This window comes from Marinomonas sp. TW1 (assembly GCF_001625355.1).
Classification (GTDB): domain Bacteria; phylum Pseudomonadota; class Gammaproteobacteria; order Pseudomonadales; family Marinomonadaceae; genus Marinomonas.
Window position 1 is genome coordinate 1 of record NZ_JSEE01000019.1, and the last position, 57,671, is coordinate 57,671.

Here is a 57,671-nt window from a genome sequence, read left to right on the forward strand (position 1 = left end):
TGAGCCATGATCAAACTCTTCAGTTAAAAAGCTTGCTCACTCAAATTCGAAACACTCACAATTTTACTTAATAAAGCGAATTGACGTGTTTGACTCTCGTAAGACTTCAATTTCTTTTTTGAAGCCCTAGCGAGCGCCCACACAAATTATCTGATTATCTATTTTAAAGAGCGTTGACTGCTTATTCGCTGTCAGTGGGGGCGTATAATACCGTCTGATTATTTTAACGCAAGTAGTTTTTTCATAAATTTCAGAAAAACTTCTTTTCCATAAAAAGAGTCGATCAGACTTCTACTATTCTGAGTTCTTTAGGCATAGAAAAGGAGACGTTCTCTTCTCTGCCTTGAAGTTCTTCTGGGGCCGAACCGCCCTCTGTAATGAGGCGATCAATCACCTCATTAACAAGCACTTCAGGCGCTGATGCACCAGCGGTAACACCAACACTCGTCACTCCATCCAACCAGTCATGTTGAATTTCGCTGGCATTATCTATTAGATGAGCCGTTGCCCCCATTCTTTCCGCCAGTTCTTTTAGACGGTTTGAGTTGGAACTGTTTACCGATCCAACCACTAAGACCAACTGCGATTCCTGCGCAAGGGTTTTCACCGCATCCTGACGATTCTGAGTGGCATAACAAATATCATCTTTCTTAGGCCCACGAATCAGTGGAAAATGCTCACGCAGCGCATCGATCACCACGGAAGTATCATCCATGGACAAGGTGGTCTGCGTCACAAAAGCCAATTGATCCGCATTCTGCACACGTAAACTGGCGACATCAGCAGGACTTTCTACCAGATAAATAGCGCCACCTTTTGAATCATCGTACTGACCCATGGTGCCTTCTACTTCTGGATGACCATCGTGACCGATTAAGATACATTCCATGCCATCACGAGAATATCTCAAAACCTCTAGATGAACCTTGGTCACCAAAGGACAGGTAGCATCAAACACTTTTAAGCCACGATTAGTCGCTTCATCCCTTACCGCTTTCGAAACCCCATGAGCACTAAAGATCACGATATTATCATCAGGCACTTGGTCAAGCTCATCAACAAACACAGCTCCGCGTGCTTTTAATGATTCCACCACAAATTTGTTATGAACCACCTCATGACGCACATAGATTGGCGCTTCGAACAAATCCAAGCAACGATTAACAATATCGATAGCACGATCTACACCCGCACAAAAGCCACGTGGATTCGCTAGCTGGATGGCAAAACTCATGCAGACTCCTCGACCTCAATGATCTGTACCTTAAAGGTCAATGTTCGACCGGCCAATGGATGGTTAAAATCCACCAGCACATCCTTTTCATCAATTTCTGCGATCACGCCCGGCAGTTCGTTTTTGCTCATGTCAGCAAAGGATACGACCATCCCTTCTTCGAGATCCATTTCAAACTGAGAACGTGGAATACGCTGTAAATTGCTCTCGTTATGGACACCAAAAGCTTTCTCGGGGGTCATGACAAAACTCGACTCATCACCCGCTTTCAAACCAAGTAAAGACTCTTCAAATGCGGGTAACAAGCTACCATCACCAAAGCGAAAACTGGCTGGCGCTTGCTCAAAGTTAGAGTCCACCACCTGCCCATCTTCCAAGGCCAATTCAAAGTGAAGGGTAATTTGGCTCTGCGCCGTAATTGAAGTCATTTTTCATCACCTTTTTTATCCGGGCCAATGACGCTTTCTAGCAACATCAAAATCACCCCAATCGTAATCGCACTGTCGGCTATATTGAAAGCCGGAAAATACCAAGACTGCAGCCAGTGGAATTGCAAAAAATCCACGACATGACCATACACAAGACGATCATATAAATTACCGATTGCGCCACCCAAGATCAGACTTAAAGACAACGCTTCAAGAAAATGAGTTTTCGCAATGTTAACCAAACGCCAACTTATACCGATCACCACCGCAATGGCGATGATTGAAAACAACCAACGCTGCCAACCACCCGCTTGCGCTAAGAAACTAAAGGCGGCACCAGTGTTGTAACGCAAGGTAAGATCAAACACCGGCAACACTGCGATCTCTTGCCCATAATGCAAGTTCGCTTCAACTAGCTGCTTAGTTATCCAATCCAACGCAAAAACAACCAACGCCAGCGCCCACCAGCGCTGGAGTTGTTGCCAGATATAAGTCAGTTTCATCTGATTAAGCATAAAGGCGCTCTTCGCCTTCTCCATCAGGCAAGTTACTGATACAACGATCACACAATTCAGGATGCGTCTCACGTTGACCTACTTCTTCTCTGTGGTGCCAACAGCGAACACATTTTTCGTTGGCGCTGGTCACAACAGATACTTTCAAGCCAGGCAATTCAGAATCAACAGCATCAGCAGGCGCTTGCGCCAATGGCAAGACTTTCACATCAGACGCAATCAGAACAAAACGCAACTCTTCACCTAAGCGATCTAACACATTCTGCAAAGTGTCATCACAATACAAGGTGATATCCGCACTTAAGCTGGCTTTGATCTTGCCTTCACTTCGAGCCGCTTCCAGTACTTTGTTGGTCGCGACTTTCGCTTCCAATACTTGCTTCCAGAAATCACGACCAAGCTCTTCCTCACCAGACAACTCAGTTAAACCTTCATACCAAGTTTCCAAAAGCACAGACTCGCCGTGCTCGCCAGGCAGTGACTGCCAGATCTCGTCGGCAGTGAAGCTCAATACTGGCGCGATCCAGCGAGTGAAAGCTTCCACAATGTGATACAAAGCCGTTTGTGCAGAACGACGCGCCAAACTGTCTGGCTGAGTCGTATACTGACGGTCTTTAATGACGTCTAAATAGAAGCCACCCAAGTCCACTGAACAGAAGTTTTGGATTTTCTGATTCACCGTATGGAACTGGTACTCGCTATAAGCTTCGTCGATCTCTTTTTGCAACTGCGCTGCACGATCTACGATCCAACGATCAAGAGCGATCATTTTTTCGCTCTCAACCATGTCTTTTGCTGGATCAAAACCATTCAAATTCGCCAACATGAAACGCGCGGTGTTACGAATACGACGGTAAGAATCCGCGACTCGCTTGAGGATTTCATCAGATACCGTCATTTCACCCGTGTAATCGGTTGCCGCCACCCACAAACGGATAATATCGGCACCCAACGTACTCATCACTTTCTGTGGTGAAACCACGTTACCCAAAGACTTAGACATCTTGCGACCGTCGCCGTCGACGGTAAAGCCGTGAGTCAATACACCCTTATAAGGCGGCACGCCACGAATCGCGATAGACGTTTTCAAAGACGACTGGAACCAACCTCGGTGCTGATCCGACCCTTCAAGATACAAATCTGCAGGGAAGCTCAACTCGTCACGCTGATCGATAACTGAGTAGTGTGTCACACCGGAATCGAACCACACATCCAAAGTGTCTGTCACTTTGCTGTATTTCTCAGCATCAGCACCAAGCAATTCAGCGGCATCTAGCTCGAACCAAGCATCAATGCCTTCTTTCTCAATTCGCAACGCCACTTCTTCGATTAGACGCGGCGTTTCAGGGTGCAACTCTTGCGTTTCTTTGTCGATAAATAGAGCGATTGGCACACCCCAAGTACGCTGACGAGACACACACCAGTCAGGGCTGTTATTCAACATCCCTTCCATGCGATTTTGTCCCCAGCTTGGCGTCCACTTAACACCTTTCACCGCTTCTTTGGCAGAATCCAACAAGCCCTTTTCATCCATGCTGACAAACCATTGTGGCGTGGCACGGAAAATCAAAGGCGTCTTAGTACGCCAGCAATGTGGGTAACTGTGGAAAATTTTAGATTCAAAGACTAACGCTTGATTGGCGTTCAAAGCCTCTAAGATCGCACCATCAACCTTGTACACGTGCATGCCAGCAAACTCACCCGCTGCATCAGAATACACGCCGTTATCTTGCACTAGGTTAATCGTACCTAGGCCGTTAGCGCGACCCACATTAAAGTCATCCACACCGTGATCTGGTGCCGTATGCACACAACCAGTACCCGCTTCCGTCGTCACGTGCTCACCTAAGATCAGCGGAATATCACGCTCAAAGAAAGGGTGATTCAACATACTGCTTGCCAATGACTGACCTTGTGCACGACCCACGATACGGAAACTTTCTTGACCGTAACGCTGCATGATGCTCGGCACCATGTCTTCCGCCATAACCAAGCGTTCTTTACCTTGACCCATATCCACTTCGACCAAAGCGTAATTGAACTCTGGGTGAATCGATACGGCCTGACTGGCAGGTAAGGTCCAAGGCGTCGTTGTCCAGATGACAACAGACACAGGACCTTCTCCCGCCACATCGGAGAATTTCGCTAAGAAAGCTGCTTCGTCTTGCGGTGCGTAACGCACATCCAAAGACAAAGACGTTTTATCTTGGTATTCCACTTCCGCTTCAGCCAAAGCAGAGCCACCAACCACACTCCAGTAAACTGGCTTAAAGCCCTTTACTAAGTGGCCGTTCTCGGCGATTTTGCCCAAAGCACGAACAATGTTGGCCTCTGTCTCGAAGTTCATGGTCAGATAAGGCTTTTCCCAATCCCCCATCACCCCTAGACGAATAAAATCTTTTTTCTGTTCTTCGATTTGCGTGTAAGCGTATTCACGGCATTTAGCTCGAAATTCTTTGAACGACACTTTGTCGCCCGCTTTGCCAATCATTTGCTCAACTTTGTGCTCAATTGGCAGACCGTGACAGTCCCAACCAGGAATATAAGGCGCGTCATATCCGCTCACGGTTTTCGATTTAACAATAATGTCTTTGAGGATTTTGTTAACCGCGTGACCAATATGAATGCTGCCATTCGCATATGGAGGGCCATCATGAAGAATAAATGGCTTACGACCTTTACTTACTTCGCGTACTTTCTGGTAAAGATCCATATCCTGCCAACGCTTCAGCATTGCAGGTTCACGTTTTGCCAAATCACCACGCATTGGGAAATCCGTGTTTGGCAAATTCAGTGTCGGTTTATAATCACTCATGGTTTATCGATTTATCCTCAAAGATCATCAGTTCACTGATTGCTGAAGAAGCGAATTGCCTCTTCTTTGTCACATTGAATTTGTTTTTCAAGCTCTTCCAAGCCAGACATTTTACGCTCTGCACGAACAAACAGACAGAACGTCACCTTGACATATTGATCATAAAGATCACCGTCAAAGTCCAGCAAGTGCACCTCTAAAATAGGTGTTTTACCTTGTACCGTTGGACGCACACCAATATTGGCAACGCCATCATATTCTTTATCATTGACCGCAAGACGAACTGCATACACACCTGACAAGGCTGGTTTCACCCCTTTCAAATGTACATTTGCCGTAGGAAAACCTAACTTACGCCCAAGCTGCTGACCGTGAATCACTCGACCACTTAATGTCACAGCGTGACCCATATTCGCTTCGGCGGCATGAATATCACCTTGCTCTAATGCCAAACGAACCATTGAGCTGCTCACGCGTTCGCCCGACGCATTCAACACAGACGGTGTATTTTCCACCTCAAAGCCATGTCGCACACCAAAGCCTCTCAGGTATTCAAAGTCCCCTTGGCGATCACAACCAAAGCGAAAATCGTCACCGACCACCAAATGCTTAACAGACAAGCCTTCCAATAAGATTTGCTGACAAAACGCCTGCGCATCCAACTGCTGCAGTTTGGGGTTAAACGGCATACACAAGACATAATCGATGCCTTGACCTTCCAGCCACTTCACCTTATCACGCAAACGGCCAATTCGCCCGGGTGCGGACTCTGGCGCAAAGAATTCTCTTGGCTGCGGCTCAAAAATCATAATCGCCGCTGGCGCATCATATTGTTTTGCCAGTGCTTTTGCTCTTGCCAAAATCGCACCGTGGCCTAAGTGAACACCATCGAAATTGCCGATCGTCAGCACGCAGGCCTTATGCCTTGGACGGATATTATGAATACCGCGTATTAACTCCATAGAACCCCGTACAGAACAATTAAAGATTAGCGTCAAAAAAATATTCGCGATTATATAGCAGTTCATGGATTGAAGGTAGGCCAGAACTTGCACAAGCTGTGCAAAAGCACCGCTAATAAAAACTCAATGTTTCATTATAGATGGTCGCAAACCCGCCATAATCGCCACCACACCATACACAGCCACACCAGAACAAACGATCAACAAGGTCTTAGCAATACGCTGAATGTCCGACATTTGCGTCCACTGCCACCCCATATTTTGGAACACATACAAACAGGCCGCCAAGGCCAACGTTGCGCAAATCAAAATCCGCAACAACACTCGCCACTGTATCGTAAACACATGATGCTTCGCCTTATACAGACCATACCAAAGCAAGAAAGCGTTCAATGCGGACGATAAACTGGTCGCCAAAGCCAATCCAACATGCCCAAGCGGCCATACCAAAATCAAATTGAACACCATGTTCGACACCATAGCGATGATGCCTATCTTAACCGGCGTTTTCGTATCCTGACGTGCATAATAGCCAGGCGCCAATACCTTAATCAGCATCATAAAGACCAACCCCAATGAATAGGCCTGTAAACTTTGCGCCGCCTTCTGCACATCACTCGCTGTCAGCTCACCACGATAAAAAATGGTCGCGATCAAAGGTTCCGCCAACATAAACAAAGCCAACGAAGACGGCACTGCGATTAACAGCAATAGACGCAACGCCCAATCCATCGTGTCAGAAAAACGAGACGCCTTACCGCCTGAAAAACTGCGTGACAAAGACGGCAAAATCACCGTACTGATGGCAATGGCAAAAATGCCAAGCGGCAATTCATACAAACGATCAGACAAATACAACCAGGTAATACTGCCCGTTTCTAAAAAGGACGCCAGTACCGTATCCAATAGCAAATTAATCTGCCCAACCGACACACCAAACAACGCAGGTCCGATCAAAATGAGAATCCGCTTCACTCCTGGATGACCAAACCCCATTCTAGGCATTGGCAATAATTTCAATCGCGCGAGGAAAGGCACTTGGAACAATAACTGAATCAAACCAGCAAAAAACACACCCCACGCCACGACCACTTCAGCCTGAGCGGCCGTGCGCGCAAACATCAAGGTCGCGACAATCAACGAAATATTCAGGAAAATAGGCGTAATGGCCGGCACTGCATACTCACCATGCGCATTCAAAATGCCGCCAGCTAAGGCCGTCAGAGAAATAAACAATAAATAGGGGAACGTGATCACCAGCAACTCAGACGCCAATTGAGCCTGACTGGCATTATCAACAAAACCAGGCGCAAAAACGTAAACCACCCAAGGCGCGCACACCATAAACAAGGCCGTCACACACAGCAGCACCAGCGTCAACGACCCTGTTACCGCCGCCACCAAGGCGCGCACGTCTTCATGCGCTTCTTTCACTCGATATTCACTTAATACCGGAACAAAGGCCTGCGCAAACGCACCTTCTGCAAATAAACGACGAAAAAAGTTAGGAATTTTAAAAGCAACATAAAAAGCATCGGCACTACCACTGGCCCCTAAAACAAAGGCCAAAGCCGCGTCTCTCACCAGCCCGAGAATACGAGAAAGAAAGGTACAAACCGAAACCAGCACCCCAGAACGCAATAAAGACAAAGAGTTACGCTTTTTACTGACACGAGAATCAAGTTCTGACATTTTGGCTTATGACACATCCCAATGATAAATTCCTACAAGAATAACACCTGCAAGGCCGTTAACGCAGCCATATATATAAGTTGTTTTCACGAATATTTGCAGAATAGGGTTGTGACAATGTGAAAAACTGGTAAAATCCGCCGCGAGATTTTAAAGTTTAAAACTTTGACATTAATTTCACGACAGAGCACTTTTTGCTGTGTCGTTTTTCATTTAGAAAACTTAAAGGAGCCAGACCGTGGCAAATTCCGCCGGTTCAAAAAAACGTGCGCGCCAGGCAATCAAACGTCGCGCTCACAATGGTAGCCTTCGCTCTATGGTTCGCACTTACTTGAAAAAAGTAGACGCAGCTATCGAAGCAGGCAATCAAGCTGAAGCACAAGCAGCTTACGTTCTAGCGACTTCAAAGCTAGACAAAGCGGCTAACAAAGGCCTATATCACAAAAACAAAGCAGCTCGTCATAAGAGTCGCTTGAGTGCTAAAATCAAAGCACTGGCCTAATCCCTATAAAAAAACCGGCTATGCCGGTTTTTTTATATCTGTTTTTGCCTTTCTTAAGTTTGCTAGCCAAACAAAATAACCAACCAAACTACTGCCGCCAAGATAAGCGCCAACATAACGGCCGCTGATCCCAGATCTTTTGCACGCCCAGACAATTCATGATGCTCATGGCTAATACGATCCACAATCGCCTCAACACTCGAATTCAGTGTTTCGACGATCAATACCACACCAACCGAAAAAATTAATACAGCACGCTCTAAACCACTGTCTCCTAGCCACAAAGCAAAGGGCAAAGAAACAAGAAACAGACACGCCTCTTGACGAAAAGCGGCCTCATGCTGCCATTGAGCACGCAACCCCTGATAAGAATACTTGGCAGCGCTTATCACTCGATTCAACCCTACTTTTCCCGGCTTAGCCATACATCCACTCCGCTAAATAATCACCAGATCATCTCGATGAATTAACTCAGGCTCACCTTCGTAACCCAATATTTCACCAATTTTTCCAGATGGCTTACCCAACAACTTTAACGTTTCGGCCACACTGTAATTCACCAAACCACGAGCAATTAAAGCGCCAGATTCATCCACACAAATCACCATGTCACCACGGGAAAAGGTTCCTTCTGCGTCCTTCACACCAACTGGCAGCAGGCTCCCCGCTTTACGCAACGCCCTCACCGCACCTTGATCCAACGTCAATGCGCCGCGACTCTTAAGATGACCCGCCAACCATTGCTTACGAGCCGCAATGGGACTGTTCTCTGGCAACAACCAGGTACCCAACACATTCCCCTGCGCCAGACGTAAAATCACATCTTCTTCACGGCCTGAAGCAATCAGAGTATCGGCACCAGAGCGCGCCGCCAAGCGCGCCGCACGCACCTTAGTCAACATACCACCACTGCCCAATACTCCCGCGCCACCGCTTGCCATCGACTCCAGTCGATCATCGGAAGCTGAAATATAAGAGATTAATGTTGCATCTTGATGATCGCGAGGATTTTTATCAAACAAACCCTGCTGGTCGGTCAAAATGATTAGGGCGTCCGCTTCGACCAGGTTTGCCACCAAAGCACCTAAGGTGTCATTATCACCAAAGCGAATCTCATCGGTTACAACGGTGTCATTTTCATTAACAATGGGTACAACACCTAAGCCAAGCAGAGTTCTCAACGAGGATCGTGCGTTTAAGTAGCGTCGACGGTTCGACAGATCATCATGAGTCAACAAGATTTGTGCCGTGCACAGGCCATGACTCTCAAAATGAGACTCATACACACCCACCAATTCCATTTGACCGACCGCAGCGGCCGCTTGCAGCTCATTCACTTGAGTGGGTCGAGTCACGAACCCCAACCGCTTCATGCCAGCCGCAATGGAACCAGAAGACACCAGAACCACTTCCTTACCCTGAGCTTTTAACTCAGCAATTTGTGCCACCCACAAACCAATGCGAGCCACATCCAATCCCTGTCCATCATTCGTTAATAAGGCACTGCCTATTTTGACAACGATGCGCTGCGCCTGTGCAATTTTCTCTCGTAATTCCATGATACTACTTATACTCACAATCCCGATTAACCAACGTATTCAACTTCTACATCGTAATCATCATCGTCAAAGTCATCATCATCCAATGCTTGACCCGCTTTACGACGTTTTTCACGCAACGATAGGATGCGATTACGACCCTCTTCATCAATCAAACAACGCATCGCTTCTTCTTTCTCTCGAGCTTCTTCGCTTTCTGCTAACAAGGTACGCTGCTCATCCAAGACCGTCATCAAGTCCAGACACAACACCTCTGTGCCTTCTCCAGAAATCGCCGAAACACGATACGTACGACCTTCCCAGCCCAGCGCATCAATAACACTTTGGCAACGCTCTTCTAGCTCGTCGTCTGGCACCATGTCTGTCTTGTTTAACACCAACCAACGATCACGCTGAGCCAAAGCCGGACTAAACTGCTCCAATTCATTAACAGCAATTTGTGCCGCCTCTGCTGGCGTCACTTCATCCCAAGGCGCTAAATCGACAATGTGCAAAAGAATACGGTTACGCACCAAATGCTTGAGGAATCGAATACCCAGACCCGCCCCTTCAGATGCCCCTTCAATGATTCCAGGAATATCCGCAATCACGAAACTCTGATGTTTTTTCACTTTTACCACACCAAGGTTTGGTACCAAGGTAGTAAAAGGATAATCCGCCACTTTTGGCTTCGCAGAGGACACGGAACGAATAAACGTCGACTTACCAGCATTAGGCAAACCTAACAAACCCACATCCGCCAACACCTTCATTTCCAACTTCAGCGTACGCTCTTCACCGACCGTACCTTTAGTGGTTTGACGCGGTGCACGGTTGGTACTGGATTTGAAACGCGTATTACCCAAACCACGATGACCACCTTGAGCCACCTTGAGCGTTTGACCTACTTTCACCAAATCACCCAGCGTCTCACCTGTATCTTCATCGATGACAGTCGTTCCTACCGGCACTTTGATCTCAAGGTCAGGGCCTTTCGCCCCGGTCATATCACGACCTTGGCCATTTTCACCACCTTCAGCGATGTACTTTTTCGTATAGCGAAAATCGATCAGCGTATTCAGTGACTCATCCGCCACCAACACCACACTGCCACCATTACCGCCATCACCGCCGTCTGGGCCACCTTTTGCGACAAACTTCTCGCGCCAGAAACTCAAACAACCATTACCGCCTTTACCTGCTCTTACGTAGATACTGGCTTCATCAACAAATTTCACAGAAACACCTCTTCGGTGGGTTATCTAGGTCAACAAACCTGATTATAGAATTCTTACAAAAAAAAAGCCCCGCGCTGCGGAGCTTTTTTTAATTTTTAGCAAATGATTAAGCCGCTACGACAGAAACTGTACGACGCTTAAACTTACCTTTTACTTCAAATTTCACTTGGCCTTCTGCAACAGCAAACAAAGTGTGATCTTTACCAACTTTAACACCTTCACCAGCGTGGAACTGAGTACCACGTTGACGAACTAGAATGTTACCTGGAATCACAACCTGACCACCAAAACGTTTGACACCTAATCGTTTCGACTCGGAATCGCGACCGTTACGAGTACTACCACCCGCCTTTTTGTGAGCCATGACTTACTCCTTAAATAAGTTAATTAACGCTAACGCTTAGTTAATACCAGTTACTTTCACTTCCGTGAACCACTGACGATGACCCATGCGCTTCATAGAGTGCTTACGACGACGGAATTTCAAAATTTTCACTTTGTCTCCGCGACCGTGAGAAACTACTTCCGCAGTTACTTTAGCGCCTTCTACAACTGGAGCGCCAACTTTTACGTCGTCGCCGTTACTCACAAGAAGAACGTCATTGAATTCAACAACACCGCCTTCTTCAACCGCAAGCTTTTCAACTTTAAGGGTTTGGCCTTCTTGTACACGGTATTGCTTACCGCCAGTTTTAATTACTGCAAACATGTTCTTCTCCAATAAGATCTACCCGGCTACTGAATTTGTATTTGACCTACTTCTAGTGGCCATCCATCTTCGTCCAATAAACACGAAAACCAACAACCATATGATAGGGAGCAAAATGTGGGCAAATCGGACGCAGGATTGTACAAAATCAACTCAATTAATACAAGGAAAAAGCAGAGTCTTTATACATTTTTCGTATTTTGGGTTGACCCTGACACAAGCCTTACCTAGCATGAGGCACACTTGCTGATCAGCTTGGGACTTTTATAGCTTCGGAAATTGCATGCAACCTATACAAATACACGATGTTGTGGCCAATGAATTTGGTCAAGTGAACGATTATATCGTCTCACAACTTAGTAGTGACATCCCTCTCATCGAGCAAATCGGCTACTACATTATCAGTAACGGCGGTAAACGCTTACGACCTCTATTGGTTTTATTAGCGGCCAAAAGCTGCTCAGAGCTAGCAGACGATAAGCTGAACAATGCCATTAAAATGGCAACCATCATTGAATTCATTCACACCTCGACTCTATTACACGACGATGTGGTTGATGAATCCGATATGCGACGCGGTAAAAAAACCGCCAATGAAGAATGGGGCAATGCGCCCAGCGTATTGGTTGGCGACTTCCTTTACTCTCGCGCTTTTCAGATTATGGTCGACGTTGGCAACATGCCCTGCATGGAGATTTTAGCCAAAACCACCAACATCATTGCCGAAGGTGAAGTTCAGCAGCTAATCAATTGTGGTGATCCAGACACCACCGAAGCCAGCTACTTAAAAGTGATTCAATACAAAACCGCCAAACTGTTTGAAGGCGCGGCGTTATGCGGCGCAGTGGTAGCGGGAGCCAACGTAGAACAACAAGAAGCCTTGCGGTTATATGGCATGTACGTGGGAACCGCCTTCCAATTAATCGACGATGTCATGGATTACACCAGCACGGCTGAAGAAATGGGCAAAAGCGTCGGAGACGACCTTTCCGAAGGGAAGCCCACTCTGCCGCTTATCTACACCATGAAACACGGTGCAGACGATGCGAAAGAACGCGTTAGACAAGCGATTTTAACTGGCGGTCTAGATCAATTGGAAGAGATCATCAATGACGTTCGCCATTGCGGTGCGATAGATTACACGCAACAGCAAGCTCAACAACAAGCGGACTTGGCCATCGAAGCCATTCAACCCTTGGCAGAATCTGAGTACAAAGACGCTCTGATCGCCCTCGCTCACGCCTCAGTTAAACGCCGTAATTAGTTAGGCCAGTGCATCAGGCTTAGTCAAAAATTAAACGACTGAGCCTGATGCATTCGGTCCATCGGCTTGCAACACATCCATAACGACCTGCGCGGCCAATGCCGAATCTTGTTGCATAAAGCAGTGCCCACCTTCCACTTCAATCAAATGAATGTTGGCATTTAATTTGGCACACAAACGATAAGCCTCTTTGAAATAATCAAAGGTATCTTTGCCCAACACTATGTAGGTTGGCACCGAAATTTGCGCGATTTTTTTCCACAAACCTTTTGGATAGCTTGAAAAAATCGCCGCCTCCATCCACGTTGGACACCTTAATTGATAATGGCCTTTTTCATCCTGCAATAACGAAGAGCCAATGTAATCTTCTAAGCACTCAGCTTCCCAGCCTTTAAAGGTACCGCGTTCATAAAAACTTTTATGAACTTGAGCATGGCTCTCCCATTGCGTCCGGCGGCGTTTGGCTTGTTTCGCCAGCGGAATATGGCGACTCAGCCCCGCTAATTTCACACCACGCATCATCCAAATCAGGCGTGGCGGAAACAACGCCGGATCCAACAAAATCATACGACTAAATATGGGTTCATCTCGCTGATTCATTAACGCGGTCATACAACCACCAAAACTGTGGCCCATGCCAATCAACTCTGAACTCGGCTCCAGCACTCGACGCTGCGACAAGGATTGGGAAAATCGAGCCGCTGTCTCATTCCAACCGACAAAGCCTTTCGTAATAGAAGATCCTCCATGCCCGGCCGCGTCTTGCAAAATTAAGTTATAGCCGGTTAATTGAGACAAAAAACGAGCATAAGTCTGCACAGCAAAGCCATTACCATGCAAAAAATGAATCGTCGGCTGATTCCTATCTTCATATCGAGAGTAGCCCTGTAGATGACCATCAGACAATTCATGCTGCCAGGTTGATAAAGTTAACGAGTCTTCTCGATCCATATAAAGCTCAATTATCCACACAAAGAAAACGCAAATACTAACAGAAATCCAGCAGTGAACAGATTCTCAGCGCCATTTTCATCGAAAAACTCTTTACTGCTGAGTGTTTTTCGATCTGTTGACGGTTTTTTTTCCTCACAAACATTCATATTGCGGCCTCAAACCGATATAATCAGCTAGATTTTATACTGCAAACTGGACCACATAACCCACCGAGCTATTTCTAGTCTGCGGCTGGATGTGGATATAGGACTATAATGACTACAGCTTCATCTTTTGAAAAAGACGAACTATTAAAATGCGGCCACGGTGAAATGTTTGGTGCAGGTAATGCCCAACTTCCTGTTGGTAACATGCTAATGATGGATCGCATCACTCACATCTCTACTGAGGGCGGTGAACATGGCAAAGGCGAAATCATTGCCGAGCTAGATATCCACCCAGACCTTTGGTTTTTCGAATGTCACTTTCCTGGCGATCCGGTTATGCCTGGCTGCCTAGGCTTAGATGCCATGTGGCAACTTGTTGGCTTTTTCCTTGGCTGGAAAGGCAACAAAGGTCGTGGACGCGCACTTGGCTCAGGTGAAGTAAAATTCACTGGGCAAATTCTACCGACTGCGAAGAAAGTGACTTTCCACATCAACTTAAAACGCGTTATTGAACGCAAGTTGGTCATGGGTATCGCAGACGGAAGCGTAAAAGTAGATGGCCGTGAAATATACACAGCAAAAGATTTGCGTGTTGGTCTATTTACTTCAACAGAAGATTTCTAAAAGATTCAGAATGAAAGAGGCACATTTATGCGTCGTGTAGTAGTAACAGGTCTAGGCATTGTCAGCTGCCTTGGCAATGACAAAGACAGCGTTTTAAACTCGTTGCGCGAGGGCCAGTCTGGTATTCGCTTCGCTGAAGATTACAAAGAGCACGGTTTCCGTAGCCATGTTTGTGGTCGTATCGATCTTGATGCAAACAGCATTGATCGTAAAGTTCGTCGCTTCATGGGCGACGCGGCAACTTACGCTTACGTTTCCATGCAACAAGCCATCACAGATGCTGGCTTAACAGAAGACCAAGTGTCTAACATCCGTACTGGTCTAGTGGCGGGTTCAGGTGGTGCATCGGCACAAAACCTAGTAGACGCTGCAGACACACTACGCGAAAAAGGCGTAAAGCGTGTTGGTCCTTACCGTGTTACACAAACGATGGGTAGTACTGTATCCGCTTGTTTGGCAACGCCATTCAAAATTAAAGGCGTTAACTACTCCATCACATCGGCTTGTTCTACCAGTGCGCACTGTATCGGTAACGCCATGGAATTAATCCAACTAGGCAAACAAGACATCGTTTTTGCTGGTGGTGGTGAAGAAGAAAGCTGGACACAAACTTGTATGTTTGATGCGATGGGCGCCTTGTCTTCTAAGTACAACGAAACACCAGAAAAAGCGTCTCGTGCTTACGATGCAAACCGTGATGGTTTTGTTATCGCAGGCGGTGGCGGCATGCTGGTTATCGAAGAACTGGAACACGCGAAAGCTCGTGGTGCAAAAATCTACGCAGAACTCGTCGGTTACGGTGCAACGTCTGATGGTTACGACATGGTCGCGCCATCTGGTGAAGGTGCGGTACGTTGTATGCAAATGGCGATGAGTACCGTAGAAGAGAAAATCGACTATATCAACACTCACGGCACAAGTACACCTGCTGGTGATATGAAAGAACTGCAAGCCGTCAACGAAACATTCGGCGACGAGATTCCACTAATCAGTTCTACTAAGTCATTATCTGGTCACTCACTCGGTGCGGCTGGCGTACACGAGGCGATTTATTGCCTGCTTATGATGGAAAACGACTTCATCACAGCGTCAGCAAACATAGAAGAGTTAGATGAAGCGGCAGGCAACATTCCTGTTGTGACAACTCGCAAAGACAATGCGAATCTAAACACTATTATGTCAAACAGCTTTGGTTTCGGCGGCACCAACGCCAGCTTGGTATTCAAAAAATACCAAGGCTAATCAGCCAAACGCTCAATAAAAAAGCCGCTAATGCGGCTTTTTTATTGTCTACACAACACCTTAACGATCAAATCAATCGTTAAACATGTACTTGTTTCCTTTCGGTAGTTTTGCCATTTCGGCGCGCATCCAAGCATCCATTTCCTCATGTAACGCTGAGGTTTTCTTACCTTCAGACTCAATCACAGGTCCAACCACCACTCGGATAGTACCTGGAAATTTACGCCATTTCTTACCAGGCCAAGTATAGCCAGCATTATGCACAACGGGCAAAATCGGTGCTTTGGCCGAGGTCGCCAACATGGCCGCCCCTTTATTGAAAGCTTGCTCTTTGTTTGGCGCAATGCGCGTACCTTCAGGGAAAATCAAAACAGAACGACCATCTTCAATTCGCTCTTTTCCCTGACTGATGATTTGCTTTAACGCATTGGTTCGTTGTGAACGATCAATGGCGATCGGCTGCACCATGCGCAACCCCCAGCCAAAGAAAGGCACAGACAAAAGTTCTTTTTTTAGCACCGTTGACACAGGTGCCATCAACACCTGTAACAAGTAAGTTTCCCATTCACTTTGGTGGTTTGCCACCAGCACAAACGCGCGCTGTCGATCAATGTTTTCCAAACCAACAAACTCAATTTTTACACCACAAAACACCCGAAAGACGAATAACAAACCTTTGTTATGAAGGTTCAGTACCGGCTGACGAAGTCCTTTCGGTAACAATACGGTTGCCAAAGGCGCTAGAGCACCAAACAACGCGGTCGACAACATGTAGTAAACAAAGAATATGGCTGATCCAATCCACGATCGAAGTGACTCCCAAAGACTCATTAAAACCTTACTCCTCGTTTTATTTTGCTAAATATTTTTGCTGTTGTTTCAACGGGTTGGCATACATAGCCAGCACAGTATCACGCAAGTCTTGCGGACACTCTTCTAGATAACGTGAAAACGCGGCATCCGGCGACGCTTGCCCAAGCTGCATGGCTAACGCAGCTTCATTGGTAGACTGAATAGCGTAGTTCGTGATGATCTGACGATCCACTTCCGCAACAAACTCTTCCGGTGTTTCAAAACCCTCTTTGATCACATCACCAAAGGTCACGACCACTTTGCCTTTTTGTCCAACAATGCCATTTTTAATACTATCAATGTCTTCAAATTCGGCTTTTTCGTAGCTGCCAGTCGAAGACTTTTGATGCAATTCATTGGCTTTATCAAAGGCACAAGGATCGTACTCATAAGAGATGGAAACCGGCACAACTTTTAAGTTTGCCATTGCTTCAGCAAACGACTTTTTCTCTTTTTTCTGACTCATGAAGAACATTTTAATAATGGCCGGATCCGTTTGATCCAAACCGTCTTTTGCACGGCCTTCTTTTTGCGCAATCCAAATATTGCACTGATCTTTGGTCAAGGATTCGGTGATGTAAGCCGACAACTGACCAAACGCCGCCATCATTTCGCGAATGCCGTTGGCGGAACGCTTAACAATGAAACTCTTATTCAGACGCATCAAATCGGACACAAAAGGACGACGTAATAAGTTATCACCAATAGCAATACGAACCGTATCTAATCCCGCCAAATACAGACCATAATTGACAAATGCAGGGTCCATGGCAATGTCTCTGTGGTTCGACAGAAACAAATACCCTACCCCTTTTTGCAATTTTTCAATGCCACGGTATTCCACGTTAGTGGTCGTGGTTTTGATCATGCGCTCCATATATTCGGCTACGCGCATTTGGAATTCATGTACATTGGAGATCTTGGCAACCTGACGCTTTAGCGCCAGCTTTACCACGATTGCCAAGGGGCCGTGCATCCATTTCGGCCACTTCGCAAAACGAAAACCAATAATAGTGTTAATAAAGTCTGGTGTGGTGACCAGATTTTGCAGCACCTCGGCGACTTCATCGTCGTTGTAGGGGCGTATATCGTGAAACTGATCCATTTATTTTTCCGTTAGTAAAAACTAAGCTGTTTTTCGTATTATATTTACAGAGATTGAATATCAAAACCAAGGGCTTCCAACTCATCACGCTTAGTGACAGAGGTAACCACGGCAATGTTTTCATTCTCTTTCGTTAGGTATGCCTTCGCGACCTGTTGCAATTGCTCAATCGTCACAGACAAGATTTTCGCTCGAAACGCTTCTCGATAAGCAAGGCTACGACCATGTAACTGGACATAGAAATCGCTTTGCGCTTCACCAGCAGGTGAACTTGGCTTATCCATAGAACCAATCACACCTAAAATGGCTTCTTCTAATGCTTCATCACTGTGAGTGTCATTCAATAACCACTCAATAGACGCATCAAAGTCAGCCAATGTTTCTGTCAATCTTGGATCACGGTAGGAGTAGAAACGGAATGACCCCGTGCCACCGTCAAAGGTTGCACCACCACCATAGGCACCACCTTGCTCTCGAATCGCACGATGTAAAAATCCGTTTCTCAAGAAACCACCCAATACCGTCAATGCCGCCACATCAGGATGATCTCCAAACGCTGTACGGTAAGCTTTACTGCAAAAGCTGACTTGCGTTGAAGTCAACCAAGCCAATTTCAATTGACCTTGCTGGGCAGGTAAAGTGAAGTGCGTATCCATGTCTCCCGCTGGCAAATCCGCGAACACCTCATTTACTTGCGCCATGATGCTCACTTCATGTTGTGCTTCGGCCACCAACAACATCTGTTTCTTGGCTTGCAACAACTTGCTGTGTATACGCTTAAAGACAGCCAGAACTTGTTGTACGGCTGAATTGTTTTCTTTCATCGCATCGTCTAAAGCGATGGCGGAACGAATGCCCGACATACCGCCCCATGCTTCTTGCTGTGCGGCTAAGCCAGAAATGGCGCTGGCCGCTGCCGCCATCGCCAAAGAATGACCTTGTCCAGTCACTGACTGCTCACGACGTGCGCGGCGTTGCGCGACTAACTCTTTGACGCGACTCTCTTCGTCAAAACGCACATGCAACATGGTGTCACGCAACAATTCGCTCATGGCTCTGACATTCGGAACCAAGGCTTTAGAAGAAAGAATGAAGTAACCTGTTACCGTTTGACGGTCATTAATGGTCGCTCTAATTGAATTCGATGCACCCAAACCACCACACACTTGAGCCTGCTTTTCTTGTATCGCAAGGTAGTCTTGATCGCCTACCCCAAGCTCCGTCATTACTGAGGAGAACAACGGCAAATAGCTCGTCTCTTCCTCGTCTAGCTCTGGTAACTCAACCACCAATTGTTGATACACCAGACCATTTGTTCCTTGAGGGTAAAAGGTAATAGGCAAACGACCTGCAACCTGCTCTCGATCGTATTCAGGTAAACGTGCTGGCACATCTTCTAAGCCGACTTTCGGCAAGATGCTCATATCATCCACTTGCGCTTGGCGCGCTTTAAGCGCCTCACTGCGAGCGATAATTTGCTGCGCTTCGGCTTCAGACAAAGACGCTTTAATATGACTTAAACGGTCTTTCTCAGCTTGGTTACGGCGGGCCTCTAACGCATCGTCTGGACTTAACGTCAAGGTGACACGGTGGGCGTTTGACAACAATAATGCCTTAATCAAATTCGGAATATAATCCGGTGCTTGTACGCGCTCACGCATGGCCTCAATCACCGGATCCAAATCCAACTGAGCAATCACATCACCAGAATGCACAGCCGTCGACAATCCTGCGAGGATCAATTGCAAACCATAAGGGTAACTGCCACCACCAATTTCACGTTGGCTTAATTCCAACTGGTGCAACATGGCGTCAACCATATCCTGTTGTACGCCTTTTTCCGCAATCTCTTCCAAACTGGAAAGGATTAATGCTTCGACCTTACTGGAGTCTTCTCGCTTCACCCCTTCAAGACCACACATAAAGCTCATTTCTTTATTGCTGTCTTCCAGTCCACACAGAGGCGACGGCGCGCGTCCAAGGTCAGAATTTTCCAATACTCGACGCAATGGCGAAGCACTGTTATCCAACAACACACTGGACAATAATTGCGCTTCAAACTGCTGAGTTAAATCGGTACTCTCCCCCAACAACCAACCGACAACCACGTGACTACCGTCTTCTTTCACTTCATCCGCGGCATAGCCTTCTTCCACGCGAACAGGCGAGAAATAACGTTTCGCATTCGGCACACTGACTTGGGTATCAAGGCGTTCAAAACGGCTCAATACTTTCTTCTCGAATTCGGCTTGCAAGGTCTCAGCCGGAATATCACCAAACGTCATGAAAACCGCATTAGAAGGGTGATAATGAGTACGATAGAAAGCCAACAAATCATCGTAAGAAAGATCCGGAATGTCCGTCGGTTCACCGCCAGAATTGAAATGATAAGTGTTACTTGGGAACAGATACTTGGTCAGAGTTTGCCACAACACAGAGGTGGTTGAACTCATCGCCCCTTTCATTTCATTAAACACGACCCCTTTAAACGTCAGGTCTGATTCGGCGTTATCAGGTTCAGCAAATTCTAAACGGTGGCCTTCTTGAGAGAAGTCCAACTCATCCAGACGAGAAAAGAACACGGCGTCCAAATACACGTCCAATAAGTTATGGAAATCTTTCTTGTTCTTACTGGCAAAGGGGTACGCGGTCCAATCAGAGGACGTGAAGGCGTTCATGAAGGTATTCAATGAACGACGAATCATCATAAAGAAAGGATCACGCACAGGAAAACGCTCAGAACCACATAAGACGGTGTGTTCCAAAATATGCGCCACACCACAAGAATCCGTTGGTACGGTTTTGAGCCCCACTAAGAAAACGTTTTCATCATTTTCCGATGCGATGTGAAAATGCTTTGCGCCGGTGACGGTATGCTCGAACTCCTGAACACTGGCGTTCAGAGCGTCAATAAACTCACTGCGAATAAATTTAAACGCAGGATGGTGCGCGATGCGATCTGTCATTCTCTACCTCGATAGAATTAGAATACGATGACTCAATAAAATGGTTCTTATGACCAGCTTAACCACCAGCCCATTAAAGTGGCGAAATTATAGCAAAATCCCCACATTTACTGCACCAAATAACACGCAAGCATTCTGTAGAGAATGCCAACACTTAACGTTTTTGATGCCGTTCCCAGTTTTCTAGACGGGCTTTTTCACTCTTTTTGAACAGCACATAAACCGCGCCTAAACCACCGTGGTAACGTTGAGCACTGTGGAAAGCCATCACCTCATCAATGTCACGTAACCACTTATTGATGTAACTCTTTAATGTGGCTTGATTTTCTGGTGTTCGATCACCTTTACCATGCACTATGATGCCCACTCGAATATCGTGGTTCATACAATCTTGAGTAAACTGAAACACCTCTCGACGTGCTTCTTCCACGGTGCGACGGTGTAAATCCAAGCGAGATTCCACGCCGTATTTACCCTGACGTAAACGCTTAAAAACCCCATCTTGCACACCAGAACGCTTAAATTCCAGCATGTCATTCGGATCAACACGCTCAACATAATCTTTCGACAAGTAATTTCTGTCTTCTTGCTTGGCTTCTAGCGCCGCATTTTGACGAGCAACAAAATCCGCTTCACCCTGCTTTTTCCCCAAGTACACTTCGGTTTTTTTCAGCGGGCGAATGCCTTTCACTTCCTCGGCAAATAAAGAGAACTCTTCATCCTCGGTCATAACGACTCACCTCAAAACTCACCATAATGCCTTATCAGACAGCCGAATAAACAAAAGGCTCCCATAGGAGCCAACACATTCCATTTATCCCTGCTTTCACCTCAGTGAAAGTCACTGTTTCACTTGCCCTTATCGACAAGTTACAAGACACACTTTCATATGGGAATCATTATAACAGGATATACATTCGACAACTAATTTTGATACTCACGACAAACACCCATTCATTCGCACTAAAAAGGTAGATTGGCTAATCCTTGATTCTCAAGCAGAAGCCAATTTGGCAGCAAAAAATCATTAGCGACGCTTCAAACTAGCACTATAAAAAACAAAAAAGCCTTCGTAGCAATGATACGAAGGCTTTTTAATGATTACTCTGTTCTGTCAGCTGAATGGTACAGGCACACTATACCAGCACATCCAGACCTTTATCGGCTACCAAGTTCAGCAGTTTTAAGGAAGGACCATTCGGCTTCTTAACGCCTTGCTCCCACTTTTGCACGGTGGACTTGCTCGTATTCAAGTAAGCAGCAAAGACGCCCTGACTCGCTCGATTTTTAATACGGATACTTTTGATTTGCTCGGCGGTGAACGCTTTTACTGGAGGCAAACACATGGCGTCAAATTCACGCAAAGTCGTCTCTTTCATCACGCCAGCATCGTACAACTGCTGAGCGGTATCTTGCACCATGTCTAAGATTGATTTATCCATCATTTTTTACCTCGATCAATACACCGTGTTCAATGGCGATAATGAGCTCAATATCACTGTACTCAAGCAACTCTTTAGCTAACCTTCTGAGCGCTCTCAATTCATCAGCATCAATATTTGCTCGACTGTTTTTAGCAAAGCCATACATGAAAAATGCTCTTTGACCCAATGTGTACGCTAACAGTGTTCTGGCACCAGCGCTTTTTCCTCGACCACCGAGTGCCACGCGTTTTTTGAATACATGACCACCTAAATCCGCGTCCACTAAGCCTTTTTCAATTTCATCAACGGCTGTTCTCAAAGCACTATCAGCCAAACCTTCCTTAATCGCCCAGCGATGGAATGCCTTATTTTTAAATATCCGCATGATTCGTCCTTGATCTAATCGGATTAGAAAAAAAGTATAGCACTAAGAGCTACACCTTCGTCAGTTTTTTTTTCGGTCACTTTGAGTGAGATATGCGCTTTCAGTTAGGAGGGAGTTTGGCATCATTCGCTCTAGTCGAGTCATTGAATTCATTATGCCTCTGTTACTGCTATCGTTACGCCCGTCTAGCAATTGCATTTCACTGGCGATGATCTCTGTGGTATCACGCTTAATCCCGCCTTTTCCCACTCACGGGTGCGCAATGGTCTTTCTATTTAGACTTTAGAGCCTTTTCCGCTTGCTGACTCAATTGCAATAAAGTCAGAGAGCGAGCAATAAAATAGCCGCTAAAGACACCATATAAAAAAGACAAACTGGCGATCATTACTGGCTGTTTCAACATGGGATTATGCATCGCCGTCATGACACCAACCGTATATTTGATGGTGAAAATCCCCATGATGATTAACAAGGGAGCACAACTGCCAGCAATATGAAATGTTTTGCTTGTCGTATCAAAGCTTGCGCTTTGAAAAGGAAAAATCAGCCAACACAGCAGCAGGGTGCAGACCAAGCCTGCCGCCCAAAGCAATACAGGTTCACTACCGCTAGAAAAGCTCGATATCGTACCGTGCAAGGATAACAGCACCATGACAAAAGGAACCAATAACACGCGCTTTTTAGAGACGTTTCGATCATATCTTTGCTTCCAGCCCAAGTAAATTAAGCCGGCAAATACAGCCCAAACCCAAACGGGTGTGCTTGTCAAAATAGACAAAAACATACTCTTCTACTCCTTCCTCGCAAAGATCAAACAATGGGTAAGTACACGTCAGTAATCAATTCATGTTCGGCCACTTCTGGGAAGTGGTTGTGGTGCTGTAAAAAGCAAGGAGCGTCTCGTAGCTCTTCACCACTATCTGGTAGCCATTCTCCATATAAGAAGTACAGGCAACGACTGATGTTGTTATAGGGGCCAAAATGACGAACCACGGCGTAGCGGCCACCAGCCAAAGTGCCATTAATCACACCATAATCGTTATCAGCCACCTCACTCTTAACTTCTGTCGCAATATCACAACGAAAATCCTCAGGCATCACCTCCGTAGGATCTTCATAGATAATGTTGAACCTTCTGCTTTTCGTGATTGGCAATAGCCCCGTTGCTTTTCGCCACTCTCGGAATATTGAGACGGTTTCCATAATCCGGTCAGGGGAAGCTCGGTGTTTTAATAATGCTATTTTTGTCGTCTCAAAATGAACGACATCAACCTTCATGTGGCTCTCCAGTCGATTATCAAACTTATGAAAATTCAGGCCCAGTTTCTGTAAATCGGGCTGACGACGAAACTCACTAGGGGGTTGTAAAAAGGCTTTCTTGAAGGCTCTGGAGAAGGACTCTGGGAATTCAAATTTTGCATCTATAGCAATATCGGTAATACGTTTTTCAGGCTGGAACACTAACTCGTAGGCAGCACGCTTTAAGCGCAGTTGCTGAATAAATTTGAATACATTTTGCCCCATGTAAAGGGAAAACTGGCGGTGAAAATGATACTTAGAAAAGTGAGCGATTTGGCTAAGATCCTCAACCCTGAGATCATCATCAAGGTGCGCATATATATAGTCGCATACCACCTGCATTCGCTTTTTATAGTACTGTTTAGCGCCCACGTTTTAGTGCCCTTTCATGCTTAGTATTCGATGAAGTTTCAGTATGACATTGATAACCATAAAAGCCTGACCAATATTGCTGAGACCTCAAGCACAAGGCGAGTCTATGAACGCAATTTAACCGACCAGAGTGACATTTAAACCTTTCCGTTACATCAGCATGCTTCAAAGTCCCCTACCAAAAAACAAAAAGCCCCGCATGTGCGAGGCTTTCTGGTCTATCTGACTGAACAACAAATTTTCCCTAGAACGGAATGTCGTCGTCAAAGTCGTCAAAATTTGGCGCTTGTTGTGGCTTCTGTTGCTGCGGCGCTTTTTGTTGTGGCGCTTGCTGCTGAGGAGCCTGTTGCTGTGGCGCATTGCCCCAGCTACCAAAAGATTGTGGTTGAGCCTGTGGCGCTTGCTGTTGTGGTGCCGCTGGTTGCTGAGGCTGCTGACCGTAACCACCTTGAGCAGGCTGCTGGTTAAAGCCTCCTTGCTGTTGTGGTGCGGATGGTGCCGCTTGCTGTGGTGCTTGGTTGAAACCACCTTGTGGGGCTTGCTGCTGAGGTTGCTGACCGTAGCCACCACCTTGACCTTGCATGCTGTCGTAGCCACCTGCAGAAGGGGCTGCACCATCGTTACGGCCGTCTAGCAATTGCATTTCACTGGCGATGATTTCTGTGGTGTAACGCTTAATACCGTCTTTTTCCCACTCACGAGTACGCAATGAACCTTCGACATAGACTTTTGAGCCTTTTTTGATGAAGTCACCGGCGATTTGACCTAGACGGTAGTTACCACGGTCCATGAAAGACACTCGGTGCCATTCCGTACGCTCTTGCATCTGGCCAGTTTGCTTGTCACGCCAGCTTTCGGTTGTCGCCAAGCTCACGTTTGCCACAGCGCCACCAGACGGCATGAAACGCACTTCGGCATCGTTGCCTGCGTTACCTACTAAAATTACTTTGTTTACTCCACGTGCCATGACGTTCTCCAACTGAAATAAGTTCTTTCTTTATACATTAGCTTGTGGCGCAAGTTGCACCAGGGCTGCTTTGTCTAGTTGCTTTTTATCCACTTTAAGATAAGCGGTTTGTTCATCTTCGAATATTTGCATGCCTTCCACTCCTTGGACGTTTGCAAGTTGTTCGGCCAGCTCAGTGACTTCTGCACTGGTCATATTAGGTAAGCTGAAAGCCAAGCTGGTCAATTGGCGTGGCGCGGGTTGCACCATACAAACCAAAGACCAAGCCAGAAAAATCACGCCCACGACAAAAAACACACCTTCATTTGCATGGTGCTGTAGTAGCCATCCACCGCCCACACCGCCAATAAAGGAACCGATAAATTGGTGGGTGGAAAATACGCCCATGGCCGTGCCGCGATAACCGACTGGGGCAAGTTTGCTGACGAGTGAGGGTAATACCGCTTCCATGGCATTAAAACCAATGAAGTAGCCCCACAGTAACACAGCAAACAACCAAAACAAGGAGGTTCCTTGTAGACCAATGGAACAGATTCCAAGCAAAATAAAGACGCCAATCAGCACTTCCTTCATCTTGCCTTTCGCTTCCGCGATAATCACCAATGGTAACATACCCACAAAGGCAAAACCCATGATTGCTAAGTAAAACCAGCTATGTTGTGACAAGGCCAGATCAAACTCATTGATCAAGCGCCCTGGCACCACCACAAAGATGGCAGTTAAGCTGGCATGAACAAATAACACGCTAATATTCAGAAAGCGCAGGCGAGCGTTTTTCATCACGGAGCCGAGTGCGGTGAGGCTTGGTGTCGTATCTCGTCGAAAGGTATGTTGCACGCTATTCGGCACCGCAAACAAAATAAGTGCAATGCCGACAAAGGACAAGGCCAACGAGAGATAGAACAAGCCAGACAAGCCAACCAGTGCAAATAACCAAGGTCCGAAGACCAGCGATAACATAAACGAGGCACCAATACTGATGCCCACACTGGCCATGGCTTTGGTACGATTTTGCTCTCGCGTGACGTCACTTAATAACGCCATTAAAGTACTAGCAATGGCGCCTGCTCCTTGCACGGCTCGCCCAATGATCAGTGTGTTAATGTCGTCGGCATTGGCACAAATGAGACTGCCCAACGCAAACAACAATAAACCAATGACAATCACACGTTTGCGGCCAATTTTATCGGACCACATGCCCATGGGAATCTGCAGACAGGCTTGCGTTAATCCGTAAATCCCGATCGCGGTTCCAATTAACGCCGCATCGGCTCCCGTTAGGCCATCTGCTGCCACACTTATCACAGGCATGATGAGGAACAAACCCAACATGCGGAACAAATAAATCAGTGCTAGGGCAATAACTGAACGTCGTTCGAGTAGATCCATAAGGAGGTCACAACCACTTAACGTTGGGGGTTAAGAAAAAAAGATGCTAATTTTACCGAATTTACCGTTGAAGCTCCATTTCAACTACTGTAAAAATAGACAGTTATTTTATTAAATGCAGATTTACTTCTGTCGATCCGTTTTTATTGGAGACCCATGGATACTATTACCATACGCGGGGCCCGCACCCACAACCTGAAAAATGTGGATTTAGATATTCCAAGAGACAAGCTTGTGGTCATTACGGGGCTATCAGGCTCTGGTAAATCCTCTCTCGCTTTTGACACCTTATATGCTGAAGGACAACGTCGTTACGTTGAGTCTTTATCAACCTACGCGAGACAGTTTTTGTCCATGATGGAAAAACCAGACATTGATCACATTGAAGGTTTGTCACCCGCCATTTCAATTGAACAAAAGTCCACGTCTCATAACCCAAGATCAACGGTCGGCACGATCACCGAAATCTACGATTATTTACGTTTACTGTTTGCCCGTGCTGGTCAACCTCGTTGTCCTGATCATGGCGAACCTTTGGAAGCCCAAACCATTTCACAAATGGTAGATAAAGTCATTTCCTTACCTGAAGACACCAAGATGATGTTGCTAGCGCCCATCGTCAAAGATCGTAAAGGTGAGCACTTACATACTATAAGTGACCTATTATCAAAAGGCTTTATTCGCGCTCGTATTGACGGCATTGTGGTCGACCTAGACGATGCGCCAGCGCTGGAAAAAAACAAAAAACACACCATTGAAGTGGTCATCGACCGCTTTAAAGTGCGTGCCGATTTACAGCTGCGTTTAGCGGAGTCTTTCGAAACCTGTTTGGAATTGTCGGATGGCATTGCCAAAGCCATTAATATGGACGAGCCGGATGAGGAATACATTTTTTCCAGTAAATTTGCCTGCCCTGTGTGTGGTTACAGCTTAACGGAACTGGAACCTCGCCTGTTCTCATTCAACAACCCAAACGGTGCTTGTCAGACATGCGATGGCTTAGGTACGCATCAGATGTTTGATCCTGAGCGAATCATTCAGGATGACACCCTAACCTTGGCAGAAGGTGCCATTCGCGGCTGGGGACGACGCAGTATTTTCTACTATCAGCAGCTGACGGCACTGGCAAATCACTACGGCTTTGATATCGAAGCACGTTACAAAGACATTCCTGACCATTTTAAAAAGCGCATTTTAAATGGTTCAGGTAGCGATAAAATTAGCTTCGTTTACATTAACGAGCGCGGCGATAAGATGACGCGTTCACATGCATTTGAAGGCGTTATCCCAAACCTACAGCGCCGCTATCATGAAACCGAATCCGACAGTGTGCGTGATGACTTGTCTCAATACATCAGTGTACAACCTTGTCCTGATTGTCACGGTTCACGCTTGAACCGATCAGCACGCAATGTCTTTATTCAAGAACAAACCTTACCTGAAATCGTCACCTACTCTATCTCTGACTGCTTGAATTATTTTGAGAACTTGCAGTTAACTGGCGCGAAAGGCGAAATCGCATCAAAAATCCTAAAAGAGATCCGTGATCGTCTGACCTTCTTAGTAAATGTGGGTTTAGAATACCTCACCCTAGATCGTAAAGCGGACTCCTTATCCGGTGGTGAAGCACAGCGAATTCGACTTGCTAGCCAGATTGGCGCGGGCTTGGTCGGCGTTATGTACATTCTAGATGAGCCTTCTATTGGTCTGCATCAGCGCGATAATGAACGTCTGATCGCAACCCTAACGCGTTTAAGAGATTTGGGTAATACCGTCATTGTGGTAGAACACGATGAAGACGCGATACGCATTGCTGATCATGTTGTGGACATTGGCCCCGGCGCCGGTGTGCACGGTGGACAAGTGATTGCCAGCGGTACACCACAAGACATTATGGATTGTGAGTCGTCCATTACCGGCAAATTCCTAACCGGTGAGCGCAAGATTGAAGTGCCCGCGGTGCGTCATCCAGCGCAAGACGGCAAACACCTCAAGCTAATCGGCGCCACGGGTAATAATCTGAATAATGTGGATTTGAGCATTCCCCTTGGCGTCATGACCTGTGTCACTGGGGTGTCTGGGTCAGGTAAATCCACTTTAATCAATGGCACACTTTATCCATTGGCGGCGACGGCATTAAACGGTGCAACGACCTTAAAGCCAGCGTCACACAGTAAAGTGGAAGGCATGGACGAGTTCGATAAATGTGTCGACATTGATCAGAGCCCAATTGGTCGTACACCGCGCTCTAACCCTGCGACCTACACCGGCATTTTCACACCAATGCGGGAGCTGTTCTCGGCCACTCAAGAAGCACGTTCACGTGGCTATAAGCCAGGTCGTTTCAGTTTTAACGTCAAAGGTGGCCGCTGTGAAGCCTGTCAGGGTGATGGGGTGATCAAGGTGGAAATGCATTTCTTACCTGATGTGTATGTGCCTTGTGATGTCTGTAAAGGTAAGCGTTATAACCGTGAAACTCTAGAGATACATTACAAAGGTAAGAATATTCACCAATGCTTGGAAATGACCATTGAAGACGCGCGTGAGTTCTTTGATCCCGTTCCTTCCATTGCTCGAAAACTACAGACTTTAATTGATGTGGGTTTAGGCTATATTCGCTTGGGTCAGGCTGCCACGACCTTGTCTGGTGGTGAGGCACAACGAGTCAAGCTGGCCAAAGAATTGTCTAAACGTGATACCGGCAAGACCTTATACATTCTGGATGAGCCTACTACTGGACTTCACTTTGCGGACATTGAGCAACTGCTAAAAGTACTGCATCGCTTACGTGACCACGGCAATACCATTGTGGTCATAGAGCATAATCTGGACGTGATCAAAACCGCCGATTGGATCGTTGATCTAGGACCAGAAGGTGGCAGCGGCGGTGGCTACATCATTGCAGAAGGGACACCAGAGGCGGTTGCTAAGAAAGATAACTCTCATACCGCACGTTTCCTAAAAGCCATGCTTTGATAAAGACATAGTTATTGTTAAAAAAGCGCTAAGCAGGTATCTGCTTAGCGCTTTTTTTGTGGACAAGTCAGTTACTTATCCACTGTTTAAAACCATTTGAAGACTGTCACTGAAAGCAACCGTGTTTTGATGGCACAAAAAAACCGGACTCAAGAGTCCGGTTTTTTTATTACATACTGATATTACTCAGCGGCTTCAGTTTCTGGTCGATCGACCAATTCCACGTAAGCCATAGGTGCGTTGTCACCTGTACGGAATCCACATTTCAAAATGCGAATGTAACCGCCAGGACGAGCTTGGTAACGAGGACCAAGTTCTGAGAACAATTTACCTACTGCGTCTTTGCTACGAGTACGAGCAAAGGCTAGGCGACGATTCGCTACGGAATCGATTTTCGCCAATGTGATCAAAGGCTCTGCAACACGGCGCAATTCTTTTGCTTTAGGCAACGTTGTTTTAATAACTTCGTGCTCAAACAAAGAAGCAGCCATATTTTTGAACATCGCTTTACGATGCGAGCTAGTACGGTTTAAGTGACGTCCACTCTTACGATGACGCATTATACATTCCTTACCAAACTACGGTGGTCAGGGAACAATGACCTAGCGAGCTAGAACTTTGCTATCGTCTTTCAAACTAGCTGGTGGCCAGTTTTCTAGACGCATTCCCAAAGACAAACCACGCTGTGCTAAAACATCTTTGATTTCAGTTAACGACTTCTTACCTAGGTTAGGCGTCTTAAGAAGCTCAACCTCAGTACGTTGAATCAAATCACCGATGTAATAAATGTTCTCTGCTTTTAAACAGTTAGCACTGCGAACGGTCAATTCAAGATCATCAACCGGGCGTAGCAAAATTGGATCAATCTCATCCTCTTCTTCTTCAACTGGTGCTTCGCTTTCGCTTTCAAGCGCAACGAATACCGCAATTTGTTGTTGAAGAATAGTCGCTGCACGACGAATTGCTTCTTCAGGATCGATCGTACCGTTGGATTCGATGTCTAGCACCAATTTATCCAAGTCTGTACGTTGCTCTACACGAGCATTATCGACACTGTAAGCCACACGACGAACAGGGCTGAATGAGGCATCCAGTTGCAAGCGACCAATTGGACGAGTCTCATCGTCGCCAGCAACACGAGCATCAGCAGGCTCATAACCACGACCACGAGCGACTTTGATCTGCATATTTAACTCTGCAGTATCGTCTAAGTGCGCAATAACGTGATCCGGGTTAGCGATCTCTGCGTCAGCAACTAACTGGATGTCCCCAGCCGTTACGACACCAGGACCTTTTTTACTTAGAGTAAGAGTTGCTTCATCTTGCCCGTGTAGAGCGATCGCAACTCCTTTCAGGTTAAGAAGAATTTCAATTACATCTTCTTTAACCCCTTCGATTGCGCTGTATTCGTGTAATACACCGTCGATTTCGACTTCAACAATCGCACAACCTGGCATAGAAGATAAAAGAATACGACGCAACGCATTACCCAAAGTATGACCAAAACCACGTTCTAGCGGTTGTAGCGTAACTTTAGCGCGCGTTTTGCCTAATTCCTGAACTTCAATGTTGCGTGGGGTTAACAATTCGCTCACTGAACGCTGCATAGATCCACCTATTTCTTAATCCCAATCACCGACTTACTTAGAGTAAAGTTCGACAATTAGGTTCTCATTAATTTCAGCTGATAAATCGGCACGTTCTGGAGCAGCTTTAAAAGTTGCTTCCAATTTAGTTGCATCAACTTCGATCCAATGGATCGGCGCGCGATTTTTAGATAGCTCTAGTGCGCTTTGTACACGCAATTGCTTCTTAGCTTTTTCACGGATAGACACAACGTCACCAGCTTTCACTTGGTAAGACGCAATGTTAACCGTTGCACCGTTTACTAGAATGCCTTTATGGCCTACTAGTTGACGAGCTTCCGCACGTGTAGAACCAAAACCTGCGCGGTAAACAACGTTATCTAAACGTGATTCCAAAAGTTGCAAAAGGTTTTCGCCAGTTGCGCCTTTTAGACGAGCTGCAGATTTGTAGTAGTTACGGAATTGTTTTTCAAGAACACCGTACATACGACGTACTTTTTGTTTCTCACGTAATTGCAAGCCGTAATCAGAAAGACGTCCGCGACGTGCACCGTGCACACCAGGAACTGTTTCTGCTTTACATTTAGACTCAAGAGCGCGTGAACCGCTCTTCAATTGCAAGTCGGTACCTTCACGACGAGACAACTTACAAGTTGGACCTATATAACGAGCCATATGTCTGTCTCCTCAATTAAACGCGACGTTTCTTAGGTGGACGGCAACCGTTGTGCGGGATTGGCGTCACATCTGTGATGTTATTGATACGCAAGCCCAATGCATTCAATGCACGAACTGCGGACTCACGACCAGGACCAGGGCCCTTGATCATTACGTCTACGTTTTTAAGGCCGAATTCTTGTGCGACAGCACCGGCACGTTCCGCGGCTACTTGAGCTGCGAATGGTGTACTTTTTCGAGAACCGCGAAAACCAGAACCACCGGCAGTCGCCCAAGACAATGCATTGCCTTGACGGTCGGTGATAGTCACGATCGTGTTGTTAAATGACGCGTGTACATGAGCAACACCGTCGACAACCGTCTTTTTGACTTTTTTCTTGGTATTGCGCGTAGCTGGCTTAGCCATATTGCACTTTCCTATTTAATGCTCAGCTCTAGCGATTTTTTCAGCTAGAGCGAAACGCGTTTATATTACTTACGAATAGGCTTACGAGGGCCTTTTCGTGTACGAGCGTTCGTTTTGGTACGTTGACCACGAACTGGTAGGCTGCGGCGATGACGAATCCCGCGATTACAACCTAGGTCCATCAAACGTTTGATAGACATACTGACTTCACGACGTAAGTCACCCTCTACAGTATACTTAGCAACTTCGCCACGAAGTTCATCAAGGATATCATCACTTAATGAACCAATTTTCGCAGTTTCCGCAACACCTGTAGCGGCGCAAATAGCGCGCGAACGTGTGCGACCAATTCCGAAGATGTAAGTCAGAGAAATGACCGCATGTTTATTGTCAGGAATATTGACACCGGCTATACGAGCCATTCACTTTACTCCGTTGTTATTGATGATTAATTCATCACTTTACTTTCATGAGGGCGGCTGATTATGCCTACATTTGTAGGATAAATCAACCACCCATTCCCATCGTCGAGAAATCTCGTTATTAGCCTTGACGCTGCTTGTGACGAGGCTCAACACAAATCACTCGAACTGAACCGTTACGACGAACGATTTTGCAGTTACGACAGATTTTCTTTACAGATGCACGTACTTTCATGTTCAACTCCAACCTACGCTTAACGCATTAGGCCATTTGGACCATAACCAGTCAGATTAGACTTCTTCATTAATGATTCGTATTGCTGACTCATCAAATGACTTTGAACTTGCGACATAAAGTCCATAACAACGACCACTACGATTAACATAGAGGTGCCGCCAAAGTAGAACGGAACGTTCCACGCAACAACAAAGAATTGAGGCATCAGAGACACTAGCGTGATGTATAAAGCACCAAACAGTGTCAATCGAGTCATTACTCCATCAATATATCGAGCAGTATGATCGCCTGGACGAATACCCGGTAAAAACGCACCGGATTTTTTCAGGTTATCTGCCACATCTTTAGGGTTGAACACTAGGGCTGTATAGAAAAAGCAAAAGAAAACAATTGCGATCGCAAACAACAGCACATAGAGCGGTTGCCCAGGAGCCAGTGCCAAAGAAATATTTTGCAACCATTCCATGCCTTCACCTTGACCGAACCATTGGCCGATCGAAGCTGGGAACAACAGAATACTGGAAGCAAAGATTGGCGGGATAACACCAGCCATATTTACTTTGAGAGGCAAATGACTCTTTTGTGCAGCAAACACCTTTTTGCCTTGCTGACGCTTAGCATAGTTAACCGTAATACGACGTTGACCACGTTCGATGAAAACAACGAATGCGATGGTCGCAATGGCTAAAATACCAATTAACAGCAAGGCTAATATATTAATATCGCCTTGACGAGCCGACTCAAATGAGCGACCTAGAGCAGATGGTAGACCAGCAACAATACCGGCAAAGATCAGAATGGAAATACCATTACCAATACCTTTTTCAGTAACCTGCTCACCTAACCACATCAAGAAGACCGTACCAGCAACCAAGGTCACAACAGCAACCGCATAGAACTCCATGCCTGTACTGAATGAGATGCCTTGACTCGCTAAGCCAACCGCCATAGAGGCTGACTGAACTAAGGCAAGTAGCACGGTACCGTAACGGGTGTACTGGGTAATCTTACGACGACCCGCTTCACCTTCTTTCTTTAACTGCTCTAGCTGCGGACTCACGACCGTCAATAACTGCATAATAATTGAGGCAGAAATATAAGGCAGAATCCCAAGCGCGAAAATACTCATACGCTCAAGAGCGCCACCTGAGAATACGTTAAATAAACTCAGTATTGTGCCTTCATTTTGATCAAACAGTGCTGACAATCTATCTGGGTTAATACCCGGAACCGGAATGTGTGCACCAATTCGATATACAATAATTGCCAAGAACACAAAACGGATGCGAGCCCAAAGCTCGCTCAATCCATTTTGCATGCCGGCAGGTAGTGAGCCACGCTTTGCCATTTATTCCTCGACTTTTCCGCCAGCTGCTTCGATAGCGGCACGAGCACCTTTAGTCACCTTAAGACCACGTACGGTAATCGCTTTGTCGATAGAACCAGACAAGATTACACGAGCAGTTTTAATCTGATGACCTAGAATGTCGGCACTTTTCAGAGCAGCCAAATCTACAACTTCAGCATTTACAGCAGCAAGCTCGTTTAAACGAACCTCAGCAACATACTTTGCCTGACGCGAAGTGAAACCAAATTTTGGCAGACGCTTCTGCAAAGGCATTTGACCGCCTTCAAAACCAGGTTTTACTGAGCCACCGGAGCGAGACTTAAGACCTTTATGGCCACGTCCACCCGTTTTGCCCAAGCCGCTACCAATGCCGCGACCTACACGTTTAGGAGCATGCTTGCTACCTTCGCCAGGACGAAGTGTATTTAAGAACATGTTACTCTCCTACCACTTTAACCATGTAATAAACTTTATTAACCATGCCACGTACAGATGGAGTATCTTCCAACTCACGTGTTTGGCCAACTTTACGCAAACCCAAGCCTTTAACTGTTTCACGGTGCTTTGGAAGACGACCGATCGGGCTACGGGTTAGTTGAACTGTGATGGTTTTATTCGCCATGACACATTACCCCAAAATTTGATCGACAGACTTGCCGCGTTTAGCCGCAATTTGCTCAGGCGCTTTCATGTCCTGCAGACCTTTAATCGTAGCGCGAACTACGTTTACTGGGTTTGTAGAACCGTAACATTTCGCCAATACGTTGTGTACACCAGCGATTTCAAGAACCGCACGCATAGCACCACCGGCGATGATACCTGTACCTTGAGAAGCAGGTTGCATGTAGACGTTTGAAGAACCATGCGTTGCTTTCACAGGATACTGAAGAGTATCGCCATTTAATTTTACAGAAATCATGTTGCGGCGAGCCTGCTCCATTGCTTTCTGAATAGCTTGAGGCACTTCGCGCGCTTTACCGCGACCGAAGCCAACCTTGCCATTTCCATCACCAACGACTGTCAAAGCTGTGAATGAGAAGATACGACCACCCTTTACAACTTTAGCAACGCGGTTTACTTGAACTAGCTTCTCTTGGAGGTCGCTAGTTTGTTGATCATTAACTGCCATTTGCTACCCCTTAGAACTCTAGACCGGCTTCACGTGCAGCATCAGCAAGAGCTTGAACGCGGCCATGGTATTTGAAGCCAGAACGATCAAATGCGACCGTAGTGACGCCTGCTTCTTTAGCGCGAGTAGCAATCAAAGTACCAACTTGTGTAGCTGCTTCTTTGTTACCAGTCGCTGTAGCACGTAGAGTTTCTTCCACTGTAGAAGCGCTTGCTAGCACTTTAGATCCACAAGGAGAAATTACTTGAGCATACATATGGCGTGGTGTGCGATGTACAGTAAGACGATTCGCACCTAATTCACGAATATGCAAACGCGCACGACGTGCACGACGAATTCGAGATTGTTTTTTAGTGTTCATGAATGTCTACCTACTTCTTCTTAGCTTCTTTACGACGAATAATTTCGTCAGCATAGCGAACACCTTTACCTTTATAAGGCTCAGGCGGACGGAAACCGCGAACTTCTGCAGCTACCTGACCAACGGCTTGTTTATCAATACCTTTGATCACGATTTCTGTTTGCGAAGCACATTCAGCTGTTACACCTTCAGGTAGTTCATAATCTACTGGGTGAGAAAAACCCAAAGACAGGTTAAGTACTTTACCTTTTAAGGCAGCACGGTAACCGACACCTTGAAGAATCAATCGTTTCTCGAAACCTTGGCTTACACCAACAACCATGTTGTTGACCAAAGCACGAGTTGTACCAGCTAGGGCACGGCTTTGTTTAGCACCATCGCGTGCAGCGAAAGTGATAACGTTATCTTCTTTAGACACTTGTACGCTTGTGTGAACCTTAAACTCTAGAGAACCTTTACCGCCTTTTACAACAACGTTTTGGCCATTTAGAGTCAAATCTACACCACTAGGAAGCGTCACCGGACTATTAGCAACTCGAGACATACTAACTCCTAGAATACTGTGCAGATTACTTCGCCGCCGATACCAGCAGCACGAGCTGCACGATCTGTCATCACACCTTTAGAAGTAGAGATGATCGCAACACCAAGACCAGCTTCTACTTTAGGTAGATTGCTAGTTGCTTTGTATTGACGCAAGCTTGGACGAGAAGCGCGTTTAATTTGTTCGATAACTGGCTTACCTTCGTAGTATTTCAACTCGATTGTAAGCGTTGGCTTAACTGCCTCATCTACTGAGAAGTTACCAACGTAACCTTCTTCGCGTAGAACTGCAGCAATTGATGCTTTCATTTTTGATGAAGGCATGCTCACAGATGTTTTTGAAGCCATCTGTGCATTACGAATACGTGTGAACATATCCGCAAGGGTATCTTGCATACTCATTTAAGAGCTCCTAATTTAAAAAACCATTGTGCAGCAAATAGAGCTCGCGCATAGTACACAGCAGCGAGCAGAATGTCCAGCTTTTAGACACCCCACTCACTGCCATGTATTATGATCGCGCTCTACTTGCTTACCAACTAGCTTTCTTCAAGCCTGGTACGTCGCCACGCATCGCTGCTTCACGCAACTTGATACGAGACAAACCGAAACGACGGTAAACACCGTGTGGACGGCCTGTTACTTGGCAACGATTACGCTGGCGAGAAGAAGATGAATCGCGTGGAAGCGCTTGCAATTTAAGCGTTGCTTCCCACTTTTCATCGTCCGATGCATTAACGTCGCTAATGATCGCCTTTAGAGCAGCACGCTTTTCAGCGTACTTAGCTACTAATTTGGTGCGTTTTGCTTCGCGCTGAACCATTGAAACTTTTGCCATGATTCCTACCTCTTATTTCTTGAAAGGGAAATTAAAGGCGGCTAACAAAGCACGACCTTCTTCGTCGGTACGAGCCGTTGTTGTGATAGTGATATCTAAACCACGTACACGATCAACTTTATCGTAATCGATCTCAGGGAAGATGATCTGCTCTTTAACACCCATGCTGTAGTTACCACGACCGTCGAAAGACTTAGGATTAAGTCCACGGAAGTCACGGATACGTGGGATAGCAACATCAACCAAACGGTCGAAGAAATCCCACATACGCTCACCACGTAGTGTCACTTTACAACCGATCGGGTAACCGTCACGGATTTTAAAGCCTGCTACTGATTTACGCGCCTTAGTCACTACAACTTTTTGGCCGCTAAGTGCTTGAAGATCGTTTACCGCATGCTCAAGAAGTTTCTTGTCTGCGATAGCTTCACCAACACCCATATTTAATGTGATTTTAGTGATTTTCGGCACTTCCATCACGTTCCCGTAACTAAACTCTTCAGTTAGTTTTGCTACGACCTGATCTTTATAAACTTGCTTAAGTCTCGCCATGGCTATAATTCTCGCTCTTAGGCGTCGATCGCTTCACTGTTTGATTTAAAGATACGTACCTTAGTACCGTCTTCATTCAATTTAAAGCCGACGCGATCCGCTTTACCTGTAGCATTGTTAAAAATGGCTACGTTAGAAACCTGGATAGGTGCTTCTTTTTCAACGATGCCGCCAGTTGAACCCTTCATAGGGTTTGGTTTTTCGTGTTTCTTGACCATATTAATGCCAGAAACAAGAACTCGGCTCTCGTCTAATACCTTAACAACTGTACCGCGCTTACCTTTATCTTTACCGGCAATTACGATTACTTCGTCGTCACGTTTGATCTTACGCATAAATGTCCCCTCCCTCTTACAGCACTTCAGGTGCAAGAGAAACAATTTTCATGAATTGCTCATTACGCAATTCACGTGTTACAGGGCCAAAGATACGAGTACCAATAGGCTGCCCAGACGCATTCAGTAGAACCGCAGAGTTTACATCAAAACGGATTACGGAACCATCAGGACGACGAACACCTTTCTTAGTTCTAACGACAACAGCGTTTAGAACCTGCCCTTTTTTAACACGACCGCGAGGGATCGCTTCTTTCACTGTGACCTTAATAATGTCACCGATAGCAGCATAACGACGATGTGAGCCACCCAGTACTTTAATACACTGAACACGCTTAGCGCCGCTGTTATCTGCTACATCAAGCATCGATTCTGTTTGAATCATTACTGCTCTCCAATCAAATTAGATAACAAGTCTCACGAAGGAAGGAGCAGCTTATACAGCTGCTGCTTTCTCAACAACCTGAACCAGATTCCAAGTCTTAGACTTAGAGTAAGGACGTGTTTCCACGATCTTAACGGTATCACCGATCTGACATTCATTGCTTTCATCGTGAGCGTGTAGTTTTGTTGAACGACGTACAAACTTACCGTATAGAGGGTGTTTTTCTGTACGTTCAACAAGTACTGTAATGGTTTTATCCATCTTATCGCTTACTACTTTACCAGTAGCTGTACGCGCTTTTGTTTCTGCCATCTTAGTTACCTGCCTTATCATTTAGCACGGTTTTCACTCGTGCGATATTGCGGCGAACTTGCGAGAGCAAATGAGTTTGCGCTAACTGACCAGTGGCTTTCTGCATGCGCAGATTAAATTGCTCACGTAGTAGTTCGATCAAGGTCGCTTGTAGCTCAGCTACAGACTTTTCTTGCAGTTCTTTTGCTTTCATCTACATCACCGTACGCGTTACGAAAGTTGTGGACAGAGGAAGCTTAGCCGCGGCCAATGCAAATGCTTCACGAGCTAACTGCTCAGAAACACCCTCAACTTCATAAAGCATCTTGCCAGGTTGAATTTGAGCAACCCAGTATTCTACGCTACCCTTACCTTTACCCTGACGAACCTCAAGAGGCTTCTGAGTAATAGGCTTATCAGGGAATACACGAATCCAAATCTTACCACCACGTTTGATGTGACGAGTCATTGCACGACGCGCCGCCTCAATTTGACGAGCAGTAATACGACCACGCTCGGTCGACTTCAATCCGAATTCACCAAAGCTAACCTGGTTGCCGCGAAGAGCAAGACCGCGGTTACGACCTTTTTGCATCTTACGGAACTTAGTACGTTTCGGCTGTAACATGACTTACCCCCTACTTAGACTTCTTCTTTTGTGCGCCTTTATCAGCACGCACTTGCTCAATACCGCCCAAGATTTCGCCTTTGAAGATCCACACTTTGACACCGATGATGCCGTAAGTTGTGCTTGCTTCATAAGTAGCGTAGTCAATGTCTGCGCGTAGTGTGTGAAGAGGTACACGACCTTCACGGTACCACTCAGCACGTGCGATTTCAGCACCGCCTAGACGACCACTTACCTGAACCTTGATACCTTTCGCGCCGGCACGCATAGCGTTTTGTACAGCACGCTTCATTGCACGACGGAACATAACACGACGCTCTAATTGGCTAGCAATATTTGCTGCAACCAATTTCGCATCCATTTCAGGCTTACGAATTTCTTCGATGTTGATGTGAACAGGAACGCCCATCATCTCAGAAACTGCATTACGTAGTTTCTCTACATCTTCACCTTTCTTACCAATCACAATACCCGGACGAGCAGTGTGAATCGTAATACGAGCTGTTTGAGCAGGACGCTGAATCTCAATACGAGAAACAGAAGCCTGAACCAATTTTTTCTCCAAGTACTCACGCACCTGAAGATCATTTAATAGCAGCTTAGAGTAGTTTTGATTATTCGCATACCAAGTAGAAGTATGATCTTTAACTATCCCTAGGCGTATACCAGTTGGATGAACCTTCTGACCCATTGGGTTTCTCCTAATTAGTCAGCGACTTTAACTGTAATATGGCAACCGCGTTTTAAAATACGGTCAGCACGGCCTTTGGCACGTGGCATAATACGTTTCAGAGTCATAGCCTCGTCAACATACGCCGTAGATACACGCAAGTCATCGATATCAGCACCTTCGTTATGCTCAGCATTCGCAATAGCAGACTCAAGTACTTTTTTGACAATTACTGCCGCCTTTTTAGGACTGAACGTTAAGATGTTCAGTGCTTCGCTAACAGATTTGCCGCGGATTTGATCTATAACCAAACGGGCCTTCTGCGCAGAGAGGCGAGCACCCTTTAATGAAGCGCTTACTTCACTCATGTTAATACCCCTTATTACCGTTTGGCTTTCTTGTCCGCAGCATGACCACGATATGTACGGGTCGGAGCGAACTCACCCAATTTATGACCGACCATGTCTTCAGTTACTAGAACTGGAACATGTTGGCGACCATTATGGACAGCGATAGTCAACCCTACAAAATCAGGGAAGATAGTAGAACGGCGTGACCAAGTCTTAATTGGACGGCGTTCTTTTTTCTCTACCGCAGCCTCTACCTTTTTCAACAAATGAAGGTCGATAAAAGGACCTTTTTTTAGTGAACGTGGCACAGTCTATTCCTCTTATTACTTAGTACGACGACGTACAATAAGTTTATCAGTACGCTTGTTACTGCGTGTTTTGTAGCCTTTAGTTGGCACACCCCAAGGCGTAACTGGGTGACGACCACCTTTACTACGACCTTCACCACCACCATGTGGGTGATCAACTGGGTTCATCGCCGCACCGCGAACGGTAGGACGAATACCACGCCAACGCGTAGCACCAGCTTTACCAAGAACTCGCAAGCTATGCTCAGAGTTTGATACTTCACCCAAAGTAGCGCGACACTCAGTTAGGATCTTACGCATTTCACCTGAACGTAGGCGAAGAGTAACGTAACGACCTTCACGAGCGACTAGTTGAGCAGAGGCACCAGCTGAACGTGCAATTTGTGCACCTTTACCTGGCTTAAGCTCAACACAGTGAACTGTGCTACCTACAGGAATATTTTGCAGTGGCAAAGTATTACCTGCTTTGATTGGCGCGTCAGCACCACTAAAGACAACATTGCCTGCCGCCATACCTTTGGAAGCGATAATGTAACGACGCTCACCATCAGCATATTTAATCAATGCAATATTTGCAGAACGGTTTGGATCATATTCCAAACGCTCAACTACCGCTGGAATTCCATCTTTGTTACGACGGAAGTCAACCATACGGTAATGCTGCTTATGACCACCACCTACGTGACGCGTAGTGATGCGTCCGTTATTGTTACGTCCACCAGATTTGCTTTTCTTATCAAGCAAAGGTGCATATGGTGCGCCTTTGTGCAAATCGTTGTTAGTAACTTTAACAACGTGACGACGGCCTGCAGACGTTGGCTTACTTTTTACAACAGCCATTGACCTATCTCCCCTTATTCAGCGACCATGAAATCAATGTCTTGGCCTTCAGCCAAACGAACGTACGCTTTTTTCACGTCGCTACGCTTGCCAAGACCACGAACTGTGCGCTTAGTTTTACCTTTATGGTTCAACGTACGAACAGACTCAACTTTGACTTCAAATAGTGCTTCGATAGCTTGTTTGATTTCAGGTTTTGTTGCATCACCAGCTACACGAAAAACGTACTGACCATTACCTTCGGCAACGATAGTCGCTTTTTCAGAGATGTGTGGACCCAACAGAACTTTATAAATACGTTCGCCGATCATGCTAGTGTCTCCTCAACTTGTTTCAGAGCACCAACTGTCACCAACACTTTGTCGTAAGCAATCAAGCTAACAGGATCGATAGACGCTGCATCACGTACATCCACGTTAGGGATATTACGAGCCGCTAAAAACAGATTGTCGTCCAATTCATGAGAAACAACCAAAACGTTTTCAACATTCAATTCTGCCATTTTTGCCGTGAAGAGCTTAGTTTTTGGAGCTTCCAATTTAAGTTCTTCAACTACAACAAGACGGTCTTGACGTACTAGTTCAGACCAGATGGTGCGCATTGCTGCACGGTACATCTTCTTGTTCACTTTCTGAGAGTGATCTTGTGGCTTAGCTGCAAATGTTACACCACCAGAGCGCCATAGAGGGCTACGGATAGTACCTGCACGCGCGCGACCAGAACCTTTTTGTTTCCAAGGTTTGCGTCCGCCACCGGCTACTTCAGAGCGTGTTTTCTGAGCACGAGAACCCTGACGAGCACCTGCCAAGTAAGATGTAACTACTTGGTGAACAAGCGCTTCGTTGTATTCACGAGCAAAGGCTACATCAGAAACTTCTACCGTTCCCTCTGCACCTGTAAGATTCAAGTTCATTGTCTACCCCTCTTAGCGAGCTTTAACAGCTGATTGAAGAATAACATCACCGTTAACTGCACCAGGAACCGCACCTTTCACAAGGATAAGGTTACGTTCAGCATCAACGCGAACCACTTCTAGTGATTGAGTTGTTACTTGAGCAGCGCCCATGTGGCCAGCCATTTTCTTGCCTTTCCAAACACGACCAGGTGTTTGACATTGGCCAATGGAACCAGGAGCACGGTGAGACAATGAGTTACCATGTGTTGCGTCTTGCGTACGGAAATTATGACGCTTAACGGCACCTTGAAACCCTTTACCCTTTGATTGACCAGTAACATCAACCATTTGGATAGATTCGAAATCAGCAACAGTCAGTTCATCACCAACATTGATTTCTTTTTCATCACCAGACAGGCGGAACTCCCACAAACCACGACCCGCTTCAACGTTGGCTTTTGCATAGTGTCCAGCAGCAGCTTTGTTTACACGGTTTGAACGGCGAGAGCCAACAGTTACTTGAACAGCTTGATAGCCATCAGTTTCTGCAGTTTTCACCTGAGTAACGCGGTTCGGTTCAACCTCGATGACGGTTACTGGCACGGATACACCATCTTCGTTGAAGATACGTGTCATTCCGGCTTTACGTCCGACTAATTGAATAGTCATTTTCTACCTCATTTGCCAGTTGTGTATGGGGCTATCACCCGCTACGGCTGACCATTCCAGATCATTCCACTAATGTGCATAAGCCGACTGATAACCAGCCGGTTCTCGCACCCCAAACTTTGAGCTATTAACCCAAAGAAATTTGTACTTCCACGCCTGCCGCAAGGTCTAGCTTCATTAGAGCATCAACAGTTTTTTCTGTTGGCTCAACGATGTCTAGAACACGTTTGTGTGTACGGATTTCATATTGATCACGCGCATCTTTGTTTACGTGTGGAGAAATCAATACTGTATAACGCTCTTTGCGAGTAGGAAGTGGAATCGGTCCACGCACTTGCGCACCTGTACGTTTCGCTGTGTCCACAATTTCTTGTGTTGAAGCATCAATCAGACGGTGATCGAAAGCTTTCAGACGAATACGGATTTTTTGGCTTTGCATTTCCAACTCCAAATACAATGTTGTCATGACTTAACTGTACATTTATTAAGCCACAATCCTTTTTTTAAGGACGGCGAATATTAGCCACTCCAAAACTGGTTGTCAAGTAACCAATTTCAAAGTACCTAAATTAACCGCAAAATAAAAAGGCTGCCTGAAACAGACAGCCTTTTTCAAAAAGTAAGATTTGAAAATCGATTACTTGATGATTTTAGCTACAACGCCCGCACCAACTGTACGACCACCTTCACGAATCGCGAAACGTAGACCTTCGTCCATCGCGATTGGGTGAATTAGTTCAACAGTCATTTGAATGTTGTCACCAGGCATAACCATCTCAACACCTTCAGGTAGTGAACAAGCACCAGTTACGTCAGTTGTACGGAAGTAGAACTGTGGACGGTAACCTTTAAAGAAAGGAGTGTGACGACCACCTTCATCTTTGCCTAGTACGTATACTTCAGCTTCGAATTCAGTGTGAGGTGTGATAGAGCCAGGCTTAGCCAATACTTGACCACGCTGAACGTCTTCACGCTTAGTACCACGTAGCAAGATACCACAGTTCTCACCAGCACGGCCTTCGTCAAGAAGTTTACGGAACATCTCAACACCAGTACAAGTTGTTTTAGTAGTATCAACGATACCAACAATTTCAACTTCTTCTTGGATGCGGATGATGCCACGCTCAACACGACCAGTTACAACAGTACCACGACCTTGGATAGAGAATACGTCCTCGATAGGCATGATGAATGCACCGTCGATTGCACGCTCTGGCTCAGGGATGTACTCGTCTAGAGTTTCAACAAGCTTCTTAACAGCTGTTGTACCCATTTCGTTGTCGTCTTCGCCGTTCAATGCCATCAAAGCAGAACCTGGAATGATTGGAGTATCATCACCTGGGAAGTCGTACTCAGATAGAAGGTCACGCAATTCCATCTCTACCAACTCTAGCATTTCAGCGTATTCTTCAGAATCCGCACCGCCACAGTCTTCAGCAAGTAGGTCAGCTTTGTTTAGGAAAACAACGATGTAAGGTACACCTACCTGACGAGAAAGAAGGATGTGCTCACGAGTCTGAGGCATAGGGCCATCAGTCGCACCACATACTAGGATCGCACCGTCCATTTGGGCAGCACCAGTGATCATGTTTTTAACATAATCGGCGTGTCCTGGGCAGTCTACGTGTGCGTAGTGACGAGTTGGAGAATCATACTCAACGTGAGAAGTTGAGATAGTGATACCACGCTCACGCTCTTCAGGAGCGTTATCGATACCGTCGAAAGCAACGGCTTCACCGCCGAATACTTCTGCACATACGCGAGTTAGTGCTGCTGTTAGAGTCGTTTTACCGTGGTCAACGTGACCGATAGTACCAACGTTTACGTGTGGTTTATTACGTTCGAACTTTTCTTTTGCCATGATACATACACCTTAAGTATTAGTAAGTATGATGATTAATCTTCATTTTTGATGATCGCGTCTGCCACACTAGCTGGTGCTTCAGCGTATTTCTCAAACTCCATTGCATAGCTTGCACGCCCTTGCGACAAGCTTCGCACGTCAGTTGCATATCCGAACATCTCCCCGAGAGGAACTTCAGCACGAATAATCTTCCCTGACGGGGAATCGTCCATCCCCTGAACAATGCCACGACGACGGTTCAGGTCACCCATCACATCGCCCATGTATTCTTCAGGAGTTACAACTTCCACTTTCATCACAGGTTCAAGAACACAAGGATCAGCATCTGCTGCGCCTTTTCTCAAACCTTGAGAAGCTGCAATTTTAAAGGCCATTTCATTAGAGTCAACATCATGGTATGAACCATCGAACAATACCACCTTCATACCCAACAATGGGTAACCAGCGACAATACCGTTCTTCATTTGCTCTGAAACACCCTTTTCTACTGCAGGGATGTATTCCTTAGGAATAACACCACCAACAATCTCGTTGACGAATTCAAGCCCATCTTTATCAGATGGAATCAATTTCATCACGACGTGACCGTATTGACCACGACCACCAGATTGACGCACAAATTTGTGGTTAATCACCACTTCTTTGCGAATTTTTTCACGGTAAGACACTTGTGGCTTACCGATATTTGCATCCACCTTAAACTCTCGCTTCATTCGATCCACGAGAATATCAAGATGTAGCTCGCCCATTCCGGAAATAATGGTTTGCCCTGTCTCTTCATGCGTTTCCACACGGAAAGACGGGTCTTCTTGAGCTAATTTTCCTAACGCCACAGCCATCTTTTCTTGGTCGGCTTGAGATTTAGGCTCAACCGCTACGGAAATAACCGGCTCTGGAAACTCCATTCGCTCTAGCACAACAACATCATTCATATCGCAAAGCGTATCGCCCGTTGTCACGTACTTCATACCAACCGCAGCCGCTATGTCACCCGCTAACACCTCTTTGATCTCTTCGCGATTATTAGCATGCATCTGTACCATTCGACCAACACGTTCACGCTTCTGCTTCACAGAGTTGTAAACCGCATCACCCGATTTTAATGTACCTGAATACACACGAATAAATGTCAATGTCCCAACAAATGGGTCTGTCGCTATTTTAAAAGCCAATGCTGAAAACGGTGCATCGTCATTCGCCTCGCGAGCGACGACAGTTTCACCATCTTCAAGCGTGCCTTCAATCGCTTTTACTTCAAGCGGCGAAGGCATGTATTCAACAACGGCATCAAGTACCGCCTGAACACCTTTATTTTTAAAAGCAGAACCACACGTCACTAACACCACTTCATTATTTAGGGTGCGCGCTCGTAAGCCTGCTTTTACATCCTCAACAGACAAATCCCCTTCTTCAAGGTACTTATCCATCAATTCTTCATTCGCCTCTGCTGCGGCTTCCAACATCTGCTCACGCCATTCAGTGGCGACATCAACAAGATCAGCAGGAATGTCTTCCAAACGGTAAGTCATCCCCTGATCTTCTTCATTCCACATGATGGCTTTCATCAGCACCAAATCCACCACGCCTTTGAAGTCTTCTTCAGCGCCAATGTTAATTTGGATTGGAACAGCATTAGCCCCCAAACGAGACTTTAATTGCTCAACAACAGAAAAATAATCCGCTCCCGTACGGTCCATCTTATTGACGAACACCATACGTGGCACTTCATACTTATTTGCCTGACGCCAAACGGTCTCAGTTTGAGGCTGAACGCCAGAAGAACCACAAAGCACAACGACCGCACCATCTAACACACGTAATGAACGCTCTACTTCAATCGTAAAGTCTACGTGTCCAGGCGTATCAATAATATTGATACGGTGCTGATCAAACTGCTGACTCATCCCACTCCAGAAGCAAGTTGTTGCTGCCGAAGTAATCGTAATACCGCGTTCTTGTTCTTGCTCCATCCAATCCATCGTTGCTGCACCATCGTGCACTTCACCGATTTTATGAGACAGACCAGTATAGAAAAGAACGCGTTCAGTCGTCGTCGTTTTACCTGCATCAACGTGCGCACAGATACCGATATTTCGGTAGCGGTTGATCGGGGTTTTACGTGCCACTGTGTATACTTCTCCGGACGATTAGAAACGGTAGTGAGAGAATGCTTTGTTCGCTTCTGCCATACGGTGAACGTCTTCACGTTTCTTAACAGCAGAACCTTTGTTCTCAGCAGCATCTAGGATCTCGCCTGCTAGACGTAGAGCCATTGATTTTTCACCACGCTTACGAGAAGACTCAACCAACCAACGCATAGACAATGCTGCACGACGAGCTGGACGAACCTCTACAGGCACTTGGTAGGTAGCACCACCAACACGGCGAGATTTAACCTCAACCATTGGCTGGATAGACTCTAACGCTTTTTCGAAGATAGCCATTGGCTCTTCAGTTTTAGCGCGCTCTGCTACAGTATTTAGGGCACTGTATACAATGTGCTCTGCAACAGATTTCTTGCCACTAACCATAACGTGGTTAATGAATTTTGCAAGTAACTGACTTCCATGCTTAGGATCTGGAAGTACTTCACGCTTAGCGACGACGCGTCTTCTAGGCATTTTTATATCCTCTTCAGGTTAGCCCGAGACAATAGGATTACTGCTCGGCCTTACTGTATTAAAAAATTGTGTCTAAACGATGAACTAAGTAATGAAACTTACTTAGGACGTTTAGTTCCGTACTTAGAACGGCCTTGCTTACGATTTTGTACGCCTGAAGTATCCAAGCTACCACGAACTGTGTGGTAACGAACACCAGGAAGGTCTTTTACACGACCGCCGCGAATCAGCACTACGCTGTGTTCTTGCAGGTTGTGACCTTCACCACCGATGTAGGAAGTTACTTCGAAGCCGTTAGTCAAACGAACACGACATACTTTACGCAAAGCTGAGTTAGGCTTTTTAGGCGTAGTTGTATATACGCGAGTGCAGACACCGCGGCGTTGCGGACAAGCTTGTAACGCAGGAACGTCACTCTTTGCCACTTTACGTTTACGTGGTTTACGAACCAACTGGTTAACGGTTGCCATTAGACAAGCTCCAAAAATCCAATTCTTATGACGGAAATCGCCAAAATTAAGGAGGCGCAAGTTTAATTTGCGCCTATAAAACAGTCAATAGGGAGGCGACTAAAAAATCACCTCCCTACCGATTTAAAGCAAAGAATTAGTCTTTCAGTGCGGCACTTAATGCTTCTTCCACATCAGATGCACTTACTGTAGGACTTCCTTCATTTGCCATTTGCGCAGAATCTTTCTTCTTCTTACGCTCACTGTGGTAAGCCAAACCTGTACCCGCTGGGATCAGACGACCTACTACAACGTTTTCTTTCAAGCCACGCAAGTGGTCTTTCTTACCTGTCACAGCACCTTCGGTCAAGACACGAGTTGTCTCTTGGAAAGATGCAGCAGAGATGAAAGACTCTGTTGCCAAAGAAGCTTTCGTGATACCCAGAAGCACACGTTCAAACTTAGCAGTGAATTTACCTTCTGCTTCCGCTTTCTCGTTTGCGTCCAACAGTTGAGTCAACTCAACTTGGTCACCTTGGATCAGATCTGTATCACCAGACTCACCCACTTCTACTTTACGTAGCATTTGACGAACGATAACCTCAATGTGCTTATCGTTAATCACAACACCCTGTAAACGATAAACTTCTTGCACTTCGTTCGTAATGTAGTCAGCCAAAGCCTCTACACCTTGAAGACGCAAGATATCGTGAGGGCTTAAAGGACCGTCGGCGATGATCTCACCTTTAGCCACTTCTTCACCATCGAAGATGTTGATTTGACGCCATTTCGGGATCAAAGTCTCGATTGGATCACCACCATCTTGTGGCGTGATAACCAAACGGATCTTACCCTTAGTCTCTTTACCAAAGCTCACCACACCAGTCGCTTCTGCCATCACAGCAGGATCTTTCGGACGACGCGCTTCAAATAAGTCGGCTACTCGTGGCAGACCACCGGTGATATCCTTGTTACCTTGCGATTCTTGTGGAATACGCGCTAGTACTTCACCAGACTTAACCGTTGCACCGTGATCCAAGCTCAATAGCGCTTTCTCAGGCAACATGTACTGTACTGGAGAGTCGGTACCAGGGATGTGCACTGGATTCCCTTCTGCATCAACGACAGAGATCATAGGACGAAGATCTTTACCTGCCGAAGGACGGTCTTTCACTTCCATAACTTCAATGGTAGTCAAACCTGTCATTTCATCAGATTGGCGACGAATGGTAACATTCTCTTCCATTCCGCTGAATTCCAGACGACCTTTCATCTCAGATACGATTGGGTGAGTGTGTGGATCCCAGTTCGCAACGATCTGGCCAGCTTCAACAGCATCGCCTTCACGTACACTCAACACAGCACCATAAGGCAGCTTGTAACGTTCTTTCTCACGACCTGCTTCATCAGCAATCGCCAATTCAGAAGAACGAGACGCCACAACCAAATGTCCTGTATCACGCTCGATACTCTTCATTTTATGGAAACGAACGGTACCTGCGCTCTTAACTTGAACACTGTCTACGGCAGACGCTCGAGACGCCGCGCCACCGATGTGGAAAGTACGCATGGTTAACTGTGTACCAGGCTCACCAATCGATTGTGCTGCAACAACACCGATTGCCTCACCAATGTTGACCTGATGTCCACGAGCCAAATCACGACCGTAACACTTCGCACACACGCCATGGCGTGTATCACAAGTGATAACAGAACGGATAAGCATCTCATCAACACCCGCTGCTTCGATATCACGCACATCGTGCTCATCAATCAAAGTACCAGCCGCAAGCACTAGGTTACCTTTGGAGTCATTCACATCTTGCGCAACCACACGACCAAGAACACGCTGACCTAGAGGCACAACAACATCGCCACCTTCAATCATTGCATTCACGACGATGCCATTGGTTGATCCACAATCGACTTCTGTAATAACCAAATCCTGCGCAACATCAACAAGACGACGAGTTAGATAACCCGAGTTCGCTGTTTTCAATGCGGTATCGGCTAGACCCTTACGAGCACCGTGAGTAGAGGTAAAGTACTGAAGTACAGATAGACCTTCACGGAAGTTCGCTGTGATCGGCGTTTCGATGATGGAACCATCTGGTTTCGCCATCAGACCACGCATACCACCTAGCTGACGCATCTGAGCCACACTACCACGGGCGCCGGAGTCGGCCATCATGTAAACAGAGTTAAAAGATTGTTGCTCAACCTCTTCACCGTCTTTATTGATGGTTGTCTCTTTAGCCAAGTTATTCATCATGGCTTCTGTAACGGTTTCGTTGGTACGAGACCACAAGTCAATTACCTTGTTGTATTTCTCGCCCTGCGTTACCAAACCATCAGCGTACTGATATTCGATTTCTTTAACTTCTTCTTCCGCTTTAGCAATGATCTCTGCTTTTTCTGGCGGAATAACGAAGTCATCAACACCAACAGAAGAACCAGATGCTGTTGCGTACGCGAAACCTGTGTACATCAACTGGTCAGCAAAGATACAGCTCTCTTTCAAGCCCACTTTACGGTAACACTCGTTGATCAGGTTTGAGATCGCCTTTTTCTTCATTGGTTGGTTAACCACTGAGAAGGGAAGGCCATCTGGCACGATATCAAACAACAAAGCACGACCAACCGTCGTATCTGCAATGAAAGTAGAAGCAACTTTATCGCCTTCTAGCGTCGTATCAACTTGGCTGATACGTACTTTTACTTTGGCATGCAAATCCACTTGTTTCGCGCCGTATGCACGGTGTACTTCTTTGATGTCAGAAAACGCCATGCCTTCACCCTTGGCATTGATTTTCTCACGAGTCATGTAGTACAAGCCCAATACCACGTCCTGAGAAGGCACGATAATCGGCTCACCGTTTGCTGGTGATAGAATGTTGTTCGTCGACATCATCAAAGCACGCGCTTCAAGCTGAGCTTCGATTGTCAAAGGAACGTGAACCGCCATTTGGTCACCGTCAAAGTCAGCGTTGTACGCCGCACAAACTAACGGATGCAATTGGATTGCTTTACCTTCAATCAACATAGGTTCAAACGCTTGGATACCCAAACGGTGAAGTGTTGGCGCACGGTTAAGCATCACTGGGTGTTCGCGGATAACTTCATCAAGAATATCCCACACCTCAGGTGTTTCACGCTCTACCATTTTCTTCGCTGCTTTAATGGTTGTCGCCATACCGCGCAACTCAAGCTTAGAGAAGATGAATGGTTTGAACAGTTCCAATGCCATCTTCTTAGGAAGACCACATTGATGTAGACGTAAAGACGGACCTACTGTGATTACAGAACGGCCAGAGTAGTCTACACGCTTACCAAGTAGGTTCTGACGGAAACGACCTTGCTTACCTTTGATCATGTCTGCCAAAGATTTCAATGGACGCTTGTTAGAACCGGTAATCGCACGACCGCGACGACCATTATCAAGCAAAGCATCAACAGACTCTTGCAACATACGCTTTTCGTTACGTACGATGATGTCTGGAGCCGATAGCTCTAGTAGACGCTTCAAACGGTTGTTACGGTTGATCACTCGACGGTACAAATCGTTCAAGTCAGATGTCGCAAAACGACCACCTTCTAGCGGCACCAACGGACGCAAATCTGGTGGTAGAACTGGCAATACATCAAGCACCATCCACTCTGGGTTGTTACCAGAATGATAGAAAGCTTCAACCAATTTCAAACGCTTAGACAGCTTCTTGATACGAGTTTCAGAATTTGTGCTGTTTAGCTCTTCACGCATTCTGTTGATTTCTTCCGGCATATCCAGATCACGTAGTAGCATCTGAACCGCTTCAGCACCCATGCGGGCATCAAACTCGTCACCAAACTCTTCCAGTGCTTCAAAGTACTGTTCGTCGTTTAGCAATTGACCTTTATCAAGCGTTGTCATACCTGGATCAATCACGATGAAAGATTCAAAGTACAAAACACGCTCAATATCACGCAAGGTCATATCCATGATAAGACCGATACGAGATGGCAAAGATTTTAGGAACCAAATGTGAGCCACTGGCGATGCAAGCTCGATATGCCCCATGCGTTCACGACGCACTTTAGACAGAGCCACTTCAACGCCACACTTCTCACAAATAACACCACGGTGTTTCAAACGCTTGTATTTACCACACAAGCACTCATAGTCCTTGATAGGACCAAAGATTTTGGCACAGAACAAACCGTCACGTTCAGGCTTGAACGTACGGTAGTTGATGGTCTCAGGCTTTTTAACTTCACCGTAAGACCATGAACGAATCATATCTGGTGATGCCAAGCCAATGCGGATCGCATCAAACTCGTCAGATTGTCCTTGTGATTTTAGAAGACCTAATAAGTCTTTCATGGATATTCGCCCCACTCATAAGGCTGGGGAAGTGTCTTCCCCAGCAGGTCAAATGTGATTCGTGCTTATTCGTTTTCCAACTCGATGTCGATACCAAGAGAGCGAATCTCTTTCACCAACACGTTGAAGGACTCAGGCATGCCTGGCTCCATGCGGTGGTCACCATCTACGATGTTCTTATACATCTTAGTACGACCATTCACATCATCCGACTTAACCGTCAACATTTCTTGTAGCGTGTATGCAGCACCGTATGCCTCTAGTGCCCATACCTCCATCTCACCGAAACGCTGACCACCGAATTGCGCTTTACCACCCAGCGGCTGCTGAGTAACCAAGCTGTAAGAACCAGTAGAACGTGCGTGCATCTTGTCATCAACCAAGTGGTTCAACTTCAGCATGTACATGTAACCAACCGTTACTGGACGCTCGAAGGCATCACCAGTACGACCGTTGTACAGAGTTACCTGACCACTTTCGTTCAAGCCAGCTAGACGCAACATACGCTTAATTTCTGCCTCTTTCGCACCATCGAAGGCACCAGACGCCATTGGAACACCACCTTTAAGGTTGGCCGCCAAGGTTAGAATTTCTTCGTCTGTAAAGCTGTCCAGATCTTCCGTACGCGCACACTGCAAATCACCCTCATAACCATTGTAGATTTCATTTAAGAATCCACGTAGTTCAGTGACCGCTTCTGCTTTTTCACGCTCTGCCGCAAGCATTTCATTGATCTTACGACCTAAACCTTTCGACGCCGCACCCAAGTGAGTCTCAAGAACCTGACCAACGTTCATACGCGAAGGAACACCTAGCGGGTTCAACACGATGTCCACAGGGTCACCATTCTCATCGTATGGCATGTCTTCTACCGGCATGATTTTAGAGATTACACCCTTGTTACCATGACGGCCGGCCATTTTATCACCAGGCTGAATACGACGCTTAATCGCCACATAAACTTTCACGATCTTAAGAACGCCAGGCGCTAAATCGTCACCTGTTTGTAGTTTACGTTTCTTGTCTTCAAATTTCGCATCTAGTTCTTTACGACGCTCGATCAAAGCCGCTTGCGCTTTTTCAAGCTGCTCACTGGCTTCTTCGTTTGCCACACGAATTTTAAACCACTCAGGGTGATCTAGATTCGCCAGGTAGTCTTCAGTGATCACCGCATTACGCGCCAACCCTGGACCACCTTCGGCTTGCTGACCCACTAGGGCTTCAGCCAAACGCTCGAAAGTCGCTTTTTCAACAATACGGAACTCTTCGTTCAAGTCCTTACGCACTTGATCCAATTGAGATTTCTCAATGGACTTGGCACGCTCATCTTTCTCGATACCATCACGAGTGAAGACTTGTACATCGATTACCGTACCGCGAGTACCTGTTTTAACTCTCTGAGACGTGTCTTTCACGTCCGATGCTTTTTCACCGAAGATGGCACGCAATAGCTTCTCTTCAGGCGTCAGTTGAGTTTCACCTTTAGGGGTGACTTTACCAACCAAAATATCACCAGGCTCTACTTCAGCACCGATGTATACGATACCGGAGGAATCCAGTTTAGACAGAGCACCTTCACCAACGTTCGGAATATCGGCTGTAATCTCTTCAGGCCCAAGCTTAGTATCACGCGCCACACAAGTTAGCTCTTGAATGTGAATAGAAGTGAAACGATCCTCTTCTACAACACGCTCAGATACAAGGATGGAATCCTCGAAGTTAAAACCATTCCAAGGCATGAAAGCGATACGCATGTTTTGGCCAAGTGCCAAATCACCCATATCAACAGAAGGACCGTCCGCCATGATATCGCCAGACGCTACCTTTTCACCCTTCATCACCAAAGTACGCTGGTTAATACAGGTATTTTGGTTAGAACGAACGTATTTCGTTAAGCTGTAGATATCAACACCGGCTTCACCTGCAATCGTTTCTTCCGAGTTCACTCGAACAACGATACGACTAGCATCAACCGATTCAATCTCACCACCACGACGAGCAACGATACAAACGCCAGAATCTTTCGCGACGTTTTTCTCCATACCGGTACCAACCACTGGCTTATCAGCCTTAAGCGTTGGCACGGCCTGACGTTGCATGTTCGATCCCATCAAGGCACGGTTGGCATCATCGTGCTCAAGGAACGGAATCAAAGACGCCGCAACAGATACAACCTGACGTGGTGATACATCCATCAAGTTTACTTTTTCTTTTGGAATCAGAGTGGTTTCGTGCATATGACGAACCTGTACCAACTCATCAACCAAACGCCCTTCTTCATCTACATTTGCAGACGCTTGGGCAATAACGTATTTCGCTTCATCAATTGCCGAAACGTAAACCGTTTCATCAGTGATCTTGCCATCAATTACCTTACGGTAAGGCGTCTCTAAGAAACCGTAGCTGTTTGTGCGAGCATAGGTAGACAAAGAGTTGATCAAACCGATGTTTGGACCTTCCGGTGTTTCGATAGGACAAACACGACCGTAGTGAGTGGCGTGTACGTCACGCACTTCAAAACCAGCACGTTCACGTGTCAAACCACCAGGCCCCAATGCCGAAACACGACGCTTGTGAGTGACTTCCGAAAGCGGGTTGTTTTGGTCCATAAACTGTGACAATTGGCTAGAACCGAAGAACTCTTTGATTGCCGCCGCAACCGGCTTAGCATTCAACAAGTCTTGTGGCATTAGGCCATCGGCTTCTGCCATAGACAGACGCTCTTTCACTGCACGCTCAACACGCACCAAACCAACACGGAATTGGTTTTCAGCCATTTCACCAACAGAACGAACACGACGGTTACCAAGGTGATCAATGTCATCCACCATGCCATTACCGTTACGGATATCCAGCAAGGTTTTTAGCACAGCAACAATGTCTTCGTTATCCAGAACACCAAAACCAGTGTCTTCGTCACGACCAAGACGACGGTTGAACTTCATTCGACCAACGCCAGATAAATCATAACGATCTTCAGAGAAGAACAAGCCTTGGAATAGACCTTCAGCAGATTCTTTGGTTGGTGGCTCGCCTGGACGCATCATGCGATAGATCTCAACCAACGCCTCTAACTGATTGCTGGTCGGATCAATGCGTAATGTATCGGAAATGAATGGACCATTATCCAAATCATTTGTATACAGGGTTTCCACTTCAGTAATACCTGAAGAAACCAAAGCTTCTAGAAGATCAACAGACAACTCAGTGTTGGCTTCTGCGATCAATTCACCTGTTGATGGGTGAACTAGGTTCTTCGCCGTAACTTTACCAAGCATGTACTCAAGTGGTACAGAAAGACGATCCAAACCGGCTTTCTCAAGAATACGAATATGCTTAGCCGTAATACGACGACCTTCTTCAACAATGACTTCGCCATTGCCGTCAGCGATATCAAACAATGCGGTATCACCACGAAGGCGATTCGCAATCAACTCCATTTCAAAACCTTCACGATTCAAATAGAAACGTGTTGTTTCGAAGAAAGTTTCTAGAATTTGTTCCGTACCGTAACCTAAAGCGCGCAACAAGATAGTTGCAGGCAATTTACGACGACGGTCAATACGAACAAAAACGCAATCTTTTGGATCAAACTCGAAATCCAACCATGAACCACGGTATGGGATAACGCGAGCTGAATGTAACAACTTACCTGAAGAGTGTGTCTTACCACGATCGTGATCGAAGAACACACCAGGAGAACGATGCAATTGCGAAACAATTACACGCTCAGTTCCGTTGATAACAAAAGTACCATTGTCTGTCATGAGCGGAATTTCGCCCATGTAAACTTCTTGCTCGCGGATGTCTTTGATGGCCTTGTTAGAGGACTCTTTATCATAAATGATGAGTCGAACTCGAACACGCAAAGGTGCCGCGTAGGTAACACCACGCAACTGACACTCTTTAACATCAAATACTGGCTTGCCTAAACGGTAATCGACGTATTCTAGCGCCGCATTGCCGGAAAAACTGACCATTGGAAAGACAGATTTAAAGGCCCCATGCAGACCTAATTCCCCACGCTCTGCAATCGCTTTACCTTCTTGCAGAAAATTGCGATAGGATTCAAGCTGAATTGCCAGCAAGTATGGCACATCCAAAACGGGCGGCAGTTTACCGAAATCCTTACGGATACGTTTTTTCTCAGTGTATGAGTAAGCCATCAGCATTCCCCAGCTTGTGCACATTGACGCAAAAGGCCCAAATCAGGCCTTACCATTGAATGAGAGAAAACTCTCTCATTTTAAAAAATTCTTTTCAGTTTATTTGAGTTTCTGAAACCCAAAAAGGCCGGTGACAATAAAGTCACCAGCCATTTCGACTAGCGGTCGAAATCTGGAAATGCAAGTATCATTACTTGATTTCGACAGATGCACCAGCTTCTTCAAGAGCCGCTTTAAGTGCATCAGCGTCTTCTTTAGAAACGCCTTCTTTAACAGTCGCTGGAGCGCCGTCAACCATGCCTTTAGCTTCTTTCAAGCCAAGACCAGTTGCTGCACGAACAGCTTTGATTACGTTAACTTTCTTATCGCCTGCAGCAGTAAGAACAACGTCAAATTCAGTTTGTGCTTCAGCAGCACCGCCAGCTTCAGCAGCTGGGCCAGCAGCAACAGCAGCTGCCGCAGTTACACCGAATTTTTCTTCCATTGCTTCAATCAGTTCAACAACGTCCATTACAGACATTTCTGCTACTGCATTGATGATATCTTCTTTAGTTAGAGCCATGACTCAGATTCCTAGCATTCTTTATAATCACCCAAGGGTGATAAAACAAAATATTTATCAAGAAGGGATACGATAAATCGTATTAAGCCGCTTCTTGCTCTTTTTGATCGCGTACTGCTGCAAGAGTACGAACAAACTTGCTGGTTGCGCCCTGCATAACACTCATCAGTTTCGCAATCGCTTCGTCGTATGTTGGCAAAGTTGCCAAACGATCAATGTCGCCTGCTGCGATCAACTCACCGTTGAACGCTAATGCTTTTACTTCAAACTTGTCGTTCTCTTTCGCGAAAGATTTCAACAAACGAGCCGCCGCACCTGGGTGTTCGTTTGAGAAAGCAATCAACGTTGGACCAACAAAACTCTCAGTTAAGCACTCGAAGTCAGTACCTTCAACAGCACGGCGAGCCAAAGTGTTACGTACAACACGTACGAATACACCAGCTTCACGCGCTTCTTTACGAAGTGCAGTCATGCTGCTCACGGTAACACCGCGAGAATCAGCAACAACCGCAGACAACGCAGTTTTAGCTACTTCACTAACTTCGGCGACAATGGCTTTTTTGTCTTCTAGACCTAATG

Annotated in this window: 63 protein-coding genes (1 of these 63 running past the window's edge); 5 read left to right on the plus strand and 58 right to left on the minus strand. The window is 46.1% G+C overall.

The window, feature by feature from the left end; translation table 11 throughout:
* Positions 1-283: 283 nt before the first annotated feature.
* The 6 genes from ispH to murJ form a co-directional block, all read right to left on the minus strand.
* Positions 284-1,234, minus strand: coding sequence for a 4-hydroxy-3-methylbut-2-enyl diphosphate reductase (ispH, locus tag OA79_RS15850; protein ID WP_063334217.1), 951 nt, complete (start codon positions 1,232-1,234; stop codon positions 284-286).
* Positions 1,231-1,662: an FKBP-type peptidyl-prolyl cis-trans isomerase gene (gene fkpB, locus OA79_RS15855; protein ID WP_063334218.1), complete on the minus strand. Its 432-nt coding sequence runs from the start codon at positions 1,660-1,662 to the stop codon at positions 1,231-1,233. The genes ispH and fkpB overlap by 4 nt, the downstream gene beginning before the upstream one ends.
* Positions 1,659-2,177 carry a signal peptidase II gene (gene lspA / locus OA79_RS15860; protein ID WP_394183849.1) on the minus strand — a complete coding sequence of 173 codons (519 nt, stop codon included), beginning with the start codon at positions 2,175-2,177 and terminating at the stop codon, positions 1,659-1,661. Before lspA ends, fkpB begins: the two co-directional genes overlap by 4 nt.
* On the minus strand, positions 2,170-4,992 hold the full coding sequence (gene ileS, locus OA79_RS15865) for an isoleucine--tRNA ligase (protein WP_063334219.1): 2,823 nt from the start codon (positions 4,990-4,992) through the stop codon (positions 2,170-2,172). The genes lspA and ileS overlap by 8 nt, the downstream gene beginning before the upstream one ends.
* A 32-nt stretch (positions 4,993-5,024) precedes the next feature.
* A complete protein-coding gene (gene ribF / locus OA79_RS15870; RefSeq protein WP_063334220.1) occupies positions 5,025-5,954 on the minus strand; it encodes a bifunctional riboflavin kinase/FAD synthetase in 930 nt (309 codons plus the stop codon).
* Positions 5,955-6,077: 123 nt separating this feature from the next.
* Complete coding sequence (murJ, locus tag OA79_RS15875; RefSeq protein WP_063334221.1) at positions 6,078-7,646, minus strand: murein biosynthesis integral membrane protein MurJ; 1,569 nt, start codon at positions 7,644-7,646, stop codon at positions 6,078-6,080.
* Between the two features lie 238 nt (positions 7,647-7,884).
* On the opposite strand from murJ, the gene rpsT reads away from it, so the two are divergent.
* Positions 7,885-8,148 carry a 30S ribosomal protein S20 gene (gene rpsT / locus OA79_RS15880; protein ID WP_013797789.1) on the plus strand — a complete coding sequence of 88 codons (264 nt, stop codon included), beginning with the start codon at positions 7,885-7,887 and terminating at the stop codon, positions 8,146-8,148.
* Between the two features lie 62 nt (positions 8,149-8,210).
* On the opposite strand, the gene OA79_RS15885 is transcribed toward rpsT, so the two are convergent.
* From OA79_RS15885 to rplU, 5 genes are all read right to left on the minus strand, one after another.
* The gene (locus tag OA79_RS15885) at positions 8,211-8,573 is read right to left on the minus strand and encodes a diacylglycerol kinase (RefSeq protein ID WP_063334222.1); all 363 of its coding nucleotides are present in this window, start codon (positions 8,571-8,573) and stop codon (positions 8,211-8,213) included.
* A gap of 12 nt (positions 8,574-8,585) precedes the next feature.
* Positions 8,586-9,707, minus strand: coding sequence for a glutamate 5-kinase (gene proB / locus OA79_RS15890; RefSeq protein ID WP_063334223.1), 1,122 nt, complete (start codon positions 9,705-9,707; stop codon positions 8,586-8,588).
* 26 nt (positions 9,708-9,733) lie between these two features.
* Positions 9,734-10,924, minus strand: a complete 1,191-nt coding sequence (cgtA, locus tag OA79_RS15895) for an Obg family GTPase CgtA (protein WP_063334224.1) — start codon at positions 10,922-10,924, stop codon at positions 9,734-9,736.
* Between the two features lie 106 nt (positions 10,925-11,030).
* Entirely contained in the window at positions 11,031-11,288 is a 258-nt protein-coding gene (rpmA, locus tag OA79_RS15900) for a 50S ribosomal protein L27 (RefSeq protein WP_063334225.1), read from the minus strand.
* A gap of 36 nt (positions 11,289-11,324) precedes the next feature.
* Entirely contained in the window at positions 11,325-11,633 is a 309-nt protein-coding gene (gene rplU / locus OA79_RS15905; protein ID WP_063334226.1) for a 50S ribosomal protein L21, read from the minus strand.
* 283 nt (positions 11,634-11,916) lie between these two features.
* Here rplU and OA79_RS15910 point away from each other — a divergent pair, with 283 nt between their 5' ends.
* Positions 11,917-12,897: a polyprenyl synthetase family protein gene (locus tag OA79_RS15910; protein WP_063334227.1), complete on the plus strand. Its 981-nt coding sequence runs from the start codon at positions 11,917-11,919 to the stop codon at positions 12,895-12,897.
* A 30-nt stretch (positions 12,898-12,927) separates the two neighbouring features.
* Here OA79_RS15910 and OA79_RS15915 read toward each other — a convergent pair whose 3' ends face one another.
* Positions 12,928-13,848 carry an alpha/beta hydrolase gene (locus OA79_RS15915; RefSeq protein ID WP_063334228.1) on the minus strand — a complete coding sequence of 307 codons (921 nt, stop codon included), beginning with the start codon at positions 13,846-13,848 and terminating at the stop codon, positions 12,928-12,930.
* Positions 13,849-14,105: 257 nt separating this feature from the next.
* On the opposite strand from OA79_RS15915, the gene fabA reads away from it, so the two are divergent.
* Together fabA and fabB are read left to right on the plus strand one after the other, a co-directional pair.
* A complete protein-coding gene (gene fabA / locus OA79_RS15920) occupies positions 14,106-14,621 on the plus strand; it encodes a bifunctional 3-hydroxydecanoyl-ACP dehydratase/trans-2-decenoyl-ACP isomerase (protein WP_013797797.1) in 516 nt (171 codons plus the stop codon).
* 27 nt (positions 14,622-14,648) lie between these two features.
* Positions 14,649-15,863 (plus strand): beta-ketoacyl-ACP synthase I, encoded by a 1,215-nt coding sequence (gene fabB / locus OA79_RS15925; protein WP_063334229.1) that lies wholly within the window; start codon positions 14,649-14,651, stop codon positions 15,861-15,863.
* A gap of 72 nt (positions 15,864-15,935) precedes the next feature.
* Here fabB and OA79_RS15930 read toward each other — a convergent pair whose 3' ends face one another.
* From OA79_RS15930 to OA79_RS15975, 10 genes are all read right to left on the minus strand, one after another.
* Positions 15,936-16,694 carry a lysophospholipid acyltransferase family protein gene (locus tag OA79_RS15930; RefSeq protein ID WP_063334230.1) on the minus strand — a complete coding sequence of 253 codons (759 nt, stop codon included), beginning with the start codon at positions 16,692-16,694 and terminating at the stop codon, positions 15,936-15,938.
* Positions 16,695-16,713: 19 nt separating this feature from the next.
* Positions 16,714-17,820, minus strand: a complete 1,107-nt coding sequence (locus OA79_RS15935; protein WP_063334231.1) for a 1-acyl-sn-glycerol-3-phosphate acyltransferase — start codon at positions 17,818-17,820, stop codon at positions 16,714-16,716.
* Between the two features lie 44 nt (positions 17,821-17,864).
* Positions 17,865-20,786, minus strand: a complete 2,922-nt coding sequence (locus tag OA79_RS15940) for an insulinase family protein (RefSeq protein WP_063334232.1) — start codon at positions 20,784-20,786, stop codon at positions 17,865-17,867.
* Between the two features lie 154 nt (positions 20,787-20,940).
* Entirely contained in the window at positions 20,941-21,516 is a 576-nt protein-coding gene (gene smrA, locus OA79_RS15945; RefSeq protein WP_063334233.1) for a DNA endonuclease SmrA, read from the minus strand.
* Between the two features lie 406 nt (positions 21,517-21,922).
* The gene (locus OA79_RS15950) at positions 21,923-22,231 is read right to left on the minus strand and encodes a helix-turn-helix domain-containing protein (RefSeq protein WP_331709332.1); all 309 of its coding nucleotides are present in this window, start codon (positions 22,229-22,231) and stop codon (positions 21,923-21,925) included.
* On the minus strand, positions 22,221-22,595 hold the full coding sequence (locus tag OA79_RS15955) for a type II toxin-antitoxin system RelE/ParE family toxin (RefSeq protein ID WP_063334235.1): 375 nt from the start codon (positions 22,593-22,595) through the stop codon (positions 22,221-22,223). Before OA79_RS15955 ends, OA79_RS15950 begins: the two co-directional genes overlap by 11 nt.
* A gap of 271 nt (positions 22,596-22,866) precedes the next feature.
* On the minus strand, positions 22,867-23,379 hold the full coding sequence (locus OA79_RS15960) for a DUF6622 family protein (RefSeq protein ID WP_063334236.1): 513 nt from the start codon (positions 23,377-23,379) through the stop codon (positions 22,867-22,869).
* 26 nt (positions 23,380-23,405) lie between these two features.
* Positions 23,406-24,266, minus strand: coding sequence for an AraC family transcriptional regulator (locus tag OA79_RS15965; protein WP_197465407.1), 861 nt, complete (start codon positions 24,264-24,266; stop codon positions 23,406-23,408).
* 244 nt (positions 24,267-24,510) lie between these two features.
* A complete protein-coding gene (gene ssb, locus OA79_RS15970; protein ID WP_063334238.1) occupies positions 24,511-25,233 on the minus strand; it encodes a single-stranded DNA-binding protein in 723 nt (240 codons plus the stop codon).
* Positions 25,234-25,263: 30 nt separating this feature from the next.
* The gene (locus OA79_RS15975; RefSeq protein ID WP_063334239.1) at positions 25,264-26,622 is read right to left on the minus strand and encodes an MFS transporter; all 1,359 of its coding nucleotides are present in this window, start codon (positions 26,620-26,622) and stop codon (positions 25,264-25,266) included.
* 156 nt (positions 26,623-26,778) lie between these two features.
* On the opposite strand from OA79_RS15975, the gene uvrA reads away from it, so the two are divergent.
* Positions 26,779-29,598, plus strand: coding sequence for an excinuclease ABC subunit UvrA (gene uvrA / locus OA79_RS15980; RefSeq protein WP_063334240.1), 2,820 nt, complete (start codon positions 26,779-26,781; stop codon positions 29,596-29,598).
* Between the two features lie 182 nt (positions 29,599-29,780).
* On the opposite strand, the gene rplQ is transcribed toward uvrA, so the two are convergent.
* From rplQ to rplJ, 36 genes are all read right to left on the minus strand, one after another.
* Entirely contained in the window at positions 29,781-30,158 is a 378-nt protein-coding gene (rplQ, locus tag OA79_RS15985) for a 50S ribosomal protein L17 (protein WP_063334241.1), read from the minus strand.
* A gap of 42 nt (positions 30,159-30,200) precedes the next feature.
* Positions 30,201-31,205: a DNA-directed RNA polymerase subunit alpha gene (locus OA79_RS15990; protein ID WP_063334242.1), complete on the minus strand. Its 1,005-nt coding sequence runs from the start codon at positions 31,203-31,205 to the stop codon at positions 30,201-30,203.
* A 33-nt stretch (positions 31,206-31,238) separates the two neighbouring features.
* Positions 31,239-31,859 (minus strand): 30S ribosomal protein S4, encoded by a 621-nt coding sequence (gene rpsD / locus OA79_RS15995; protein ID WP_063334243.1) that lies wholly within the window; start codon positions 31,857-31,859, stop codon positions 31,239-31,241.
* Between the two features lie 16 nt (positions 31,860-31,875).
* Positions 31,876-32,268 carry a 30S ribosomal protein S11 gene (gene rpsK, locus OA79_RS16000; RefSeq protein ID WP_009836290.1) on the minus strand — a complete coding sequence of 131 codons (393 nt, stop codon included), beginning with the start codon at positions 32,266-32,268 and terminating at the stop codon, positions 31,876-31,878.
* 65 nt (positions 32,269-32,333) lie between these two features.
* Positions 32,334-32,690 carry a 30S ribosomal protein S13 gene (gene rpsM, locus OA79_RS16005; protein ID WP_013797821.1) on the minus strand — a complete coding sequence of 119 codons (357 nt, stop codon included), beginning with the start codon at positions 32,688-32,690 and terminating at the stop codon, positions 32,334-32,336.
* 121 nt (positions 32,691-32,811) lie between these two features.
* Positions 32,812-32,925 carry a 50S ribosomal protein L36 gene (gene rpmJ / locus OA79_RS16010; protein WP_012071915.1) on the minus strand — a complete coding sequence of 38 codons (114 nt, stop codon included), beginning with the start codon at positions 32,923-32,925 and terminating at the stop codon, positions 32,812-32,814.
* A 19-nt stretch (positions 32,926-32,944) separates the two neighbouring features.
* Positions 32,945-34,276 (minus strand): preprotein translocase subunit SecY, encoded by a 1,332-nt coding sequence (secY, locus tag OA79_RS16015; RefSeq protein ID WP_013797822.1) that lies wholly within the window; start codon positions 34,274-34,276, stop codon positions 32,945-32,947.
* Entirely contained in the window at positions 34,277-34,711 is a 435-nt protein-coding gene (gene rplO / locus OA79_RS16020) for a 50S ribosomal protein L15 (protein ID WP_063334244.1), read from the minus strand.
* 1 nt (position 34,712) lies between these two features.
* Positions 34,713-34,898 carry a 50S ribosomal protein L30 gene (rpmD, locus tag OA79_RS16025; protein ID WP_013797824.1) on the minus strand — a complete coding sequence of 62 codons (186 nt, stop codon included), beginning with the start codon at positions 34,896-34,898 and terminating at the stop codon, positions 34,713-34,715.
* A gap of 6 nt (positions 34,899-34,904) precedes the next feature.
* Positions 34,905-35,405 carry a 30S ribosomal protein S5 gene (rpsE, locus tag OA79_RS16030; protein ID WP_013797825.1) on the minus strand — a complete coding sequence of 167 codons (501 nt, stop codon included), beginning with the start codon at positions 35,403-35,405 and terminating at the stop codon, positions 34,905-34,907.
* 10 nt (positions 35,406-35,415) lie between these two features.
* On the minus strand, positions 35,416-35,766 hold the full coding sequence (rplR, locus tag OA79_RS16035) for a 50S ribosomal protein L18 (protein WP_063334245.1): 351 nt from the start codon (positions 35,764-35,766) through the stop codon (positions 35,416-35,418).
* Between the two features lie 10 nt (positions 35,767-35,776).
* Positions 35,777-36,310 (minus strand): 50S ribosomal protein L6, encoded by a 534-nt coding sequence (rplF, locus tag OA79_RS16040; protein ID WP_063334246.1) that lies wholly within the window; start codon positions 36,308-36,310, stop codon positions 35,777-35,779.
* Positions 36,311-36,318: 8 nt separating this feature from the next.
* Positions 36,319-36,711 (minus strand): 30S ribosomal protein S8, encoded by a 393-nt coding sequence (gene rpsH, locus OA79_RS16045; protein WP_013797828.1) that lies wholly within the window; start codon positions 36,709-36,711, stop codon positions 36,319-36,321.
* A gap of 130 nt (positions 36,712-36,841) precedes the next feature.
* Positions 36,842-37,147 carry a 30S ribosomal protein S14 gene (gene rpsN / locus OA79_RS16050; protein WP_013797829.1) on the minus strand — a complete coding sequence of 102 codons (306 nt, stop codon included), beginning with the start codon at positions 37,145-37,147 and terminating at the stop codon, positions 36,842-36,844.
* A 12-nt stretch (positions 37,148-37,159) separates the two neighbouring features.
* The gene (rplE, locus tag OA79_RS16055; protein ID WP_013797830.1) at positions 37,160-37,699 is read right to left on the minus strand and encodes a 50S ribosomal protein L5; all 540 of its coding nucleotides are present in this window, start codon (positions 37,697-37,699) and stop codon (positions 37,160-37,162) included.
* Between the two features lie 17 nt (positions 37,700-37,716).
* Positions 37,717-38,034 carry a 50S ribosomal protein L24 gene (gene rplX / locus OA79_RS16060; protein WP_013797831.1) on the minus strand — a complete coding sequence of 106 codons (318 nt, stop codon included), beginning with the start codon at positions 38,032-38,034 and terminating at the stop codon, positions 37,717-37,719.
* 16 nt (positions 38,035-38,050) lie between these two features.
* Entirely contained in the window at positions 38,051-38,419 is a 369-nt protein-coding gene (gene rplN / locus OA79_RS16065) for a 50S ribosomal protein L14 (protein WP_013797832.1), read from the minus strand.
* A gap of 51 nt (positions 38,420-38,470) precedes the next feature.
* Positions 38,471-38,731: a 30S ribosomal protein S17 gene (gene rpsQ / locus OA79_RS16070; RefSeq protein WP_063334247.1), complete on the minus strand. Its 261-nt coding sequence runs from the start codon at positions 38,729-38,731 to the stop codon at positions 38,471-38,473.
* 1 nt (position 38,732) lies between these two features.
* The gene (gene rpmC / locus OA79_RS16075) at positions 38,733-38,924 is read right to left on the minus strand and encodes a 50S ribosomal protein L29 (protein WP_013797834.1); all 192 of its coding nucleotides are present in this window, start codon (positions 38,922-38,924) and stop codon (positions 38,733-38,735) included.
* Positions 38,925-39,338, minus strand: coding sequence for a 50S ribosomal protein L16 (gene rplP, locus OA79_RS16080; RefSeq protein WP_013797835.1), 414 nt, complete (start codon positions 39,336-39,338; stop codon positions 38,925-38,927).
* Between the two features lie 10 nt (positions 39,339-39,348).
* Positions 39,349-40,029, minus strand: coding sequence for a 30S ribosomal protein S3 (gene rpsC, locus OA79_RS16085; protein ID WP_013797836.1), 681 nt, complete (start codon positions 40,027-40,029; stop codon positions 39,349-39,351).
* Between the two features lie 14 nt (positions 40,030-40,043).
* Positions 40,044-40,376: a 50S ribosomal protein L22 gene (gene rplV / locus OA79_RS16090; protein ID WP_063334248.1), complete on the minus strand. Its 333-nt coding sequence runs from the start codon at positions 40,374-40,376 to the stop codon at positions 40,044-40,046.
* Between the two features lie 14 nt (positions 40,377-40,390).
* Positions 40,391-40,666, minus strand: coding sequence for a 30S ribosomal protein S19 (gene rpsS / locus OA79_RS16095; protein ID WP_013797838.1), 276 nt, complete (start codon positions 40,664-40,666; stop codon positions 40,391-40,393).
* A 15-nt stretch (positions 40,667-40,681) separates the two neighbouring features.
* Positions 40,682-41,506, minus strand: coding sequence for a 50S ribosomal protein L2 (rplB, locus tag OA79_RS16100; protein ID WP_063334249.1), 825 nt, complete (start codon positions 41,504-41,506; stop codon positions 40,682-40,684).
* A gap of 14 nt (positions 41,507-41,520) precedes the next feature.
* On the minus strand, positions 41,521-41,817 hold the full coding sequence (gene rplW, locus OA79_RS16105) for a 50S ribosomal protein L23 (RefSeq protein ID WP_013797840.1): 297 nt from the start codon (positions 41,815-41,817) through the stop codon (positions 41,521-41,523).
* Positions 41,814-42,419 carry a 50S ribosomal protein L4 gene (rplD, locus tag OA79_RS16110; RefSeq protein ID WP_063334250.1) on the minus strand — a complete coding sequence of 202 codons (606 nt, stop codon included), beginning with the start codon at positions 42,417-42,419 and terminating at the stop codon, positions 41,814-41,816. Before rplD ends, rplW begins: the two co-directional genes overlap by 4 nt.
* 12 nt (positions 42,420-42,431) lie before the next feature.
* Entirely contained in the window at positions 42,432-43,070 is a 639-nt protein-coding gene (gene rplC, locus OA79_RS16115) for a 50S ribosomal protein L3 (RefSeq protein ID WP_013797842.1), read from the minus strand.
* 127 nt (positions 43,071-43,197) lie between these two features.
* Positions 43,198-43,509, minus strand: coding sequence for a 30S ribosomal protein S10 (gene rpsJ / locus OA79_RS16120; RefSeq protein ID WP_012071937.1), 312 nt, complete (start codon positions 43,507-43,509; stop codon positions 43,198-43,200).
* 198 nt (positions 43,510-43,707) lie between these two features.
* Positions 43,708-44,931, minus strand: a complete 1,224-nt coding sequence (gene tuf / locus OA79_RS16125) for an elongation factor Tu (protein ID WP_063334251.1) — start codon at positions 44,929-44,931, stop codon at positions 43,708-43,710.
* Positions 44,932-44,966: 35 nt separating this feature from the next.
* Positions 44,967-47,060, minus strand: a complete 2,094-nt coding sequence (gene fusA / locus OA79_RS16130) for an elongation factor G (protein ID WP_063334252.1) — start codon at positions 47,058-47,060, stop codon at positions 44,967-44,969.
* A 21-nt stretch (positions 47,061-47,081) separates the two neighbouring features.
* Positions 47,082-47,555, minus strand: a complete 474-nt coding sequence (rpsG, locus tag OA79_RS16135; protein ID WP_013797845.1) for a 30S ribosomal protein S7 — start codon at positions 47,553-47,555, stop codon at positions 47,082-47,084.
* Between the two features lie 98 nt (positions 47,556-47,653).
* A complete protein-coding gene (gene rpsL, locus OA79_RS16140) occupies positions 47,654-48,025 on the minus strand; it encodes a 30S ribosomal protein S12 (RefSeq protein ID WP_013659444.1) in 372 nt (123 codons plus the stop codon).
* 136 nt (positions 48,026-48,161) lie between these two features.
* The gene (gene rpoC, locus OA79_RS16145) at positions 48,162-52,364 is read right to left on the minus strand and encodes a DNA-directed RNA polymerase subunit beta' (RefSeq protein WP_063334253.1); all 4,203 of its coding nucleotides are present in this window, start codon (positions 52,362-52,364) and stop codon (positions 48,162-48,164) included.
* A gap of 65 nt (positions 52,365-52,429) precedes the next feature.
* Complete coding sequence (gene rpoB, locus OA79_RS16150) at positions 52,430-56,530, minus strand: DNA-directed RNA polymerase subunit beta (protein ID WP_063334254.1); 4,101 nt, start codon at positions 56,528-56,530, stop codon at positions 52,430-52,432.
* Positions 56,531-56,720: 190 nt separating this feature from the next.
* Positions 56,721-57,092 (minus strand): 50S ribosomal protein L7/L12, encoded by a 372-nt coding sequence (gene rplL / locus OA79_RS16155; RefSeq protein WP_063334255.1) that lies wholly within the window; start codon positions 57,090-57,092, stop codon positions 56,721-56,723.
* A gap of 82 nt (positions 57,093-57,174) precedes the next feature.
* Positions 57,175-57,671: the 3' portion of a 50S ribosomal protein L10 gene (gene rplJ, locus OA79_RS16160; protein ID WP_063334256.1), read on the minus strand. It continues 4 nt past the right edge of the window; the window shows 497 of its 501 coding nt (coding positions 5-501); its start codon lies off the right edge, out of view — the gene reads right to left on this strand; it ends in the stop codon at positions 57,175-57,177.

What these genes read in the sequence shown, in the direction of transcription:
- ispH (WP_063334217.1), bottom strand. Translation starts at nt 1,234, where the DNA reads ATGAGTTTTGCCATCCAGCTAGCGAATCCACGTGGCTTTTGTGCGGGT.
- fkpB (WP_063334218.1), bottom strand. Translation starts at nt 1,662, where the DNA reads ATGACTTCAATTACGGCGCAGAGCCAAATTACCCTTCACTTTGAATTG.
- lspA (WP_394183849.1), bottom strand. Translation starts at nt 2,177, where the DNA reads ATGCTTAATCAGATGAAACTGACTTATATCTGGCAACAACTCCAGCGC.
- ileS (WP_063334219.1), bottom strand. Translation starts at nt 4,992, where the DNA reads ATGAGTGATTATAAACCGACACTGAATTTGCCAAACACGGATTTCCCA.
- ribF (WP_063334220.1), bottom strand. Translation starts at nt 5,954, where the DNA reads ATGGAGTTAATACGCGGTATTCATAATATCCGTCCAAGGCATAAGGCC.
- murJ (WP_063334221.1), bottom strand. Translation starts at nt 7,646, where the DNA reads ATGTCAGAACTTGATTCTCGTGTCAGTAAAAAGCGTAACTCTTTGTCT.
- OA79_RS15885 (WP_063334222.1), bottom strand. Translation starts at nt 8,573, where the DNA reads ATGGCTAAGCCGGGAAAAGTAGGGTTGAATCGAGTGATAAGCGCTGCC.
- proB (WP_063334223.1), bottom strand. Translation starts at nt 9,707, where the DNA reads ATGGAATTACGAGAGAAAATTGCACAGGCGCAGCGCATCGTTGTCAAA.
- rpmA (WP_063334225.1), bottom strand. Translation starts at nt 11,288, where the DNA reads ATGGCTCACAAAAAGGCGGGTGGTAGTACTCGTAACGGTCGCGATTCC.
- rplU (WP_063334226.1), bottom strand. Translation starts at nt 11,633, where the DNA reads ATGTTTGCAGTAATTAAAACTGGCGGTAAGCAATACCGTGTACAAGAA.
- OA79_RS15910 (WP_063334227.1), top strand. Translation starts at nt 11,917, where the DNA reads ATGCAACCTATACAAATACACGATGTTGTGGCCAATGAATTTGGTCAA.
- OA79_RS15915 (WP_063334228.1), bottom strand. Translation starts at nt 13,848, where the DNA reads ATGGATCGAGAAGACTCGTTAACTTTATCAACCTGGCAGCATGAATTG.
- fabA (WP_013797797.1), top strand. Translation starts at nt 14,106, where the DNA reads ATGACTACAGCTTCATCTTTTGAAAAAGACGAACTATTAAAATGCGGC.
- fabB (WP_063334229.1), top strand. Translation starts at nt 14,649, where the DNA reads ATGCGTCGTGTAGTAGTAACAGGTCTAGGCATTGTCAGCTGCCTTGGC.
- OA79_RS15930 (WP_063334230.1), bottom strand. Translation starts at nt 16,694, where the DNA reads ATGAGTCTTTGGGAGTCACTTCGATCGTGGATTGGATCAGCCATATTC.
- OA79_RS15935 (WP_063334231.1), bottom strand. Translation starts at nt 17,820, where the DNA reads ATGGATCAGTTTCACGATATACGCCCCTACAACGACGATGAAGTCGCC.
- OA79_RS15940 (WP_063334232.1), bottom strand. Translation starts at nt 20,786, where the DNA reads ATGACAGATCGCATCGCGCACCATCCTGCGTTTAAATTTATTCGCAGT.
- smrA (WP_063334233.1), bottom strand. Translation starts at nt 21,516, where the DNA reads ATGACCGAGGATGAAGAGTTCTCTTTATTTGCCGAGGAAGTGAAAGGC.
- OA79_RS15950 (WP_331709332.1), bottom strand. Translation starts at nt 22,231, where the DNA reads ATGATGGATAAATCAATCTTAGACATGGTGCAAGATACCGCTCAGCAG.
- OA79_RS15955 (WP_063334235.1), bottom strand. Translation starts at nt 22,595, where the DNA reads ATGCGGATATTTAAAAATAAGGCATTCCATCGCTGGGCGATTAAGGAA.
- OA79_RS15960 (WP_063334236.1), bottom strand. Translation starts at nt 23,379, where the DNA reads ATGTTTTTGTCTATTTTGACAAGCACACCCGTTTGGGTTTGGGCTGTA.
- ssb (WP_063334238.1), bottom strand. Translation starts at nt 25,233, where the DNA reads ATGGCACGTGGAGTAAACAAAGTAATTTTAGTAGGTAACGCAGGCAAC.
- OA79_RS15975 (WP_063334239.1), bottom strand. Translation starts at nt 26,622, where the DNA reads ATGGATCTACTCGAACGACGTTCAGTTATTGCCCTAGCACTGATTTAT.
- uvrA (WP_063334240.1), top strand. Translation starts at nt 26,779, where the DNA reads ATGGATACTATTACCATACGCGGGGCCCGCACCCACAACCTGAAAAAT.
- rplQ (WP_063334241.1), bottom strand. Translation starts at nt 30,158, where the DNA reads ATGCGTCATCGTAAGAGTGGACGTCACTTAAACCGTACTAGCTCGCAT.
- OA79_RS15990 (WP_063334242.1), bottom strand. Translation starts at nt 31,205, where the DNA reads ATGCAGCGTTCAGTGAGCGAATTGTTAACCCCACGCAACATTGAAGTT.
- rpsD (WP_063334243.1), bottom strand. Translation starts at nt 31,859, where the DNA reads ATGGCTCGTTATATAGGTCCAACTTGTAAGTTGTCTCGTCGTGAAGGT.
- rpsK (WP_009836290.1), bottom strand. Translation starts at nt 32,268, where the DNA reads ATGGCTAAGCCAGCTACGCGCAATACCAAGAAAAAAGTCAAAAAGACG.
- rpsM (WP_013797821.1), bottom strand. Translation starts at nt 32,690, where the DNA reads ATGGCTCGTATAGCCGGTGTCAATATTCCTGACAATAAACATGCGGTC.
- rpmJ (WP_012071915.1), bottom strand. Translation starts at nt 32,925, where the DNA reads ATGAAAGTACGTGCATCTGTAAAGAAAATCTGTCGTAACTGCAAAATC.
- secY (WP_013797822.1), bottom strand. Translation starts at nt 34,276, where the DNA reads ATGGCAAAGCGTGGCTCACTACCTGCCGGCATGCAAAATGGATTGAGC.
- rplO (WP_063334244.1), bottom strand. Translation starts at nt 34,711, where the DNA reads ATGTTCTTAAATACACTTCGTCCTGGCGAAGGTAGCAAGCATGCTCCT.
- rpmD (WP_013797824.1), bottom strand. Translation starts at nt 34,898, where the DNA reads ATGGCGAATAAAACCATCACAGTTCAACTAACCCGTAGCCCGATCGGT.
- rpsE (WP_013797825.1), bottom strand. Translation starts at nt 35,405, where the DNA reads ATGGCAGTTAATGATCAACAAACTAGCGACCTCCAAGAGAAGCTAGTT.
- rplR (WP_063334245.1), bottom strand. Translation starts at nt 35,766, where the DNA reads ATGAACACTAAAAAACAATCTCGAATTCGTCGTGCACGTCGTGCGCGT.
- rplF (WP_063334246.1), bottom strand. Translation starts at nt 36,310, where the DNA reads ATGTCTCGAGTTGCTAATAGTCCGGTGACGCTTCCTAGTGGTGTAGAT.
- rpsH (WP_013797828.1), bottom strand. Translation starts at nt 36,711, where the DNA reads ATGAGTATGCAAGATACCCTTGCGGATATGTTCACACGTATTCGTAAT.
- rpsN (WP_013797829.1), bottom strand. Translation starts at nt 37,147, where the DNA reads ATGGCAAAAGTTTCAATGGTTCAGCGCGAAGCAAAACGCACCAAATTA.
- rplE (WP_013797830.1), bottom strand. Translation starts at nt 37,699, where the DNA reads ATGGCGAGACTTAAGCAAGTTTATAAAGATCAGGTCGTAGCAAAACTA.
- rplX (WP_013797831.1), bottom strand. Translation starts at nt 38,034, where the DNA reads ATGCGTAAGATCAAACGTGACGACGAAGTAATCGTAATTGCCGGTAAA.
- rplN (WP_013797832.1), bottom strand. Translation starts at nt 38,419, where the DNA reads ATGATTCAAACAGAATCGATGCTTGATGTAGCAGATAACAGCGGCGCT.
- rpsQ (WP_063334247.1), bottom strand. Translation starts at nt 38,731, where the DNA reads ATGGCAGAAACAAAAGCGCGTACAGCTACTGGTAAAGTAGTAAGCGAT.
- rpmC (WP_013797834.1), bottom strand. Translation starts at nt 38,924, where the DNA reads ATGAAAGCAAAAGAACTGCAAGAAAAGTCTGTAGCTGAGCTACAAGCG.
- rplP (WP_013797835.1), bottom strand. Translation starts at nt 39,338, where the DNA reads ATGTTACAGCCGAAACGTACTAAGTTCCGTAAGATGCAAAAAGGTCGT.
- rpsC (WP_013797836.1), bottom strand. Translation starts at nt 40,029, where the DNA reads ATGGGTCAGAAGGTTCATCCAACTGGTATACGCCTAGGGATAGTTAAA.
- rplV (WP_063334248.1), bottom strand. Translation starts at nt 40,376, where the DNA reads ATGAGTGAAGTAAGCGCTTCATTAAAGGGTGCTCGCCTCTCTGCGCAG.
- rplB (WP_063334249.1), bottom strand. Translation starts at nt 41,506, where the DNA reads ATGGCTGTTGTAAAAAGTAAGCCAACGTCTGCAGGCCGTCGTCACGTT.
- rplW (WP_013797840.1), bottom strand. Translation starts at nt 41,817, where the DNA reads ATGATCGGCGAACGTATTTATAAAGTTCTGTTGGGTCCACACATCTCT.
- rplD (WP_063334250.1), bottom strand. Translation starts at nt 42,419, where the DNA reads ATGAACTTGAATCTTACAGGTGCAGAGGGAACGGTAGAAGTTTCTGAT.
- rplC (WP_013797842.1), bottom strand. Translation starts at nt 43,070, where the DNA reads ATGACTATTCAATTAGTCGGACGTAAAGCCGGAATGACACGTATCTTC.
- rpsJ (WP_012071937.1), bottom strand. Translation starts at nt 43,509, where the DNA reads ATGCAAAGCCAAAAAATCCGTATTCGTCTGAAAGCTTTCGATCACCGT.
- tuf (WP_063334251.1), bottom strand. Translation starts at nt 44,931, where the DNA reads ATGGCAAAAGAAAAGTTCGAACGTAATAAACCACACGTAAACGTTGGT.
- rpsG (WP_013797845.1), bottom strand. Translation starts at nt 47,555, where the DNA reads ATGCCTAGAAGACGCGTCGTCGCTAAGCGTGAAGTACTTCCAGATCCT.
- rpsL (WP_013659444.1), bottom strand. Translation starts at nt 48,025, where the DNA reads ATGGCAACCGTTAACCAGTTGGTTCGTAAACCACGTAAACGTAAAGTG.
- rpoC (WP_063334253.1), bottom strand. Translation starts at nt 52,364, where the DNA reads ATGAAAGACTTATTAGGTCTTCTAAAATCACAAGGACAATCTGACGAG.
- rpoB (WP_063334254.1), bottom strand. Translation starts at nt 56,530, where the DNA reads ATGGCTTACTCATACACTGAGAAAAAACGTATCCGTAAGGATTTCGGT.
- rplL (WP_063334255.1), bottom strand. Translation starts at nt 57,092, where the DNA reads ATGGCTCTAACTAAAGAAGATATCATCAATGCAGTAGCAGAAATGTCT.